Annotated in this window: 35 protein-coding genes, 1 pseudogene and 1 riboswitch; of the genes and pseudogenes, 27 read left to right on the plus strand and 9 right to left on the minus strand. The window is 63.5% G+C overall.

The genetic code is table 11. From position 1 onward, the window contains the following. Positions 1 to 450: 450 nt before the first annotated feature. The 17 genes from ACFY9W_RS26040 (at position 451) to ACFY9W_RS26120 (ending at position 19,506) form a co-directional block, all read left to right on the plus strand. The gene (locus ACFY9W_RS26040) at positions 451 to 1,341 is read left to right on the plus strand and encodes a LysR substrate-binding domain-containing protein (protein ID WP_391136768.1); all 891 of its coding nucleotides are present in this window, start codon (positions 451 to 453) and stop codon (positions 1,339 to 1,341) included. Between the two features lie 221 nt (positions 1,342 to 1,562). Beyond that, on the plus strand, positions 1,563 to 2,699 hold the full coding sequence (locus ACFY9W_RS26045) for an acyl-CoA dehydrogenase family protein (RefSeq protein ID WP_391136771.1): 1,137 nt from the start codon (positions 1,563 to 1,565) through the stop codon (positions 2,697 to 2,699). Further along, positions 2,696 to 3,640 (plus strand): NAD(P)-dependent oxidoreductase, encoded by a 945-nt coding sequence (locus ACFY9W_RS26050; protein WP_391136774.1) that lies wholly within the window; start codon positions 2,696 to 2,698, stop codon positions 3,638 to 3,640. The genes ACFY9W_RS26045 and ACFY9W_RS26050 overlap by 4 nt, the downstream gene beginning before the upstream one ends. A gap of 22 nt (positions 3,641 to 3,662) precedes the next feature. Continuing rightward, positions 3,663 to 4,457 (plus strand): class II aldolase/adducin family protein, encoded by a 795-nt coding sequence (locus ACFY9W_RS26055; RefSeq protein WP_391136777.1) that lies wholly within the window; start codon positions 3,663 to 3,665, stop codon positions 4,455 to 4,457. A gap of 153 nt (positions 4,458 to 4,610) precedes the next feature. Further along, positions 4,611 to 6,239: an ABC transporter substrate-binding protein gene (locus ACFY9W_RS26060; protein WP_391136780.1), complete on the plus strand. Its 1,629-nt coding sequence runs from the start codon at positions 4,611 to 4,613 to the stop codon at positions 6,237 to 6,239. After that, positions 6,236 to 7,186, plus strand: coding sequence for an ABC transporter permease subunit (locus tag ACFY9W_RS26065; protein ID WP_391136783.1), 951 nt, complete (start codon positions 6,236 to 6,238; stop codon positions 7,184 to 7,186). Before ACFY9W_RS26060 ends, ACFY9W_RS26065 begins: the two co-directional genes overlap by 4 nt. Positions 7,187 to 7,188: 2 nt before the next feature. Next, on the plus strand, positions 7,189 to 8,079 hold the full coding sequence (locus ACFY9W_RS26070; RefSeq protein WP_391136786.1) for an ABC transporter permease subunit: 891 nt from the start codon (positions 7,189 to 7,191) through the stop codon (positions 8,077 to 8,079). Then, a complete protein-coding gene (locus ACFY9W_RS26075) occupies positions 8,076 to 9,698 on the plus strand; it encodes a dipeptide ABC transporter ATP-binding protein (RefSeq protein WP_391136788.1) in 1,623 nt (540 codons plus the stop codon). The genes ACFY9W_RS26070 and ACFY9W_RS26075 overlap by 4 nt, the downstream gene beginning before the upstream one ends. A gap of 145 nt (positions 9,699 to 9,843) precedes the next feature. Further along, positions 9,844 to 10,731 (plus strand): RHS repeat-associated core domain-containing protein, encoded by an 888-nt coding sequence (locus ACFY9W_RS26080; protein WP_391136791.1) that lies wholly within the window; start codon positions 9,844 to 9,846, stop codon positions 10,729 to 10,731. Positions 10,732 to 10,993: 262 nt separating this feature from the next. Next, entirely contained in the window at positions 10,994 to 12,094 is a 1,101-nt protein-coding gene (locus ACFY9W_RS26085; RefSeq protein WP_391136794.1) for an LLM class flavin-dependent oxidoreductase, read from the plus strand. A 613-nt stretch (positions 12,095 to 12,707) separates the two neighbouring features. After that, a riboswitch (cobalamin riboswitch) is annotated at positions 12,708 to 12,931 on the plus strand. Positions 12,932 to 13,023: 92 nt separating this feature from the next. After that, positions 13,024 to 13,212 carry a CbtB-domain containing protein gene (locus ACFY9W_RS26090; protein ID WP_391136798.1) on the plus strand — a complete coding sequence of 63 codons (189 nt, stop codon included), beginning with the start codon at positions 13,024 to 13,026 and terminating at the stop codon, positions 13,210 to 13,212. Positions 13,213 to 13,221: 9 nt separating this feature from the next. Then, positions 13,222 to 13,908 carry a CbtA family protein gene (locus ACFY9W_RS26095; protein WP_391136801.1) on the plus strand — a complete coding sequence of 229 codons (687 nt, stop codon included), beginning with the start codon at positions 13,222 to 13,224 and terminating at the stop codon, positions 13,906 to 13,908. Then, positions 13,908 to 14,297, plus strand: a complete 390-nt coding sequence (locus ACFY9W_RS26100) for a cobalamin biosynthesis protein (RefSeq protein WP_391136804.1) — start codon at positions 13,908 to 13,910, stop codon at positions 14,295 to 14,297. Before ACFY9W_RS26095 ends, ACFY9W_RS26100 begins: the two co-directional genes overlap by 1 nt. A gap of 33 nt (positions 14,298 to 14,330) precedes the next feature. Next, complete coding sequence (cobM, locus tag ACFY9W_RS26105; protein ID WP_391136807.1) at positions 14,331 to 15,083, plus strand: precorrin-4 C(11)-methyltransferase; 753 nt, start codon at positions 14,331 to 14,333, stop codon at positions 15,081 to 15,083. 66 nt (positions 15,084 to 15,149) lie between these two features. Beyond that, entirely contained in the window at positions 15,150 to 15,392 is a 243-nt protein-coding gene (locus ACFY9W_RS26110; RefSeq protein WP_391136810.1) for a DUF1272 domain-containing protein, read from the plus strand. A gap of 219 nt (positions 15,393 to 15,611) precedes the next feature. Continuing rightward, positions 15,612 to 16,226 (plus strand): response regulator, encoded by a 615-nt coding sequence (locus ACFY9W_RS26115; RefSeq protein ID WP_391136813.1) that lies wholly within the window; start codon positions 15,612 to 15,614, stop codon positions 16,224 to 16,226. 13 nt (positions 16,227 to 16,239) lie between these two features. Further along, positions 16,240 to 19,506 carry a transporter substrate-binding domain-containing protein gene (locus ACFY9W_RS26120; protein ID WP_391136816.1) on the plus strand — a complete coding sequence of 1,089 codons (3,267 nt, stop codon included), beginning with the start codon at positions 16,240 to 16,242 and terminating at the stop codon, positions 19,504 to 19,506. Here the strand turns inward: ACFY9W_RS26120 and ACFY9W_RS26125 are convergent. The 3 genes and pseudogenes from ACFY9W_RS26125 to ACFY9W_RS26135 form a co-directional block, all read right to left on the minus strand. Continuing rightward, positions 19,481 to 19,975, minus strand: a complete 495-nt coding sequence (locus tag ACFY9W_RS26125) for a methyl-accepting chemotaxis protein (protein ID WP_391136865.1) — start codon at positions 19,973 to 19,975, stop codon at positions 19,481 to 19,483. The two genes, ACFY9W_RS26120 and ACFY9W_RS26125, sit on opposite strands and share 26 nt — an antisense overlap. 42 nt (positions 19,976 to 20,017) lie before the next feature. Continuing rightward, a pseudogene (locus tag ACFY9W_RS26130) lies at positions 20,018 to 20,836 on the minus strand (PAS domain-containing protein); the annotation flags it as partial. A 95-nt stretch (positions 20,837 to 20,931) separates the two neighbouring features. Beyond that, positions 20,932 to 21,951 carry a substrate-binding domain-containing protein gene (locus ACFY9W_RS26135; protein ID WP_391136819.1) on the minus strand — a complete coding sequence of 340 codons (1,020 nt, stop codon included), beginning with the start codon at positions 21,949 to 21,951 and terminating at the stop codon, positions 20,932 to 20,934. Positions 21,952 to 22,158: 207 nt separating this feature from the next. Between ACFY9W_RS26135 and ACFY9W_RS26140 the strand changes: the two genes are divergently transcribed. From ACFY9W_RS26140 to ACFY9W_RS26150, 3 genes are all read left to right on the plus strand, one after another. Further along, positions 22,159 to 22,698: a gluconokinase, GntK/IdnK-type gene (locus ACFY9W_RS26140; RefSeq protein ID WP_391136822.1), complete on the plus strand. Its 540-nt coding sequence runs from the start codon at positions 22,159 to 22,161 to the stop codon at positions 22,696 to 22,698. 112 nt (positions 22,699 to 22,810) lie between these two features. After that, positions 22,811 to 24,163, plus strand: coding sequence for a GntP family permease (locus ACFY9W_RS26145; protein WP_028698893.1), 1,353 nt, complete (start codon positions 22,811 to 22,813; stop codon positions 24,161 to 24,163). An 84-nt stretch (positions 24,164 to 24,247) separates the two neighbouring features. Further along, positions 24,248 to 24,541 carry a hypothetical protein gene (locus tag ACFY9W_RS26150; RefSeq protein WP_391136825.1) on the plus strand — a complete coding sequence of 98 codons (294 nt, stop codon included), beginning with the start codon at positions 24,248 to 24,250 and terminating at the stop codon, positions 24,539 to 24,541. A gap of 149 nt (positions 24,542 to 24,690) precedes the next feature. Here the strand turns inward: ACFY9W_RS26150 and ACFY9W_RS26155 are convergent, their stop codons facing one another. The 4 genes from ACFY9W_RS26155 to ACFY9W_RS26170 all read right to left on the minus strand — a co-directional run bounded on the left by ACFY9W_RS26155 (position 24,691) and on the right by ACFY9W_RS26170 (position 30,159). Beyond that, positions 24,691 to 26,118, minus strand: a complete 1,428-nt coding sequence (locus tag ACFY9W_RS26155; RefSeq protein WP_391136828.1) for a sigma 54-interacting transcriptional regulator — start codon at positions 26,116 to 26,118, stop codon at positions 24,691 to 24,693. Beyond that, entirely contained in the window at positions 26,087 to 27,580 is a 1,494-nt protein-coding gene (locus ACFY9W_RS26160) for an ATP-binding protein (protein ID WP_391136831.1), read from the minus strand. The genes ACFY9W_RS26155 and ACFY9W_RS26160 overlap by 32 nt, the downstream gene beginning before the upstream one ends. Before the next feature lie 288 nt (positions 27,581 to 27,868). Continuing rightward, positions 27,869 to 29,329 (minus strand): ATP-binding protein, encoded by a 1,461-nt coding sequence (locus ACFY9W_RS26165; RefSeq protein ID WP_391136834.1) that lies wholly within the window; start codon positions 29,327 to 29,329, stop codon positions 27,869 to 27,871. Positions 29,330 to 29,565: 236 nt separating this feature from the next. Beyond that, positions 29,566 to 30,159, minus strand: a complete 594-nt coding sequence (locus ACFY9W_RS26170) for a transglycosylase SLT domain-containing protein (RefSeq protein ID WP_391136837.1) — start codon at positions 30,157 to 30,159, stop codon at positions 29,566 to 29,568. Between the two features lie 185 nt (positions 30,160 to 30,344). Here ACFY9W_RS26170 and gspG point away from each other — a divergent pair, with 185 nt between their 5' ends. Further along, the gene (gene gspG / locus ACFY9W_RS26175; RefSeq protein ID WP_391136840.1) at positions 30,345 to 30,770 is read left to right on the plus strand and encodes a type II secretion system major pseudopilin GspG; all 426 of its coding nucleotides are present in this window, start codon (positions 30,345 to 30,347) and stop codon (positions 30,768 to 30,770) included. A gap of 11 nt (positions 30,771 to 30,781) precedes the next feature. After that, positions 30,782 to 31,972 (plus strand): type II secretion system F family protein, encoded by a 1,191-nt coding sequence (locus ACFY9W_RS26180; protein ID WP_391136843.1) that lies wholly within the window; start codon positions 30,782 to 30,784, stop codon positions 31,970 to 31,972. On the opposite strand, the gene ACFY9W_RS26185 is transcribed toward ACFY9W_RS26180, so the two are convergent. Next, positions 31,966 to 33,273, minus strand: coding sequence for an NtaA/DmoA family FMN-dependent monooxygenase (locus ACFY9W_RS26185; RefSeq protein WP_391136846.1), 1,308 nt, complete (start codon positions 33,271 to 33,273; stop codon positions 31,966 to 31,968). The two genes, ACFY9W_RS26180 and ACFY9W_RS26185, sit on opposite strands and share 7 nt — an antisense overlap. Positions 33,274 to 33,412: 139 nt before the next feature. Continuing rightward, positions 33,413 to 34,348, minus strand: coding sequence for an aliphatic sulfonate ABC transporter substrate-binding protein (locus tag ACFY9W_RS26190; RefSeq protein WP_391136849.1), 936 nt, complete (start codon positions 34,346 to 34,348; stop codon positions 33,413 to 33,415). A gap of 300 nt (positions 34,349 to 34,648) precedes the next feature. Between ACFY9W_RS26190 and ACFY9W_RS26195 the strand changes: the two genes are divergently transcribed. The 5 genes from ACFY9W_RS26195 to ACFY9W_RS26215 all read left to right on the plus strand — a co-directional run bounded on the left by ACFY9W_RS26195 (position 34,649) and on the right by ACFY9W_RS26215 (position 43,032). Next, entirely contained in the window at positions 34,649 to 35,257 is a 609-nt protein-coding gene (locus tag ACFY9W_RS26195; RefSeq protein ID WP_391136852.1) for a cysteine dioxygenase, read from the plus strand. Continuing rightward, on the plus strand, positions 35,254 to 36,840 hold the full coding sequence (locus ACFY9W_RS26200) for a rhodanese-like domain-containing protein (RefSeq protein ID WP_391136855.1): 1,587 nt from the start codon (positions 35,254 to 35,256) through the stop codon (positions 36,838 to 36,840). The genes ACFY9W_RS26195 and ACFY9W_RS26200 overlap by 4 nt, the downstream gene beginning before the upstream one ends. 346 nt (positions 36,841 to 37,186) lie before the next feature. Then, complete coding sequence (mexE, locus tag ACFY9W_RS26205; protein WP_391136858.1) at positions 37,187 to 38,428, plus strand: multidrug efflux RND transporter periplasmic adaptor subunit MexE; 1,242 nt, start codon at positions 37,187 to 37,189, stop codon at positions 38,426 to 38,428. A 12-nt stretch (positions 38,429 to 38,440) separates the two neighbouring features. Beyond that, positions 38,441 to 41,620 carry a multidrug efflux RND transporter permease subunit gene (locus ACFY9W_RS26210; protein ID WP_391136861.1) on the plus strand — a complete coding sequence of 1,060 codons (3,180 nt, stop codon included), beginning with the start codon at positions 38,441 to 38,443 and terminating at the stop codon, positions 41,618 to 41,620. Next, entirely contained in the window at positions 41,617 to 43,032 is a 1,416-nt protein-coding gene (locus tag ACFY9W_RS26215; protein WP_012272150.1) for an efflux transporter outer membrane subunit, read from the plus strand. The genes ACFY9W_RS26210 and ACFY9W_RS26215 overlap by 4 nt, the downstream gene beginning before the upstream one ends. Positions 43,033 to 43,207 lie beyond the last annotated feature (175 nt).

Below are 43,207 nucleotides of genomic sequence, written 5' to 3' on the forward strand. Positions count from 1 at the left end.
ATGTCCTGCGTGGTCGAGGTGAACTCCACGCGGTACTTGAACGGCTGGCTCAGGCGCTCGTCGCCTTCGAAGGCGAGCACGTCCAGTAGCGCATTCAGGCCAGGGACTTCGAGCTTGTGCTGGCTGTGGTTGATGAACAAGGCAAGCGGTTTGGACATTGCAGAACCCCACACCGGAGAGACTATTGCCGGTCAAGGTGGTCGCTGATTTACGCTATGTCCAGAGCTCGGAATCGAATAGGAAATACCCTACCATCACCGGTAATTGTTCCTACAGACAACCCCTACAACCTTTAGCATTTGTTTCGCTTTCGCTTTAAAAGCGGGACGCAAGGGGGGTAATCGCCAGGGGAGCAGCGCCTGAACTATGCGCCATTCCCTGTGACAACAGGCGGATCCGGGATTATGCTCTCCCGGTATGTCCCACCGCCCCACTATGTGAGCGCCGTATATGAAAATCGATGACATGGACGCCTTCGTGGCCGTCATCCGTTGCCAGTCGACCAACCTCGCCGCCGAGGCGTTGCAACTGACCCAGCCGGCCATCACCCGCCGGGTGCAGAACTTCGAAGAAGACCTGGGCGCCACCTTGCTCGACCGCAACACCAAACCCCTGAAGCCCACCCCCATGGGCCTGCGGGTGTACGAGCAGTGCAAGGCGATACTGCGTGAGATCGACTCGTTGCGCGAACTGGTGGCCAACGACGGTGCCCCATCCGGCACCCTGCGCCTGGGCGTTCCGCAAACCCTGGGCGATGTGGTGCTGCTCGATGCCTTGGCACAAATCCGTGAAACCTACCCGGACCTGCGCACACAGGTTACCAGCGGCTGGGGCAGCAGCCTGATCGCCCGCATGGAAAACGGCGAACTGGATGCCGCCGCCGCCCTGTTCCCACCGGGCAAGATCTTCCCCGAGGGCATTGCCAGCCAGTCGATTGCACGCATGCCGCTACGGGTGGTGGCGGCCAAGGGCAGTAGCGGCAAGCGCAGCCTCAAGCTGAAAGACTGCTACACCCGCGGCTGGGTGCTCAACCCCGATGGTTGCGGCTTCCGCGCCGGGCTGCAGCGTGCCCTGAGCGAACAAGGGCTGAGCCTGTCGATCAACCTGGAGACCTTTGGTACCGAGTTGCAACTGGGCCTGGTGGCCAATGGGCAGGGGCTCGGGCTGGTGCCCGAACCGTTGTTGCAGAACAGCCGCCATCGGGATGCGCTGGACGTGGTCAATGTGACGGACTTCAAACCGCAGGTGGACCTGTGGCTGTTCCACCCGCGCTACCTGGGCAACTTGCAGGAGCCCGTCGAGCTGTTCGGCCGTGTGGCTGGCCAGCAGCTCTGTGGTTGAGCTGCAGCGGAGCACAGTTCCCTGTGGGAGCGGCCTTGCGTCGCGAAAGGGCTGCGCAGCAGCCCCAATCGCCCAATTCCTTTAAAATAACCAATACGCATAAAGATTTATAAATGTAATTCTTACAACTAATAATTAGCATAGAACTAAAAAGACTTTTACAGCGCTCATCCATACGAATACGGTCTTAGAAACCCACCGTGTTCCAGGGATGAATACCCATGAGTCACCCCCCTTCCGCCAGCGTACTTGCCGAACTCACCCAGGCCCTGGCCGCCAACGCAGAACGCTACGACCGCAGCGGTCAATTCCCCGCCGACAACTTCAGCCTGCTGCACCGCCATGGCCTGCTGGGTTTCACGGTGCCCCGCGCCCTGGGCGGCGGCGGTGCCGACCTGGCCAGTGCACGCCAGGTCATTGCTGCCGTCGGCAAAGGTTGCCCGTCGACCGCCCTGATCCTGATGATGCAGTACCTGCAGCACTTTCGCCTGCAGGACGAAGCCCGCTGGCCTGAGCACCTGCGCCTGCAAGTGGCCCGCACCGCAGTGGCCGACGGCGCGCTGATCAACGCATTTCGCGTCGAACCGGAACTGGGCACCCCCGCCCGCGGCGGCCTGCCGGCCACCCTTGCCCGGCGCACTGCCGAAGGCTGGCGGTTGTCCGGGCGCAAGATCTACTCCACCGGCAGCCATGGCCTGACCTGGTACCTGGTATGGGCCCGCAGCGACGACCAGGACCCACTGGTGGGCGGCTTCCTGGTGCACAAGGACACCCCGGGCATTCGTATCGTCGAAGACTGGGACCACCTGGGCATGCGCGCGACCTGCAGCCATGAGGTGCAGTTCGACGAGGTGCTGATCCCGCTCGATCATGCCGTCAGCGTCAGCCCGGCCAGCGCACCACGCCCCGAACTCGACAGCACCGGCCTGCTGTGGATGGCAGTGCTGCTCCCGGCGCTTTACGACGGTGTGGCCCAGGCCGCACGCGACTGGCTGGTGCAGTTCCTGAACCAGCGGGTGCCGTCCAACCTGGGTGCACCGCTGGCCAGCCTGCCGCGTTTCCAGGACGTGGTCGGGCGTATCGACACGTTGCTGTTCGCCAACCAGAGCCTGCTGAACGCGGCTGTGACCGGACAGGTCGATCCGCGCCATGCCGGGCAGCTCAAGCACCTGGTCAGCCGCAACGCCATCCAGGCCGTAGAGCTGGCCATCGAGGCTGCCGGCAACCCTGGCCTGTCGCGGCGCAACCCGCTGGAGCGGCACTACCGTGATGTGCTGTGCAGCCGCATCCACACCCCTCAGGACGACGTGGTGCTCGGCCATGTCGGCCGCGCTGCACTGACGGAGGTGGCGGCATGAGCCATTCGATCATCGCCAGCCAACTGGACGCACCGGCCAACCAATACCTGCGCGATCAACTGCCCGACCATGAGGTGATCGATATCGCCCCGGGCCAGTTGCAGCTGGATGTCCCCGCCGACGTGTTCATCGTGCGCCCTATCAACGTACGCGGTAACCGCGTAGACACCCCGCCAGCCGGCTGGCCGTGGTCGTTGCGCTGGGTGCAGGTGGTTTCTTCGGGCATCGACTTCTACCCCGACTGGGTGTTCCAGGGCCCGCCGGTCACCAGCGGCCGCGGCGCCAATGCCGAGCAGGTGGCCGAGTTTGCCCTGGCGCTGGTGTTCGCCGCTGCCAAGCAATTGCCGGGCCTGTGGGTAAAAGATGCCGACTGGCGCCTGACGCCGTTGGCCCCCGTACGTGGCCGCACCTTGGGCATCTTCGGCTTCGGCAGCATCGGCCAGAGCCTGGCACGCAAGGCAAGCGCCCTGGGCATGCCGGTACTGGCGCTGAACCGCCCAGGCCAGCCCATTGCCGAGGTGCCGGGCGTGCGGCGCGTCGACAACCTGCAGCAGCTGTTTGCCGGCAGCGATCACCTGGTCATCGCCGCCCCGCTCACCCCCGCGACCCGTGGCCTGATCGACCGCCAGGTACTGGCCCAGGCCAAGCCCGGGCTGCACCTGGTCAACATCGCCCGTGGCGGCCTGCTGGACCAGGACGCCCTGCTCGATGCCCTGGACAGCGGGCTGATCGGCCGCGCCAGCCTCGATGTCACCGAGCCCGAACCGCTGCCGGCAGGCCACCCGCTGTACCACCACCCACGGGTATTCCTGTCGCCGCACACCTCAGCCATTTCCGAGGATGGCTACCCAGCCCTGCTCGAAGCCTTTCTCGACAATTTCGCCCGTTACCGCGAGCAGGCGCCCCTGCACAACCTGGTCGACACCCAGCGCGGCTACTGAACCACACATTTTGGAGAACACCATGACTGCACTGTCTATCGTCACCCCCCAGGAAAACACTGTGCGCCAACGGGTCAGCGCCGAGGAATGGGAGGTGCGGGTAAAGCTGGCGGCGGCCTACCGCCTGGCCGCACTGTTCCGCTGGACCGACCACATCTACACACATTTTTCGGCACGCGTACCGGGGCCTGACGAGCACTTCCTGATCAATGCCTTCGGCCTGCTGTTCGACGAGATCACCGCGTCCAACCTGGTGAAGGTGGATGTGGACGGCACCATCATCGACGACCCGCTGGGCCTGGGCATCAACCAGGCAGGCTATGTCATTCACAGCGCCATCCACCGCGCCCGGCACGACCTCAAGGCCGTGCTGCACACCCACACCCGCGATGGCGCCGCAGTGTCGGCCCAGCGCGATGGCCTGCTGCCGATCTCGCAGCACGCCTTGGCGTACTACAGCCGCGTGGTGTACCACGACTACGAAGGCGTCGCCCTGGACCTGGACGAACAGCAACGGCTGGTGGCCAACCTGGGTGACAGCAACATCTTGATCTTGCGCAATCACGGGCTGCTGACCGGGGGTGTCAGCGTGGAGCATGCCTTCCGCGAACTGCACGGGCTGGAGCGCGCCTGCAACATCCAGATGGCGGCGCAGGCCGGGGGCAATGACCAGTTGCTGCATGCGGCGCCGGCGGCGATTGCCAAGGTGCATGAGCAGTCCAAGCGGTTTTCCGATGGATTGGGTGAAGGTATTCAGCGGCATTGGGATGCACTGATCCGGCAGCTGGATCGGGAGGGGCTGGATTACCAGAACTGACAGGTTTTCTTTGGCCTGTACCGGCCTCTTCGCGGGCACGCCCGCTCCCACAGGGATCGCACCGATCTTGAAATGCATGCAGTACCTGTGGGAGCGGGCGTGCCCGCGAAGAGGCCAGCACAGGCAAAATCACTATCACGCAAGGATCACCCAATGCCCCCATTCCACCTGGCCAGAAACCTGCTGGCCTGCGCCACCCTGGCCTTCACACTCGCCGGCTGCTCCCCTTCCAGCGAAGAAAGCACCAGCAAAACCCTGAACATCGCCTTCTGGGGCGACAACACCACGCTGGTCAGCGTCGACCCGTTCCAGGTCTACTGGCTGGAGCACCGTGTATTGCTGCGCAACGTCGCCGAATCGCTCACCGACCAGGACCCGGCCACAGGCCGTATCATCCCTTGGCTGGCGAAAAGCTGGGAGGTCAGCGACGACGCGCTGCAATACACCTTCCACCTGCGCCAGGACGTCACCTTCAGCAATGGCGAGCGCTTCGACGCCCAAGCCGTGAAAACCGCCTTCGACAGCAACAAGGCCTTCGCCACGCAACTGCCCGCCACCTTTGGCGCCACCTACCTGGCAGGCTACGACCATGCCGAAGTGGTCGACCCGTTCACCGTACGCCTGGTGCTGTCGCGCCCCAACGCCGGCTTCCTGCAGGCCACCTCCACCACCAACCTGGCCATCCTCGCCCCCGCCTCCTACGCGCTCAGCGCCCAGGAGCGTTCGCTGGGCAAGATCATTGGCACCGGCCCGTTCACCCTCGAACACTACACCCCGGAAGTCGGCGCGAGCCTGGTCAAGCGGGCGGACTACGCCTGGGCCTCGGCCAACGTCAAAAACCCCGGCGCGGCCCACCTCGACCGCGTGGAGATCACCTACATCCCCGAAGAAAGCGTGCGCAACGGCCTGTTCCTGCAGGGCAAGGCCGACATCCTCTGGCCGCGCAACCCGTTCTCCGAAGTTGACCTGAAGCTGTTCCAGGCAAAAGGCGCGACCATCCAGAGCCGCTCGCTGCCAGGCCCGGCGCTCAACCTGTACCCCAACACCCGCAACGACCGCCTGCTCGGCGACCGTCAGGTGCGCCTGGCCTTGCAGAAGGCCATCGACCGCACCAGCTATGCGCACACCGTATACAACGCCGAGTTCCCGGTAGTAACCGGGGTGTATGACGTGACCACACCGTACTTCAAACCTCAAGCCGACAAGCTCGCCTACGACCCGCAAGGCGCCGAACGCCTGCTGGATGCTGCCGGCTGGAGCAAGGGCGACGATGGCTACCGGCACAAGGACGGCAAGCGCCTGACCCTGCGCTACAACCTCACCCCCGCCGAAAGCGCCGGTGATGTGCTGGTACAGGACCAGCTGCGCAAGGTCGGCATCGACCTCAAGCTGAACGTGCTGACCCGCGCCGAATGGGTGGCGGGCAATGCCTCGGGCAACTACGACCTCACCTCCACCTACATGACCCGCGCCGACCCGATCATCCTGCAGACCATTCTCGACCCACGCGCCGCCAGCAGCGCCACCCTGGCCACCAATACCTACGAGCCGCACACCCTGGCCCAGGCGCAGACCTTGTTCGACAACGGCATCACTGCCACACGCGACGATCAACGCGCCCAGGCCTATGGCCAGTTGCAGGACCTGCTGGTGGATGAAGCCTCGGCGTTCCCGCTGTACGAACGCGTGTGGCAGGCCGCTACCGCGCCACGGGTCAAGGACTTCCGCTGGACAGCCGAGGGCTTTGCTTTCCTCAGTGACATCCAGGTCGCGCAGCCATGAACCGCTACCTGATCGGCCGCATCGGCCAGGCGCTGCTGGTGCTGTGGGGCGCCTACACCATCACCTATTTCATCCTGTACATGCTGCCCGGCGACACCTTGGCGATCATGCTCAGTGCCTCGGGCATGGAAGCCGATGGGCTGTCACCCGAGGACCTGGCCAAGGCACGTGCCTACTACGGGCTGGACAAGGGTATCTTCGAGCAGTACTTCGACCTGCTGTGGCGTGCATTGCATGGCGACCTGGGCCAGTCGCTGTCGTTGAACCGGCCAGTGACCGCGCTGCTGGCCGAGCGCCTGCCGCAAACCCTGGCGCTGGCCGGCTTTGCCATCTTGCTGTCGTTACTGGGTGGCATCGGCCTGGCCTACCTCACCGCCTATTTGCAATGGCAACCGTTGAAAGTTGCGCTGTCGCGCTTGCCATCGCTGGGCTTTTCGGTGCCGGTGTTCTGGATGGGGCTGCTGCTGATCCAGGTGTTCGCCTTTGGCCTGGGGTGGTTCCCGGCCACCGGCAGCCAGGGCTTTGCCAGCCTGGTGCTGCCGGCCGTGACGTTGGCCATCCCCAGCGCCGCGGTATACGCCCAGGTGCTGCAGCGCGGGTTTCAGGGTGTGTGGCAGGAGCCTTACATCGCCACCGCATTCGCCAAGGGCCTGAGCCGTGCCCAAGTGCAGGCGCGTCATGGCCTGCGCAATGCCGCGTTACCCATCCTCACCCTGGTGGGCCTGCAAGTAGGTAACACGGTGTCCGGGGCGGTACTGGTCGAGACCATCTTCTCGCGCAACGGTGTGGGCCGGCTTGCCCAGGAGGCGGTGCTAAGGCAGGACATTCCGGTGGTGCTGGCGATTGTCGCGGTGTCTGCGGCCGCCTTCGTGCTGGTGAACCTGATCGTCGACCTGCTCTACCCGTACCTCGACCCCCGTATCGCTCACGCCACGAAGGTGACCTGACCATGACCGCCGATACTCACCCCTTGCGGGCCGCCGCCCCGCCTGCAACCTGGAAGCGCCGCACCCGCCTGCAGCGCCTGGGCCAGGCACTCGCCCCTCTGTTGGCACGCCCGGGCTTCAGCCTGGCGCTGGTGGTGGTGCTGTTCGCCTTGCTCGCAGCACTGGCGCCGCACTGGCTGACCAGCTTCGACCCTTATGCCACGTCGCCCTTCGACAAACTGCGGCCACCCAGTGCCACCCACTGGTTCGGCACCGACGAGTTGGGCCGCGACCTGTACACCCGCGTGGTGTATGGCGCCAGCCTGTCGGTGCAGGCGGCACTGCTGGCGGTTGGCATCGCATTGGCCGGTGGCCTGACCCTGGGCGTGCTGGCCGGGTTTGCCGGCGGCCGCGTGGATGCCGCCCTCATGCGCCTGGTGGATGTGCTGCTGGCCCTGCCAGGCCTGCTGCTGGCCCTGGCCATCGTCACGGCCATCGGCTTTGGCACGGTGCCGGTAGCGATTGCCGTCGGTGTCGGCATCATCCCTGGCTTTGCCCGCACCACCCGCGGCGAAGTGCTACGGGTCAAGACCTTGCCTTATGTCGAGGCCGCACGCCTGGGGGGCGCCAGCTGGCGCCGCACCTTGCTGCGGCATGTGCTGCCCAATGCCTGGGGGCCGGTGGCCGTGCTGGCCACGCTGGACTTCGGTGCCGCCATCCTGGCCACCGCCGGGTTGAGTTTTCTGGGCTTTGGCGCAGCACCGCCAGCCGCTGAATGGGGCACCTTGATTGCCAACGGCCGGCACTTTTTGATCACCGCCCCTTGGGTATCGCTACTGCCCGGCCTGTTCGTGGTCGCGGTGGTGTTCAGCCTCAACCACCTGGCCCGTACCTTCGAGGAGCACGCACGATGAACGACCAGCCACTGCTTGCCGTGCGCGACCTGTGCATCAGCTACCGCGCAGCCAGCCATACCACGCAAGCCGTCAAAAAACTTAGCTTCAGCATGGCCCAGGGTGAAACCGTGGCCATTGTCGGCGAATCGGGCTCGGGCAAGTCGACCCTGGCCAACGCCCTGCTCAGCCTGCTGCCTGCTACCGCGCACATCGACAGCGGCCAATTGTGGGTAAACGGGCTGGATGTGGCGCGGGCCAGTGAACGGCAGAAACGGCAATTACGCGGGCGCACCATAGGCCTGGTGCCGCAGGACCCGATGGTCAGCCTCAACCCCACCTTGCGCATTGGCCAGCAGATCGGCGAAGCGCTGGTGCTGGCCCAAGGCGGCCGGTCGCGCAGCGTCGATGCCGATGTGCTGGAGCTGCTCACTCAGGTTGGCCTGGACAACCCGCCCTTGCGCGCCCGCCAATACCCACACGAACTGTCTGGCGGCATGCGCCAACGGGTGCTGATTGCCATTGCCCTGGCCGGCAACCCGCGCCTGATCATCGCCGACGAACCCACCAGCGCGCTGGACGTAACCGTGCAGCGCAAGATCCTCGATCATTTGCAGCGGCTGGTGGCCGAGCGTGGCATCTCGCTGCTGATCATCACCCACGACCTGGGCATGGCCACCGACCGCGCCGACCGCCTGCTGGTGATGAGGCAAGGCGAACTGGTCGAGCAAGGCCCACCTGTACAGATCGTGCAAGCCCCCCAACACCCCTATACCCGTGCCCTGCTCAATGCTGCGCCGGCATTCGGTGCACGGCGCCAGCCCCGCCCCTTGGCGCCTGGGGCAAAGCCGATCCTGAGCCTGCACGGGGTTGGCAAGGCCTTTGACCTGCCCAAGGTAAAAGGCCAGGACAACCGTTTTGTCGCCCTGCAAGGCCTCGACTTGCAGGTGCACCCCGGGCAGACACTGGCCATTGTCGGCGAATCGGGTTCGGGCAAGAGCACCACATTGCGCATCGCCTTGGGCCTGGAAGCACCCAGCCAAGGCCGCATTCTGTTCGACCAGCAGGACGTCACCGGTTACAGCTGGCAGCAGTTCCGCCCCTTGCGCCAGCGCATGCAGCTGGTGCAGCAGAATCCCTTCGCCGCCCTCGACCCACGGTTTACCGTGTTCGACAGCATCGTCGAGCCGCTGGTGTCGTTTGGCCTTCTCAAAGGTGCCGCATTGGAGCAGCGTGCACGCGAACTCATAGAGCGCGTGCACCTGCCGCTCAGCTACCTTGACCGCCTGCCTCGCGAATTGTCGGGTGGCCAGCGCCAGCGCGTGGCTATCGCCCGGGCGCTGGCGTTGCAGCCGGAGTTGTTGCTGCTCGACGAGCCGGTCAGTGCGCTGGATGTGTCGGTGCAGGCACAGATTCTGGCACTGCTGGATGAGCTGCAACGGGAGCTGGGCATGGCGTATGTGCTGGTGTCGCATGACCTGGCGGTGGTAGCGAGCATGGCTGATCAGGTGCTGGTGCTGCGCCAGGGGCAGGTGGTGGAGCACGGGACGGTGGCACAGGTGTTCGATGGAACGACTAATGCGTATACGCGAGAGTTGATAGCCGCAATTCCTGGGAGTTTAGTTACGACCGCGGCTTGATTGGCAGCGCTTAGGTGGCACCAGATCACCGAAGTATCAACATGCAATGAATATGCCTCAACACCATTTCCGCAACCTGACACTTCTAACAGTTGCGAGGTTACGGAGAAGCTATGAAAGTGGAGTTAAAACGGGAGCCTATCGCATGCTGCTTTTTTACCACCTAACATCCCCCACGGCCCTAATTCATCCTACCAAGGCCATTCGAATACTGGGACACGGTCGCCAAGCGCTTGCTCTACAGCAATGCGTATCAACCCCTTCCAGCCTGGTCGCAATTGACAGTACGCAATCTCCGCTACGCGTGATGAACCCTGGTAATACCCAAGTGATTACTTACACGGCTTTTGGCTTTGGCCAGGGGTTGGCGGAACTGCCGCTGGGGTTCAATGGAGAGCATTGGGACACCGTGAGCATGCTGTACGCCCTAGGCGCGGGATATCGCTGGTTTTCATCGTTGATGCGATTCACAAGCCCTGACAGTGCGAGTCCGTTTGGCAAAGGAGGAATCAACACATACGCGTACGCACTTAATGATCCAGTTAATAACTTTGACCCGGACGGTCACTTTAGCATCGCGCGCTTTTTGGGTTTAAAGCAGAATCAGTATAGAAAACTGGAGAAAATCTACGGCTGGGGGGAATACGGCGACGGAATTTATAAGACTACCCAAAACGTACTTCGCAAACCTAAGATAGTGGTTTTGGCACATGGCCAGGGACAAACCATTTCCATAGATGGAATGAATCAAAGCCCAGAACAGCTCACAAACTGGATGTTGTCAAAGAACATTAATCCAAAAGATTACAGAAAAGCCACCTTGCTTTCCTGCAATCTAGGCACAACAGACTTCCCGCAAACATTCTCCAACATAAACAACATTGTTGTGAGAGCAGCTGAAGGTACAATTAATACGTCCGCATGGATTCCACAAGAAGACGGATACCTTACTAAAATCTCCATGCAGATCCGCCGCTCACCTGACGATATTGCCAGCGACGTTTATAGGCTAACGACTTACCGCCCTAGATGAATCAAGCAGGAAGATCATATGAAGCATTGAAATGCATAAATAGCATTTTGCGCACTACGCATAATGCGCATTTAACATTATTAGCATAGATCCAAAAAGCCTTTCACAACCTCACCCACCCCACGCTAAGGTCTACCCATCAAGACCGACCCCACACCTGGCGGAGGCCGTCTAACACAGCCCGCCAGGCAGCAATCCCTGCATCATGCAACGCTCCTGTCGCGGCCCGACTCGCCCACTCAACAGTACAGGAGCTTCACCCATGAGCCTCGAATTCATCGGCCTCATCGGCCCGCAGGAAAGCAGCGAATCCCAGGCGCCGCGAGGTCCGCTGGTTGATCTGGAGTTCATCAAGGCCTTCTCCCAGGCCCAGGAGTACGGCGGCTTCGACAAGGCGCTGCTGGCGGTCAATACCAGTGCACCAGACTCGATGATCCTTGCCAGCTACGTGGCAGCGCTTACCGAGCGCATCGGCCTGCTGGTCGCCCACCGCCCAGGGTTCCAGGCCCCAACCTTCGCTGCCCGCCAGTTCGCCACCCTCGACCAGCTGAGCCGCGGCCGGGCCTCGATCAACGTCATCACCGGCGGCGACAGTGGCGACCTGCAGCGCGATGGCGATTTCCTCGACAAGGATGCCCGTTATGCCCGCACGGATGAGTACCTGCAGGTGCTGCGCAACACCTGGACCCGCCACGAACCTTTCGACCACCAAGGCACCCACTACCGCGTCGAGGACAACCTGACGCTGGTCAAGCCGGTGCAGAACCTGCCGATCTATTTCTCCGGGGCGTCAGACGCCGCCGTCGAAGTGGCCGCCAGGCACGCCGATGTGTACATGATGTGGGGCGAGCCGCTGGAGCAGGTGCGCGAGCGCATCGCCAAGGTGCGCAAGGCCGCGGCCCGCTACGGGCGCGAAAAGCACATCCGCTTCAGCCTGTCGTTGCGGCCGATCCTGGGGGGCACCGAGGCCGAAGCGTGGGCCCGCGCCGAGCGTATCCTGGCCGACGCCCAGGAACGCATCGGTATCCGCCAGGGCAACCGCCGCGAGAAGAACTTCGGCAAGAGCAATGCCGGCTCCGAACGCCTGGTGCAGCTGGCCAGCCAGCGCAAGGTGCACGACACCCGGCTGTGGACCGAGATTGCGGCGCTAGGTGGCGGTGCAGGTAACTCCACTTCGCTGGTAGGCACTGCGGACCAGGTGGCCGAGGCGGCCCTGGCGTATTATGAGCTTGGGGTTACCACCTTCCTGTTCCGTGGCTTTGACCAGTTGCGCGATGCAGTAGAGTATGGGCAGGACCTGATTCCTCGTATTCGGGCACTGGTCGAACAGCGCGAGGCCGGGCTCACTGCCCGCACAGCCTAGACCTCTACACGCTGTGCTGGCCCCTTCGCGGGCAAGCCCGCTCCCACAGGGATATCACTGCCTTCAGATTCTCTGAGGCAGCTGTGGCAACAAGGAGTATCACTGTTCTCAAGGCCAGTGACCTGTGGGAGATTCTATGGTTTCTGGCAATGGCATCAGGGTTGCCAGGTGCTCGCCATAACATCTTCAGAGCCTGAAAGACCGAGCGCCGCCCGCGCGGCGCATCGCGAGCAAGCTCGCTCCTACATTTGTTTCGGGCCAATCAGTCCTGCGGGATTTGCGCGCGAACGCTTTGGCGCATGGCTCGATATCGCGCCGTACGAACAAGGCGGTCGCGCGCGCCTGGCACAGGCGGTACTGGCCCGAAACAAATGTAGGAGCGAGCTTGCTCGCGATGCGCCGCGCGGGCGGCGCTCGGTCTCACGAGCACTGCATATCTTGTGGCGAATACCTGTGAGCCTTGATGGGATCACTATGTACAGGTTCACCCGCGAAGAAACCAACGCGGTGCATGGCACCGGCAAAGCCGGTGTTCGCGGGTGAACCCGCTCCCACAGGGAAGGCGGCGCGCCCGTGTAAACTGCCAATTGACGCCAACCCCGCCCCATGCTCTCCTTATGCCTCACGTTCAGGTGCCCCCTTTGGGGGTGAAACGGGAAACCGGTGCGTCCAGGCCCTCCAGCAGGGCAAGACAAACCCGGTGCTGCCCCCGCAACGGTAAGCGAGCGAAGCGTCTATACCACTGTGCCTTGTAGTGCGGCATGGGAAGGTGACGCTTTCCAGGAGCCCTGCTCCTCCTCGCAAGCCCGGAGACCGGCCTGACGTTCATGAACACCCCGCGGTGGGCGGGCGCTGTCGCATTCCCCTGGGCCGTCGCGCCCGGGGCTGCCGCGCTTGCCCGTTGCCCACAAAAAGCAGAGGAACGCGTCATGCCCGTCACCAGCGCCAAGCAACACAGCCTTGCCACCCCTGTTACCCTCAGCCAACGCCTGGTCATCGCCGTCGGCGCCAGCCTGCTGGGCCTGTGCCTGGTGTACTTCGCCGGTTTCTCGCACATCGAGGCCGTGCACAACGCCGCCCACGACACCCGCCACAGCGCCGCCTTCCCCTGCCACTGAGTACGCCTGATGATCACGCGCATTGCCCGTACCGCGGGCTTCAGCGGGCTGCTTGCGGCCCTGCTGCTAACCCTGCTGCAAAGCTTCTGGGTCGCACCGCTGATCCTTGAAGCGGAAACCTACGAATCCTCGGCGCCCGTTGCCCACCACGAACATGGCAGTGAAGTAGCTGCCCATGAACACAGCGCCGAGGCCTGGTCGCCGGAAGACGGCTGGCAACGTGTGCTGTCCACCACCGGTGGCAACCTGGTGGTCGCCGTTGGCTTCGCCCTGATCCTCGCGGCCCTGTACAGCCTGCGCGAGCCGCAGCGTGCCAGTACGGGTGCGCTGTGGGGCCTGGCCGGCTTCGCCGTGTTCTGCCTGGCCCCCACCCTGGGCCTGCCACCGGAACTGCCCGGTACTGCTGCCGCCGACCTGGGGCAACGCCAGGCCTGGTGGATCGGTACCGCCAGCGCCACCGCGCTGGGCCTGGCCTTGCTGGTGTTCGGCCGCCACTGGCTGTTGAAGGCGCTGGGCGCGGTGCTGCTGGTAATCCCCCATGTCATCGGCGCACCACAGCCCGATGTGCATGAGAGCCTGGCCCCCGAGGCCCTGGAGACCCAGTTCAAGCTGGCCTCCTGGCTGACCAACGCGGCTTTCTGGCTGGCGCTGGGCCTGCTCAGTGCGTGGCTGTTCCGCCGCCCCAGCCAGGCCTGATGCCGGCCTTCTACGCAGGCTTCGGCTGCCGCCGGGGTTGCCCGGCGGATACCCTGCAAACCCTGCTGCACCAGGCCCTGGCCAGCCAGGGCCTGGCGCTGGCAGACCTGCGCGGCATTGCCAGCATCAGCAACAAGGCCGATGAAGCTGGCTTGCAGCAGCTGGCCAACCGCCTCGGCCTGCCGCTGGTGCTGTACCATAGCGCGCAACTGCAAGTCTTTGAGCCACTGCTCAGCCACCGCTCTGCTGCCGCCCATGCCCACAGTGGCTGCTGGGGCGTGGCCGAGAGCACGGCGCTGGCCTTGGCCAGCCAGCAGGCTGGCACTACAGCCCGGCTGTTACTGACCCGCCAGATACTGGGCCCGGCAACGATCGCCCTGGCCTGCTGAACGCTTCACTCCTTTTTCCTGCAAGGACTCTCCATGACGGTCTACTTCATCGGCGCCGGCCCCGGCGACCCGGAACTGATCACGGTCAAGGGCCAACGGCTGATCCGCCAATGCCCGGTGATCATCTATGCCGGCTCACTGGTACCTGCCGCCGTGCTCGAAGGCCACCAGGCCCAGACCGTGATCAACAGTGCCGAACTGCACCTGGAACAGATCATCGCCGCCATGCGCAGCGCGCACGAACAAGGCCAGGACGTGGCCCGGGTACACAGCGGCGACCCCAGCCTGTATGGCGCCATCGGTGAACAGATCCGTCACCTGCAAGCGCTGGGTATCGATTACCAGATCATTCCCGGCGTCACCGCCACGGCGGCCAGCGCCGCCCTGCTCGGCTGTGAACTGACCCTGCCGCAGGTAGCCCAGACGGTAATCCTCACCCGCTATGGCGACAGTTCGCCCATGCCGCCCGGCGAGCAACTGGGTGACCTGGCGCGCCATGGCAGCACCCTGGCAATACACCTGGGGGTCAAGCACCTTGCACGCATTGTCGAAGAACTGCTGCCGCACTACGGCGCGCAATGCCCGGTGGCTGTGGTGCACCGTGCCACCTGGCCAGACCAGGACTGGGTGCGCGGCACCCTCGGCAATATTGTCGAACGTGTCGCTGGCAAAGACTTCCGCCGCACGGCGCTGATCCTGGTAGGCCACGTGCTGGGCGATACCCCGTTCGCCGAATCGGCCTTGTACCGCGCCGGGCACGCCCACCTGTATCGCCCTGGCGACTGAGCATTGCCAGCATTGCCACAGCCGTAGCAGACTCCGGGTTCCCGCCTGCAAACAGGAGTCATGGCCATGCTGGAATTACGCCCCAATTGCGAGTGCTGCAATACCGACCTGCCGGGCGACAGCCCCGATGCGCTGATCTGCTCCTTTGAATGCACGTTCTGCCGCACCTGCGCCGAAACCCGCTTTCAGGGGCGCTGCCCGAACTGCTCCGGCCAGCTGACGGCCCGCCCGACGCGGGTTGGCCAGGCGCTGGCCAACAACCCTGCCTCCAGCCAACGCGTGAGCAAACCACACGCAGCCTGCGCCTAACCCCTCAAAATCAGGCATTACCGCTTGGTCAGCGGTGATGCCTTTCCCAATGCTTGTAGGAATTTTCGACGGCAGGCGCGCGAATTATCAACACTTCTATACTCGGCATTACCAAACCTCAGGATTGGTCGTATCGTGCAGCGCTTCCGATTAACCCCCTTGCAGACGTATTCCTGAGTGTTCCAGGAAGCGGACCACATCCCGACAGGAGTTTTCCTCATGACAACCGTGCTTATCGTCGACGACCACCCCATCGTCCGGCTGTCCATGCGCATGCTGCTCGAGCGCGAGCGCTTCCATGTCGTCGGCGAAGTCGGCAATGGCAGCGAAGTGGCGCAAGTGGCCCGCGACCTGCGTCCGGATGTGGTCATTCTCGACATCGGCCTGCCCGGCCTGGATGGCATGGAGGTCATCAAGCGCTTGCAATGCCTGGAACCGGTGCCAAAGATCATGGTGCTGACCGGCCAGGCCACCGACCTGTACGTACGGCGTTGCCTGGATGCCGGCATCGGTGCTTTCGTCACCAAGGATGAAGACTACGATGCGGTGCTGTTTGCCCTCAAAGCCTTGGTGAAAGGCTATTCCACCTTCCCGCAGATGTCGGTCAACAGCAACTCGCTGGAAAGCGAACCCGTGCGCCTGGCCAGCCTGTCGAACCGTGAAATGGAAGTGCTGCGGCGCCTGGCGCGCGGCGAGAACAACAAGAACATCGGTACCTGCATGAACCTCAGTGCCAAAACCATCAGTACCTACCGGGGCCGCATCATGGAGAAGCTCAAGACCGAATCACTGGTCGAGATGGTCGACCTGGCCAAACGCAACAGCGTCTACTGAGCCCTCGGCCGCCATGAAGCGCCTGCTGGCGTATATCCTTTTTGCCGCCGGCCTGGCAGGCGCTACCACACTGCTGGCCAGCAGCGAACCTCGCCAGTTGCTGGCCCGCTCGATCAGCACTGCCCCACCCCTGGAGCTGTCCAGCGAAGACCGGCACTGGCTGCAAAAACGCCAACGCCTGGTGCTTGGCAGTTCGCGCCCCGACTATCCGCCTTTTGAAATCAATGTCAGCCAACAGGACTACGAAGGCATTAGCGCAGACTACGCGGGCATCATCGCCGAGCAGCTGGGCATAAACGTCGAGGTACGCCGCTTCGACAGCCGCCACGAGGCCATCGCCGCGTTGCGCGAGGGCAGCATCGACCTGCTGGGCAGCTCCAATGCGTTCGAGGCGGCAGATGCCCAGCTCGACCTGAGCACCCCGTATGCCGAAGACCTGCCGGTGGTCGTCACCCGCGAGGGCGGCAGCCTGAAAAACACACCCGACCTCGCCGGCCTGCGCCTGGCCATGGTCGATCACTACCTGCCGGCCAGCGCCGTGCGCAACTTGTACCCCAAAGCGCAGTTAAGCCTGTACCGCTCGACCCTGGCCGGGTTGGCTGCCGTCGACCTGGGTGAAGCCGATGCCTACCTGGGCGATGCCATCAGCACCGATTTCACGATTGGCAAAAGCTACCAGGGCACGCTGAAAATCGACCACTTCTGCCAGGTACCGGCTGGCGCGTTCGCCTTTGCCTTGGCCAGTGACAACCCTCGCTTGCATCGCCTGGTCAACCAGGCGCTGGCCCGCATCACCGAAAGTGAGCGCCTGAATATCCTGCGCCGCTGGAGCAGTGGCAACACCAGCCTGCTGCTGCAGCGCCACATCACCGCCTTGAGCCAGGAAGAACAAGCCTGGATCGCGGCCCACCCCAGCATCGACGTGTTGGTCAACACCTCGCTGGCGCCATTGACGTTCAACGACGCCGAGCACCGCCCAACCGGGATCACACTGGACTTGCTGAAACAGATTTCGCTGCGCACCGGGTTGCAGTTCCGGCCGCTCGAAAGCGATTCGGCGCAGGCAATGGTCGAGCGCCTGGCCCGCGGTGATGCACAAATGATCGGCGCCCTGGGCTACGGCGCCGATCGCTCGAAGCAATTGCGCTATACACGCCCCTACCTGGTCAGCCCTCGGGTACTGGTTACCCGTAGCGACAGCACTTACCCCGCACAAACCAAGGCTCTGGATGGCCAGCGCATTGCTCTGGTACGCGGCTCACCGCAGCGGGCGCTGCTGCAACAACGCTATCCGCAGGCGCGGCTGGTCGAGGTGGACAACCCGCTCGGGCTGATGGAAGCGGTGGCCGGTGGGGCTGCCGATGTTGCACTGGGTAGCCATATCAATGCCGACTACTACATCAACCATGTATTCAAAGGCCGCTTGCGCATCGCCAGCGTGCTGGATGACGACCCGGCCATTGCCGCGTTTGCCGTGGCTGCGGACCAGCCGCAGCTGCAGGCCATCCTCGACAAGGCGCTGCTGAGCATCCCACCCGAAGAGCTGAACCAGCTGATCAACCGCTGGCGCACCAGCACGTTGGTCAGCGACAGCCCATGGCGTGATTACCGCACCCTGGCGTTGCAGGTGCTGGTGCTATCGGCACTGCTGCTGGCGGGCGTGGTGTTCTGGAACAGCTACCTGCGCAAGCTGATCAACCAGCGCACCGAGGCCCAGCACGCGTTGCAAGCACAACTGGCCCTGAGCCGCGGCCTGCTCGAACAGCTGCGCCAGGCCAAGGATGACGCCGAACAGGCCAGCCAGACCAAAAGCACTTTTCTGGCCACCATGAGCCATGAGATCCGTACCCCGATGAATGCCGTGATCGGCCTGCTGGAGCTGGCGCTGGAAGACAGCCGCAGCGGCCGTTACGACACCCAGACCTTGCAGACCGCCCACGATTCGGCCATCGGCCTGCTCGAACTGATTGGCGACATTCTTGATATTTCCCGTATCGAGTCTGGGCACATTACCTTGCAGCCGGTGCCTACCAACCTGGTCGAGCTGCTACGCGCCACGCTGCGCGTGTTCGAAGGCAACGCCCGGGCCAAAGGCCTGCATCTGCACGGTGAACTGCCTGGCGAGCCGGTCTGGGTGCTGGCAGACCCGGTGCGGCTGAAGCAGATCCTGTCCAACCTGATCAGCAACGCCATCAAGTTCACTGACCGCGGCGAGGTTCAGGCCAGCTTGCTGCTGCCTCCGGCCAACACACACGAGAAGCTGCCAATCGAACTGTCTGTGCGTGACACCGGCATCGGCATCAGCCCCGCCGATCAGGCGCGGTTGTTCAACGCCTTCGTTCAGGCCGACGGCCCACGGGCACGCCAAGGGGCTGGCCTGGGCCTGGTCATCAGCCGTACCCTCGCCGAGCTGATGGATGGCAGCTTGAGCCTGCAGAGCGTGGAAGGCGTCGGCACCAAGGTCCAAGTCAGCCTGCAGTTGCCAGCCTGCCCGGCGCCCGCGCCGGCAGAGCCACCTGTGCCGGTAGCTGAAAGCAGCGGGGGCCCACTGAGTATCCTGGTGGTCGACGACTACCCTGCCAACCTGCTGTTGCTGGAAAGGCAACTGCACTCCCTGGGGCATCACGTAACCCTGGCAGAAAACGGCCAGGTCGCACTGGAACGCTGGCAGGCAACGCGCTTCGACCTGGTGATCACCGATTGCAGCATGCCGGTCATGGATGGCCATGAGCTGACCCGGCGCATCCGCAGCCTTGAAGCCGAAAACGGCCTGCCGACATGCCAGATCCTCGGCGTGACGGCCAATGCCCAGGCCGAAGAGCGCGCCCGCTGCCTGGCCAGCGGCATGGACGAATGCCTGTTCAAGCCTATCGGCCTGCGCACGCTCAAGGCGCACCTGCCGCAAGCCGGCACGCACGTGCAACCCCCGCGCAGCAGCAGTTTCAACCTGGCCGAATTGCGCCACCTGACCCAGGACGATGAACAACTGACGCGGCACTTGCTGGAGCAGCTGTCAATCAGCGTTGCTGAGGACCTGGCCGCGTTGCGCGCATTGGCGCCAGAAGCCCCTGACGAAACCGTGCGCAACCTGGCCCACCGCATCAAGGGCGGGGCGAAGATGATCCGGGTGCGCACGGTGGTCGGGCATTGCGAGGCCATTGAAGCAGCTCACGCGCAGGGGCTGCCGACGGTTCAGCAACGCGCGCAGCTGCAAGCCAGCCTGCAAACGTTGCTGAACGAACTGAGTGATGCCCTCAGTGCAATTGCAGGGTCGAACTGATCTGGCTGATGGCATCCACGACGTGACGTGAACCCTGCTGGATTTCCATGATCACCGTGCCGGCCTCATTGGCCAGCGCAACCCCATGGCCGGTGCGGGTCAGGCTTGACTGCATGCTGGCCACGGCCAGCAGCGACAGGTCGTGGTTCTGCCGCACCACATCCACGATTTCCAGCGTGGCCTTGCTGGTGCGCGCCGCCAGGTTGCGTACTTCGTCGGCCACTACGGCAAACCCACGCCCGTGGTCACCGGCACGGGCCGCCTCGATGGCCGCGTTCAGGGCCAGCAGGTTGGTCTGGTCGGCAATGCCGCGAATGGTCAGCACGATCTGCCCGATCACATCTGACTGCTTGCTTACCGCATCGATACTGCGCGCCGCGTCGTTCAGCTCCTGGGATATCTGCTCGATCACCTGTACTGCCTGCTGCACTACCTCGGTCCCCTTGCGTGCGCAAGCATCGGTCTGCATGGAACTGGCGTGGGCGGCGTCGGCGGCACTCTGCTGGGTGCAGACCTGGCGGGTAATGTCGCTGGCGAATTTCACCACCTTGTGCAAACGGCCCTTGCTGTCGAAGATGGGGTTGTAGGAAGCCTCCAGATAGACCATCTGGCCCTGCTTGTTGATGCGCTCGAAACGGTGCGAGTGGTATTCGCCGCGATTGAGCGACGCCCAGAACTCACGGTACTCGGCCGACTCACGCTCATGCGCCAGGCAGAACAAGCCATGATGGCGGCCAACGACCTCTTCCAGGCGATAACCCATGGTATCGAGGAAGTTCTGGTTGGCCTTGATCACCCGGCCTTGCGGGGTGAACTCGATAACCGCCATGGAGCGGCCGATGGCCTTGAGCAGGCTCTCGCTCTCATGCTCCTGCATCACCCGCTGGCTGATGTCGGAGGCCACCTTGATCACGCTGGTGACCTGGCGCTGCTCGTCCAGCACCGGCATGTAGCTGGCCTCCAACCAGACCTCGCGGCCGGTTTTGTCGAGGCGTTCGAACGTACCGCTGATGGCTTTGCCCTGGCCCAGTTCGCGCCACAGTTGTTGATACTCGGCACTTTGCGCGTAACCCGGTTCGCAGAACATCCGATGGTGCTTGCCACGCAGTTCGTCAGCGCTATAACCCATGGCCTGGCAGAAACGCTCATTGGCATCGAGGATGGTGCCATCCGGGGTGAACTCGATCATCGCCATCGAACGGCTGATCGCTGCCATTTTGGCTTGTGTGCTGGCCAGAGCTTGGTGACTACGCTGGATTTCTACCAAATCGGCCTTGCGATGGAAGTCGAACATGACGCCGGGCTCCTTTATGCGCGGTGTCCTGAGCATAGATCGCCGTTGGCGCCGTGCAAGCACAGTGCTATCACTTTGGGATTACTACATTTTCATGAACCCGAACTGTCACTGCATGCGCAGCCTTGTGCTCAGGAACTTTCCCGCACCATCAATTCAAACCCCAGGTCTTGCTGCGCGTTCGGCACCCGCTTGCCATCAAGCAATGCCAACAACGCTTGCGCTGCCCCACGCCCGACTGCGGCCCGTGGCGTGCGAATCGAGGTCAGCCGCGGCACCATGTGCGCCGAAGCCGGCAAGTCGTTGAAACCGACCATCGCCACCTGCCGGGGCACTTCCACCCCTTGGCGCAACGCCTGCAGCACCGCGCCCTGGGCAAGGTCGTCGTTGCAGAAGAAGATGCCGTCGACATCTGGCGCCTGTTGCAACAACTGGCTGAACAGTGCGCTGCCCAAGGCGATGGACGACGGCTCTGGCGTCAGCACCTCCAGTTCGGTGGCCTGCATGCCTGCCTCGGCCAGCGCCTGGCGGAAGCCTTCGGCGCGCTGCATCACCCGTGGGTCAAGCTGCGCGGCAATGAACGCCAGGCGCTTGCGCCCGCGCTCGATCAGGTGCCGGGCAGCAGCGCGCCCGGCCTGCTGCTGCGAAAAACCGACGGACAGTGCCCCAGCCTCGCCATTGAGTTCCATCATGTGTACACAAGGCACACCACTGGCGGCCAGCATCTGCCGCGCCGCATCGCTGCGCTCGAAACCGGTCAACAGCATGCCGCAAGGCTGGTAGGCCAGGTAATTGCGAATCAGGTTTTCTTCTTCGGCGAGGTCGTAGTGATAGTTGCCGATCAACACTTCCAGCCCACGCGGGCGCATGACCTCGTGAATGGCTTCCAGGGTGTCGATGAACAACTGGTTGGACAGCGACGGTATCAACACCACCACCGACTGGCTGCGGGCCGAGGCCAGGGCGCGGGCGGCCGGGTTGGCCACGTAGCCCAGGCTCGCCGCCGCAGCGACCACCTTTTCGACCAGCTCCGGCGCAACCGTGCTGACCCCGCGCAAGGCACGCGAAGCAGTGATCGGGGAAACCCCGGAAAGCCTGGCAACTTCTGCCAGGGTGGGACGACCTGTAGTACGGGAGCCGGTGCGGGACATGGATGTTGTAATTTTACTACTTGCAAGGATGGGGAACGGCCACTAAGGTAGCGCTGTCTCAGGACGCAGGCAATGTAATCTTTGGTAGCAGCCAGCACGCGCTCGCTATCAAGCGTCCATACTGCGTAAGGACAAGACCAATAACACCGGGGAGGTGGCTGTTCGTCGGCGACGAGACAGCGCTATCTCACCCCGCAGGAGGTACTGATGAATTCTCCCCTGTCCGCGATCGTGGTGATGGGCGTGGCTGGTTGCGGCAAAAGCTGCATCGGCGCCGCCATCGCTGCCAGAAGCGGCGGCCGCCTGATCGAAGGCGACGCGTTTCACCCTGCCGAAAACATCCGCAAGATGAGCGCTGGCATTGCGCTGGACGACGGCGACCGTGCCGGCTGGCTGGTACGCCTCGGCGAAGAGCTGCAGGCCACCACCCAGGCTGGGGAGCGCCCGATCCTGACCTGTTCGGCACTCAAGCGCCGCTACCGCGACACCCTGCGCGATGCCATGCCTGGGCTGGTGTTCGTGTTCCTTGAGCTTTCGCCCGCCGAGGCAGAAAAGCGCGTGCGGGCCCGGCCCGGGCACTTCATGCCGGCCAGCCTGATCGACAGCCAGTTCGCGGCCCTGGAGTCGCCAACCGGCGAGCCACTGACCCTGCCACTGGACGCCACCCTGCCCGTGGATGTACTGGCCGAAGCGGTAGACCGCTGGCTAAAGCGCTGCGGTGAGCCGGGCCTGGCGCAAACCGCCTGACCCCGGCGGCTTTTCCGGCTCACCCAAGACAGCGCTACCCCGACCCGCAAACGCGGGCAAAAGTTCCAAAAAGCTACGCCCAAAACAACGATAAGACCGAGGCCTTCAAACCATGTTCGGACTGGCTACTGATACCTTCCTGCTGCTCGACGCGCTGGTTACCATCGTCGGGCTGATCCTGCTGATCACCCACTTCAAAGTGCACCCCTTCGTCGCCCTCACCCTCGCGGCCGGCTTCCTGGGCCTGACCTCCGGCATGCCGGTGGCCAAGGTCATGAAATCGTTCCAGGACGGTTTTGGTGGCGTGCTTGGTTTCGTCGGCATCGTGCTGGCCCTGGGCACCATGCTCGGCAAACTGATGGCCGACTCCGGGGGGGCCGACCAGATCGCACAAACCCTCATTCGCGCCTTCGGCAAGAAGAACGTGCACTGGGCCATGATGTTCGCCGCCTTCCTGGTGGGCATCCCGCTGTTCTTCGAAATCGGCTTTGTGCTGCTGATTCCGCTGGTGTTCATTGTCGCCCGGCGCTCCGGCGTTTCGCTGGTCAAGATCGGCATACCCCTGCTGGCCGGTCTTTCCGTGGTTCATGGCCTGGTGCCACCGCACCCGGGCCCGCTGCTGGCAATCGGCATCTTCCATGCCGACATCGGCAAGACCATCTTCTACGGCCTGATCGTGGCCCTGCCCACCGCGATCATCGCCGGCCCGCTGTTCGGTAACTTCATTTCCCGCTATATCCCGGGCAACCCGTCCCAGGAACTGATGGACCAGATCGCCAAGGAGTCCGACCAAGGCAACCTGCCAAGCTTCAGCATCACCCTGATCACCGTGCTGCTGCCTGTAGCGCTGATGCTGCTGAAAACCTTCGCCGACGTGGTGCTGCCGGCCGAACACATCGTGCGCCAGTGGATGGACCTGATCGGCCACCCCATCACCGCCCTGCTCGCGGCCCTGTTGCTGGCGTTCTATACCTTTGGTTCGGCCCGCGGCTTCAACCGCCAGCAAATCATGAAGATGCTTGACCAGAGCCTGGCCCCCACCGCCGCCATCGTGCTTATCGTGGGTGCCGGCGGCGGCTTCAAGCAGATGCTGGTGGACACCGGTGTGGGCAACGTGATCGGCCAGATGGCCGTGCAGGCAGAGATCTCGCCCATCATGCTGGCCTGGCTGGTGGCGGCGGTGATCCGCATCGCCACCGGCTCCGCCACGGTCGCCACCATTACCGGTGCAGGCATTGTCGCCCCGGTCATCGACCTGGTGCCGGGGGTGAACCGCGAGCTGCTGGTGCTGGCCACCGGTGCCGGCTCGTTGATCCTGTCGCATGTGAACGACGCCGGCTTCTGGCTGGTGAAGCAGTACTTCAACATGACCGTGGCGGAAACCTTCAAGACCTGGAGCATGATGGAGACCATTCTGTCAGTGGTCGGCATCATCTTCATCATGCTGCTGTCGCTGGTGGTGTAACCGTTGATCGGGGTGATGGCACCTTGAGCTTTCGGGTGGGGCCAAACGCAAGTACGCGCCCTACCCGACGCAAAGGAGCCTGCCATGACCCGACCAAGCATCTTGCTGATTGCCCTGCTCACCTCGCCGCTGGCCCTCGCAGTCGGCACCGGCCCCACCTACCCTGACGACCCGCACAACCCGGCACCAAGGCCGGGTGTGGACAGCACGCTCAACCCGATCGAAAAGCCCATGCCACGGGATACAGATACGCGCTTGCCGGGTGATGAGCCGCAAAGCCCGCCGGCCAGGCAGGAGGATGAGCGTGATTTGCCGGGGATGGGAGGCAGTGAGGGGCAGCGAACTGACGGCCAGGCAGGCAGCGACAATCAGCGCTGAGCGAGCATCGAAATGTCTATCGCAGCCCCTGTGGGAGCGGGCGCGCCCGCGAAGAATCCAACGCGGTGGATGGCACCGGCTGCGCCGGTGTTCGCGGGCATGCCCGCTCCCACAGGGAACACCATTCAGCTCACGATCGGTAGTAACGCCTACCACTGGCGTTTGTCGGGCCGGGTCAGCCCCAGCTTCTCGATGCGGTACCGCAGCATGTCCCGCGACAACCCCAGCATCCGCGCCGACTTGGTCACATTCCAGTCCGTACGGTCCAGGGTTTTGCACACCAGGTCGCGCTCCATGTCCGGCAAGCTGGTACCCGGTTCCGGTTCATGCCGCGGCATTTCATATACAGTCGCCGAGGGCTGAGCCACCAGCGGCTCGTCCACCAACGTCATGCACAGGTTCAGCTGATGCGCCTGCACCACCTCGTTCGGGGCCAGCAGCACGGTCTGCTCCAGCATGTTGCGCAGTTCACGCACATTGCCCGGCCAGCTGTAACCCAGCATCAGGCTCTCGGCCTCGGCAGAAAAACGCAGGTTCGGCTTGCCATAGCGCCGGCCATGGTGGGCCAGGAAATGCCGTGCCAACAGCAACACATCCTGCCCACGCGCATACAGGCGCGGTACTTTCAGGGCAATGATGCGCAGGCGGAAGAACAGGTCGCGGCGGAACTTGCCCTGCTGCACCATCTGCTCCAGGTTGCAGTTGGTGGCACTGATCACTCGCAGGTCGACCTTGCGCTCCTTCACCGCGCCTATGCGGCGGATGCTGCGGTCTTCCAGCAGCTTGAGCAACTTGGCCTGCAGCACCAGGTCCATCTCGCCGATCTCGTCGAGGAACAAGGTACCGCCATCGGCCGCCTCCACCAGGCCCACCCGGCGCTCCTTGGCATCGGTAAAGGCGCCCTTCTCATGGCCGAACAGCTCAGCCTCCAGCAGGTTGGCGGGTATCGAGGCGCAGTTGAACTCGATGAACGGCCCCTTGCTGCGCAAACCGTCAAAATGCAGGGCGCGGGCCACCAGCTCCTTGCCGGTGCCGGTCTCGCCCTCGACCAGTACCGGTGGCAGGTCGTCGCTGGCCATGCGCCGTTCGGCATCCAGCACCTGGCGCAGGGTGTGCTTGAGGGTGAGCATCGCCGGCGACTCGCCGATCAATGCCTGCAACCCGGACTTCTGCGCCTCGCGCTCCTGGTAGAACGACAACGTACGCTCCATGCGCTCGGCAGCCAGGGCCTTGTCCAGGGTCAACTTGAGCTCGGCCAGCACCACCGGCTTGGTCAGGTAATGAAAGGCGCCCTCCTTCATGGCCTGCACGGCATCCTCGACGTTGCCGTAGCCGGTCATCATGATCACTTTCAAGTCCGGCGCCTGCGCCACCAGGGTACGCAGCAGGTCATGCCCGCTCATGCCCGGCAACGAGTTGTCGGTCAGCACCGCGTCAGGCTGGGCCCGCTTGATCTGTTCCAGCGCCAATTCTGCACTGTGGCACACGCTGACCTCATAACCCTTGAGGCTGAGGTAGGTGCGAATGTTGTCGGCAAGGATTTCATCATCCTCGACTACCAGGATGCTCTGCTCCATGGTCCCCTCCCGCTGCGATGTTGAATGTAAGGCTGACGCGGGTTCCTTCCTCTTCACGGCTGCTCAAACTGACCGAGCCGCCAAAACGTTCCATGATGCGTTTGACCAGAACCAGGCCTACGCCAAGGCCGCCCTGCTTGGTGGTGTAGAACGGCTTGAACACCATCCGCTCCTGCTGCTGGCTCATGCCTTTGCCTGTGTCGGTGAGCACGAACTCGGCACGATGGCCTTCGCGCACATTCACCTGGGCAGTCAGCATGCCGCCTGCGGGCATGGCCTCCAGGGCATTGGAGAACAGGCTGTTGAGAATCTGTGTGAGCTGCAGCGGCTGGCTGGCCACCCACTGCACATCGGGCCCCTCGAAATGGAAGCGCACACCACTGCGTTCGATCTGCTGGACGAAGGCCAGGTGGGTGTCCTCGATGGCCGCCACCAGGTCCACGGCCTCGGCCTCGTCGCTGGCCGGGCGCAATGACACCAGCAAGTCGCGCACCCAGCGCGACATGCGGTCCACCTGGCTGATGATGTCGGTGATGTTCTTCTGCGCCGCAGGGTTGGCAATTTCCTGGGCCAGCTCGGCGCTGGAGCGGATGTTGGCTAACGGGTTGCGCAGGCTGTGCGCCACTGCCGACGACATCTCGCCCAGCGCCACGTAGGTTTCACTGGCCACCAGGCGGTCCTGCTGCAGGTGCAGCATCTGCGCTGCCCGGCGCACGATCCAGAACAGCCCGAAGTAGATCAGTGCGCCACCCACCAGGGTCGAGGCCCAGATCAGCACATAGCCGCGCTGGATACGCCGTATCAGGTCCTGCGGCTCCTTGTAGATTTCTACCATGGCCATTACCTGTTCGCCTTGGCTGTCGAACAGCGGAATGTAGTTTTCAATGAACAGGTAGCGCGGTTCACGCAGGAACTTCTGCTCTTCACGGTCTTCGGCGGCCTTGTGGTAGCTGGCCGACACCGCCTTGCGCGAGCGGAAGGCGCGGTCCAGGTCGCCGTCGGCTTCTATTCGCTTGCCGATCAGCTCGACGTTGGTGGACCAGACGATGGTGCGATCGCGAGCATAGACATTGGCCAGCAAGGTGTCTGGCAGGTGCTCGACATGGTCGAGGAACTCCACCCGGGTCGACTCGGCCAACGCTGGGGTGAACTGCAAATGCTGCAAGTCCAGGCGCGGGTCCAGCAACTCGCCCATGGTGGTGCCAGGCGGCAACTGTGAATGGCGGACCTCGGCCTGGGCCATGGCCTGGATGAATTGCGCGGTCAGCATGGCATCGCGCTGCACGCTGTCGCGTACCACGAAGCGCGTTGACACATAACCCAGCCCACCCGCCACTGCGGTGATGATCAGCAGGCTTATAACCGAAAACCAGCGCAGCAGGTTGAACTCGCGCAATGGCACGGCCAGACCGCTGGGGGTCGCACCGGGCTTTTCGCGAACTTCGTCTTCCAGCATCTGCATCGCGTGATTCCCGCACAGGCCGTCCGTTCGGTGATGCCTCAAGGCCAACAGCAGCAGCCCATTGATAGCACCCCGCCTGGGCAGCCGAAGCTGCCTTTTGTCGCGTGTTGCGCTCTGCAAATCACCAAGCAAGAACCTGACCACAAAACGATAAATAGTTATTTTTCAATTAGTTAAAACAAATTATTAATCCAGCTTGTAGGGAAAACCCCCACACTTGGGTAATTTTCACCCAAAAACAAGTAAATACATCTAAATCAACGGATTACAAGCATTTATTAATACCAATTATGAGGTCTTGACCAAGCGGAAACACAACGACACCCGCGTACCATGGCCCTCTGTGCTACTGAGCCGGACCGAGCCGCCGAAGCGCTCCATGATGCGTTTCACCAGCACCAACCCCACCCCCAACCCACCCTGTTTGGTGGTGAAGAACGGCCGAAAAGCCATGCGCTGCTGCGCTTCGTTCATGCCTTTGCCATTGTCGGAAAGGCGCAGCGTCAGGTTTCGTCGGTCCTGGCGTACCACCTCGACACGCAGCCGTCCGCCCTGCTCCATCGATTCCAGGGCATTGGCTATCAAGCTGCTGAAAATCTGCCGCAGTAACGCCGGGTGCCCCACTACCTGTACCGCCGGTAACGGTTGCAGGTCCAGGCTGACCCCACCGCGTGCCAGCGGTACCGCGTAGGCTTGCAGGCTTTCTTGCAGGGCCTGCGGCAAGTCCACCGCCACCGCCTCATCGTTGAGCGGCCGCAACGACTGCAGCATCTGGCGGATCCACTGCGACATGCGGTCGACCTGGCCGATGATGTCGTTGACATTGCGCTGCGCCGGGCCTTCGTCAAACGCCTGGGCCAGCTCGGCACTGGAGCGGATGCTGGCCAGCGGGTTGCGCAGGCTGTGAGCCACCGCCGATGACACCTCGCCCAACGCCACATAGGTTTCGTTGTTGATCAGCCGCTTCTGCTGCACCGCCAGCAACCGCGCAGCGCGGTGCATGATGCCGTACAGGCCTACGTACACCAGCGCGGCGCCGACGGTGATCGCCAGCCAGATCAGGATCAGGCCATGCTCGATGCGCACGATCAGGTCATGGGGTTCCTTGTAGATCTCGACCATTGCCGTAACCTGCTCGCCATCGGCATCGAACAGCGGAATGTAGTTTTCGATGAACAACTGCTCGGGCGGGGTAACGAACTTCTGCTCGGAACGGGCCTGTTCGAAGTTGTGGTAGCTGGCCGAGACCCGCATCTTGTACTCGAAAGCCCGGTCCAGGTCGTCATCGCCCTCGATCAGCTTGCCGATCAGCGCCGGGTTGCTGGACCAGATCACCGTGCGGTCCGGGGCATAGATGTTGGCCAGCAGCATGTCTGGCAAGTGGGCGATATGGTCAAGGAACTCACCACGCGCCTTGCGCCGGGCATCCGGGTCGACATCGGGCAAGTTGCTGCGATCGGTGCGCGGGTCAAGCAGTTCGCCCATGGTACGCACATTGGGGATCGACACATGGCGTACTTCGGCATCGGCGATGGAGGTGATGAATTGCGCGGTGAGCAAGGCATCGCGCTCCACGCTCTCATCGATGATGAAACGACTGGAAATCAGCCCCAGCCCCGCAGCCACCGACAGGATGATGGCCAGGCTGACCCAGGCGTACCAGCGTAACAGGTTGAACGGCTTGCGCGGGGCAGCCAGCTCGTTACCGGCAGGCACTTCGATGGCGTCGGAACGAGGGGCGATGTCCATGGCGGACTCCACATCTGGGCACCTTCAAAAGGTTATAGCCCAGAGTTGGGGAAACCATAGTGCTAAATTAATGGCATCCGCCGAAGGGTAATTTCTGAGCCACATGCGCTCGCTGTGGGAGCGGGCAAGCCCGCGAACACCGGCGCAGCCGGTGCCATCCATCGCGTCGCCTGCTTCGCGGGCTTGCCCGCTCCCACAGGGATCGCGCCAACTTCAAGATTCTGTGCAAGAGGGTTCTAGAAAGGCGAATCATCTGCCAACCCCTGCAATTTGCGGTATTCGCGCAGCACCGCAGGCACGTAGCGCCGGGTCTCGGCAAACGGCGGCACCGCGCCGCGCCGCATGACGGCATCCGGCCCTGCATTGTAAGCCGCCACCGCCAGGGTGATGTCGTTATCGAACAGGGTGAGCATGCGTTTCAGGTAACGTGCCCCGCCCTGCACGTTGTCTTCCGGGTCCAGGCGGTCTTCAACGCCCATCTCGCGGGCGGTATCGGGCATCAGTTGCATCAACCCCACCGCGCCTGCCGGCGAACGGGCCTTGGGGTTGTAGCCGGATTCAGCCTTGATCAGCGCATGCAACAACGCCGGGGGTACGTTATGGATGCGTGCCGCCGTGGCAACCACTTCGGCATAGGGGCGGCCCGTGATCATCTGTGCATTGGCCGGGCCGGCCTGGGCCAGCGGCTCGTTGATCACCTTTTCATAGTGGCGCCCGGGTCGGTGGACGTTGGTCAGTACGTAGCCGCCCTTGGCATCGATGGAAATGTACACATCGGCCTGGGCAGTTCCTGCCGCCAGCCATATCAAGCCAAGGATGAGTCCACGCATGTCGGCCGCCTCTTCGTCGTGGCCCCCGATGTGGGGGAAATGCCCCGGAAAACCCGAGGGTTTTGACCACGACGCAAGCACTGTGCCGCTTCCGGTGCCGCATGGCGCAAGGCCCCGAGGCAGACGTGCACGGCTGTTGCATGGTGCCTGTCAACGCATGTCCCCATGGCGTGGAGGGCTTCACCATGCAGCGCAGAACCAACCCGCAACTTGGCTTCACCCTGCTCGAACTCCTGGTGGTACTGGTGGTACTCGGCCTGTTGGCCGGCATCGTCGCGCCCAAGTACTTCAGCCAGCTCGGCCGCTCCGAGGCCAAGGTGGCACGGGCGCAGATTGAAGGCTTGAGCAAGGCCCTGGATTTGTACCGGCTGGAAGTCGGCCACTACCCCAACAGTGAGCAAGGCCTGCAAGCCCTGGTTGTCGCCCCCAGTGGCGAGCCACGCTGGACCGGCCCCTACCTGCAGAAGGCGGTGCCGCAGGACCCGTGGGGCCGCCCGTACATCTACCGGCAACCCGGCGAAAACGGCGGTGAATACGACCTGCTGTCGATGGGCAAGGACGGCCAGCCCGGTGGTGACGGGGAAAACGCCGAAGTCACCAGTTGGCAGTAAGGAGAGCAGCCATGCGTTACAGCCTAAAGGCCCTGGGCAGACAGGGCGTGGTGCAGTTGCAGATCGACGCCGAGGACGCCGACCACGCTCGCCGCCAGGCCGAGGACCAAGGCCTGCGCGTGCTCAGCCTGCGCGGCAATGGCAGCGCCCTGCGCGGCATGGCCTGGCGCCGTGAGGCGGTGTTTGACCTGGTGCTGTTCAGCCAGGAGCTGTCGACCCTGCTCAATGCTGGCCTGCCGTTGATCGATGCACTGGAAAGCCTGGCAGAAAAGGCCCCCGCATCCGCCACCCGCAAGGTGCTGGCCGAGCTGGTGCGCCAGCTGTACGAAGGCCGTTCGCTGTCACAGGCACTGGGCCAGCAACCCCGGGTTTTCCCGCCGCTGTATGTGGCGCTGGTGCAGTCCAGCGAACGCACTGGTGCGCTGGGCGACGCCCTGGCCCGCTACATCAGTTACCGCCAGCGCCTGGACCTGGTACGGCAGAAACTGGTGGGGGCCTCGGTCTACCCGTTGCTGCTGTTGCTGGTGGGGGGTGGCGTGGTGCTGTTCCTGCTCGGCTATGTGGTGCCGCGTTTCAGCCAGGTATTCGAGGGCATGGGCACCGAGCTGCCTTGGCTGTCACGCATGCTCATGCAGATCGGCCTGTTCCTGCACGCCCAGCAACTGCCGCTGGCGCTGGGCACGGCCGGTGGCGTCACGGCGCTGTGGCTGCTGCGCCGCGATCCCCGCGTACGGCGCTGGGCCTCGTGCCAGTTGCGCCGCCTGCCGGCGCTGCACCAACGCTTGATGATGTACGAGCTGGCACGTTTCTATCGCTCGCTGGGCATCCTGCTGCAAGGCGGCATTCCCATCCTCACCGCCATGGGCATGGCTCGCGGCCTGCTTGGCAGCGCAGCGGCCCAAGGCCTGGAACAGGCCAGCCAGCGGGTGGGCGAAGGGCTGCCGCTATCCGATGCACTCGAGGTGGGGCACCTGGTCACGCCGGTGTCGCTGCGCCTGCTGCGGGCCGGCGAACAGTCCGGCAACCTGGGCGAGATGCTGGAGCGCTGCGCCGACTTCCATGATCAGGAAATCGGCCGCTGGGTAGAATGGTTCGTCAAGCTGTTCGAACCGCTGCTGATGACCTTTATCGGCCTGCTGATCGGCCTGATCGTCATCCTGATGTACATGCCGATCTTCGAACTGGCTTCAAGCATTCACTGAATCGCCAAGCCCAGGCTTTCGCGCAACGTGGTGCCTTCATAGGCTGTGCGGTATACCCCACGCGCCTGCAGCAGCGGCACCACCTCCTGGGTAAACCGGCGGAACTGCCCGGGGTGGCCGATGTAGATGTTGAAGCCGTCCAGCGCCCGCGCCTCGAACCATTCGGCCATTTTTGCCGCGACCGTTTCGGCCGAGCCGACGAAGGCGCCCGGGCGTAGCTTGCGCCCGAACTCCACCGTCTGGCGCAGGCTCAAGCCCTGCTCCCGGGCTTGGTCGGCAATGCGCTTGGCGTTGGTGAAGAAGCTGCTGCGGGCATGCTCCAGGCTTTCCTGGGGGAACGGTGCATCGAGGTCGTACTGGCTGAAGTCGTGCCAGCCGAAGTTGCGGCCGAACTCCTTGAGCGCCAGTTCGAAGCTGTGGTCCTGCTGGTGGTAATGGCGCTCGATCTCACGGGCGTGTTCGTCAGTATCACCCACATAAATTTCGGCCCCGGGCAACACCAGCAGTTGCTCCGGGTCGCGCCCCAGCCGCTCGGCGCGCGCTTTCACATCGCGGTAGAACGCCTGGCCCTGCTCGATGCTGGCAGCGTGGGTGAAGATCACATCCGCGGTGGCTGCGCCAAGCTCACGCCCCTGCTGCGAGTCACCGGCCTGGAAGATGACCGGCTGGCCCTGTGGCGAGCGCTGGATGTTCAGCGGCCCTACCACCGAGAAGTGCTCGCCCTTGTGGTTCAAGGCATGCATCCGGCCTGGGTCAAGGAATTGCCCGGTGGCACGATTGCGCGGGAACGCGCCAGCCTCATAGGACTGCCACAGGCCCTGCACCACCGCCACGTGCTCCTGGGCACGGGCATAACGGGTGTCGTAGTCATAGTGCTCGTCACGGCCATAGTTGCCGGCGGTGCCAGCGTCGCCGCTGGTGACCACGTTCCAGCCGGCGCGGCCCTTGCTGATCAGGTCGAGCGAGGCCAGGCGGCGGGCAACGTTGAAGGGTTCGTTGTAGGACGTGGTCAGGGTGCCAACCAGGCCGATATGGCGCGTGGTTACGGCCAGTGCCGAGAGCAGGGTCAGCGGCTCCAGGCGGTTGAGGTAATGCGATGGCGAGCCGGGGGTGATGTATTGGCTGTCGACAATGAATATAAGGTCGAACAACGCGGCCTCGGCCTGGCGGGCGATATCAATGTACCAGTCGATGTTGACGCTGGCATCGGCGGGCAGCTCCGGATCGAGCCACAGGTTGTGCCGGCCCGGGCCGCCACAGCCCATGGTCAGGGCGCCGAGTTTGATCTTGCGGGTGGTCATGGTCATTCCTCAAAAAGGCTGTTGTCTGTACCGGCCTCTTCGCGGGCTTGCCCGCTCCCACAGGTACCGCAGAGCGCTTGAGCATTGCGCAACGCCTGTGGGAGCGGGCTTGCCCGCGAAGAGGCCGGTACAGGGGAACTTAATGCTCGAATGCCACCGAGAACGAGGTATCGAACAGGCTCGCCGCCGGGTAGGCCTTGATCAGCCCCAACCCGGCAAAGAAGTCCACGGTCTTCTGCGCATCCACGATCACCTGCGGGTTCAGCGGTGCCAGATCGGTACGCGCCCTGGCAAACCAGGCACGGGCAATGTCAGCATCGGCACGGGTGCGCTTGGCCCACGCGTCGGCATAGGCCGCGGTATGGGCCGGGTCGCTCAGGGTCCAGTCGCGGGCTTTTTTCAGGCGCTGCAGAAAATCACTGATCTGCGCCCGTTTGGCCTCCACCGCCTTGGCATTGGCCACCACGAAACTCTGTGCCGGGATCAACCCTTCAGCCGTGGCCAGCACCCGTGCCCCTTGGCGCTCCTGCTGGGTGACATAGGGCTCCCAGGTGGCAATCACATCGACCGAACCACCGTCCAGCGCATGAGAGGCGTCCAGCGCACTGAGGTAACGCAGCTCCAGCGCATCACGTGGCACGGCGGCCTTGTCCAGCGCGCTGAACAGCAACTGTTGGCTCCACGAGCCCTTCCAGATCGCTGCACGTTTGCCGCGCAGGTCTTCGAGGCTGTGAATGTTCGAGTCCTTGCGTGCCAGGATGGCCACGCCGTCCAGGTTCTGCCGGCTGACCGCAATCACCTTGATCGGCGCACCCAGAGCGCCCAGGAACAAAGGCGGCGCATCGCCCAGCAGGCCGATGTCCAGGCTGCCCACGTTCAGCGCCTCGGCTACCGGCGAGCCGGCCGTAAATTGCTTCCATTCCAGGGTGTATGGCAGGTCATCGAGCACGCCGGCTGCTTCCATCACGGCACGGGCATTGAAGCTCTGGTCGCCGACCACCAAGGTTTGTGCGGCAGCAGCCAGGCTGAGAGAGCTGGCCAGCACACCGGCGGCCAATTGCTTGAGGTATCGCACGTTCGTCTCCACGTACCGTAACGGGTACATCAGGCCGATCCGCGCGTGCGGTCTCGTGAAAATGGGAATGGCATATTCACTTTGAATATAACCAACGGTCTGCTTATAAGTTATCGATTAAGAACAGCGCCGTGAAATTCGTTTTGGGCATAACCTAATGCTTTGACCGCTGCTTATTTCAAATCAGATCAGCTCATCTGTAAATGCATTGTTTGCATATTAGCTTATTCATATTTTTACTTTTGAGAATATTTTGCGCATTTGCTAGGGTTAAGCCAAACCGTCAGCCGAGCCTGAACCATGAGCCAACCCCTGCGCCTTGAGCGCCTACGCCATTTCATCGACGCCCTTTCACAGCTGGTGGACCAGCAAGCCGACGAAGCCACCCTGCTCGACCATGGCCAGGGCCTGCTGCGCAGCCTGGTCGCCCATGACGACTGGCTGCCCGAGGCACTGGCACAGCCAGACCCGGCCCGTTACCAGCAGTACCTGTTGCACTGCGATTCGCGCCAGCGCTTTTCCATCGTCAGCTTCGTCTGGGGGCCTGGCCAGCAAACGCCCATCCACGACCATCGGGTGTGGGGCCTGATCGGCATGCTGCGCGGCGCCGAATACTCGCAAGGCTTTGCCCGCAGCGAACACGGGGCATTCCTGCCAGCAGGCGCGCCAGTGCGGTTGGACCCGGGCCAGGTAGAAGCCGTGTCGCCACGCATCGGCGATGTGCACCAGGTCAGCAACGCTTTCGACGACCGGGTATCGATCAGCATCCATGTGTATGGCGCCAACATCGGCGCCGTCAGCCGTGCGGTGTACCTGCCCGACGGCAGCGAAAAACCGTTCATTTCCGGCTATTCCAACAGCCTTCTGCCCAACATCTGGGACCTGTCCAAAGAGAACCCTGCCCAATGAGTACCGTTGCCGCCCGCTCCTACCAAGACATTCGCCAGGCCCTGTTGGCCCACGAAGAACTGGCGCTGATCGATGTGCGCGAGGAAGACCCGTTCGCCCAGGAGCACCCCCTGTTTGCCGCCAACATCCCGTTGTCGAAGCTGGAACTTGAGATCTACGCCCGCGTACCCCGGCGTGATACCGCCATCACCGTGTATGACGACGGTGAAGGCCTGGCAGCCCAGGCCGCCGCCCGCCTGCTGGCGCTCGGCTACAGCGATGTCGCACTGCTTGAAGGCGGCCTGCAAGGCTGGCGCGCTGCCGGTGGCGAGCTGTTCCGTGACGTGAACGTGCCGAGCAAATCCTTTGGTGAGCTGGTGGAAAGCGTGCGCCACACGCCGTCACTGGCGGCTGAACAGGTGCAAGCGCTGTTGGATGCCAAGGCCGATGTGGTAGTACTCGACGCCCGCCGCTTCGACGAATACCAGACCATGAGCATCCCGGGAGGCATCAGCGTGCCGGGTGCCGAGCTGGTGTTGCGGGTTGCCGAACTGGCGCCCAACCCCGCCACCCGCGTCATCGTCAACTGCGCCGGCCGCACCCGTAGCATCATCGGCACCCAATCGCTGGTGAACGCTGGCATCCCCAACCCCGTGGCCGCCCTGCGCAACGGCACCATCGGCTGGACCCTGGCCGGGCAAACGCTGGCCCACGGCCAGGAACGCCGCTTTGCCGAGGTAAGCGACAACACCCGCACCGATGCCGCGCAACGTGCGCGCAGCGTAGCCGACCGCGCTGGGGTACTGCGCCTGGGGCAGGAAACGCTGGCCGCCTGGCAGGCCGACACCCGCCGTACCACGTACCTGTTCGACGTACGTACACCAGAGGAATATGCCCTTGGCCACCTGCCGGCCAGCCGCAGCGTGCCGGGTGGGCAACTGGTGCAGGAAACCGACCATGTCGCCAGCGTGCGCGGGGCACGCATCGTGCTGGTGGATGACGACGGCGTACGCGCCAACATGAGCGCTTCGTGGCTAGCCCAGATGGGCTGGCAGGTGGCGGTACTCGACGGCGTGTCGGCAGCGGACTTCAGCGAGACAGGCGAGTGGCAGGCACCGCAACCGGCGCTGCCCGCAGTCACTGAGATCGGCGTAGAGCAACTGGATGACTGGCTGCGGGCACCAGGCACCGTGCTGCTGGACTTCACCAGCAGTGCCAACTACGTGAAGCGGCATATTCCCGGCGCTCACTGGGTGATCCGTGCGCAGTTGCCGCAAGCGCTGGAACGCCTGCCGGTGGCCGAGCGCTATGTACTGACCTGCGGCAGCAGCCTGCTGGCGCGCTTTGCGGCGCTAGACTTGCAGGCGCTCACACAAACCCCGGTGTACGTACTGGATGGCGGCACCGCGCGCTGGATTGCGGCAGGCAAACCGTTGGAGAGTGGCGAAACCCGCTTGGCCGTGGCGCGTACCGACCGTTATCGCCGGCCCTATGAAGGGACGGATAACCCGCGTGAAGCCATGCAGGGGTATCTGGCTTGGGAGTTCGGGCTGATTGCCCAGCTGGAGCGGGATGGGACCCATGGGTTCAGCGTATTGAGCTGAAACCGCCGGGGCCGCGTTGCGGCCCTATCGCGACGCAAGGCCGCTCCCACAAGGGTCTGCGCAGGCCGGTAGATTGATGCAAGAACGTTGATCGCTGAGGTATTGCACTGGGCTTGAAGCCGGTGCGGTCGCTGTGTGAGCGGCCTTGTGTCGCGATAGGGCCGCAACGCGGCCCCAGGGCTTTAGAGAGCGCCAAAAACTTGCGGCCAAGACCGCCATGCCCAAAATCGATGATTGATCCGCACATATCATTCAGCGTGATAATAACCTTCGCCCCGTTCGATTCGTGCCTCACGCGCAACACACTCACACTCCGCCCACTACTAATACATTGGCGGAGTTCTCCATGGAACAATCACTCAAACCCTTGCGCTTCCCCCTCGCTGCCCTGGCAGTGGTGGTGATCAGCGCTTGCGGTCGAACCCCCGACGCCGTGCAGGCTCCCGCCGCGCCAAAGGTCAGCGTGGCCAAGGTGATCGAGCAACCGATCAACGAATGGGACGAGTTCACCGGCCGCCTCGAAGCCCCGGAAACCGTCGAAATCCGCCCACGGGTTTCCGGCCAGATCGACCAGGTGGCCTTCACCGAAGGCGCCCAGGTCAAGAAAGGCGACCTGTTGTTCCAGATCGACCCGCGCCCGTTCCAGGCTGAAGTCCGCCGCCTCGAAGCCCAACTGCAACAGGCCAAGGCCACCGCCATTCGCAGCGCCAACGAAGCCCGCCGTGGCGAACGCCTGCGTGACAGCAACGCCATTTCCGCCGAGTTGGCCGAATCGCGCAGCAGCGCCGCTGCCGAAGCCCGTGCCGGCGTTGATGCAATCCAGGCCCAGCTCGACCTGGCGCGCCTGAACCTCAGCTTCACCCGTGTCACCGCGCCTATCAGCGGCCGTGTCAGCCGTGCCCAGTTCACCGCCGGCAACATCGTCAGCGCCGATGTCACCCCGCTGACCAGCGTGGTGTCCACCGACAAGGTCTACGCCTACTTCGATGCCGACGAGCGCGTGTACCTCAAGTACACCCAGCTGGCCCGCGAAGGCCAGCGTGGCCAGAGCACCCCGGTGTACCTGGGCCTGACCAGCGAAACCGGCAACCCGCACCTGGGCCAGATGAACTTCGTCGACAACCAGGTCAACCCGCGCACCGGCACCATCCGCGGCCGCGCCGTGTTCGACAACAGCGACGGCCAGTTCACCCCTGGCCTGTATGCACGCCTGAAGCTGGTGGGCAGCGCCCAGTACGACGCCGTACTGATCAACGACGAAGCCGTGGGCACCGACCTTGGCAAGAAGTTCGTGCTGGTCATGGACAAGGACAACAAGGCCGCCTACCGCGCCGTGGAGCTGGGGCCGAAGCTGGAAGGCCTGCGCATCGTGCGCAGCGGCCTGGGCAAGGATGACCGCATCGTGGTCAAGGGCCTGCAGCGTGTACGCCCTGGTTCGCCAGTCACCCCTATCGATACCCAGATGGCCAGCGAACAGACCCTCGCCGCCCTCGCCCAGCAGCGCCAGGCCCTGGAGGCCAGCAACCCGGCGCCGAAGGTGGCGGGCAACAACGTGAAAGTCGCCAGCGCCCAGGCGCCACGCGGTTAAGGGACCACACCGATGAACTTCTCGAAATTCTTCATTACCCGGCCGATCTTCGCCGCCGTGTTGTCGCTGGTGCTGCTGATTGCGGGCTCGATCTCGCTGTTCCAGTTGCCGATCAGCGAATACCCCGAAGTAGTGCCGCCCACCGTGGTGGTGCGCGCCAACTTCCCCGGCGCCAACCCCAAGGTCATCGGCGAAACCGTCGCCGCGCCGCTGGAGCAGGCCATTACCGGTGTGGAGAACATGCTGTACATGTCCTCCCAGTCCACCGCTGACGGCAAGCTGACGCTGACCATTACCTTCGCCCTGGGCACCGACCTGGACAACGCCCAGGTGCAGGTGCAGAACCGCGTCACCCGTACCCAGCCCAAGCTGCCCGAGGAAGTGACGCGTATCGGTATTACCGTCGACAAGGCCTCGCCCGACCTGACCATGGTCGTGCACCTGACCTCGCCGGACAACCGCTACGACATGCTCTACCTGTCCAACTACGCCATCCTCAACATCAAGGACGAGCTGGCGCGCCTGGGCGGCGTGGGCGATGTGCAGCTGTTCGGCATGGGCGACTACTCGCTGCGCGTGTGGCTGGACCCGAACAAGACCGCCTCGCGCAACCTCACCGCCAGTGATGTAGTGGCCGCGATCCGCGAGCAGAACCGCCAGGTGGCTGCAGGCCAGCTGGGCGCCCCGCCCGCTCCCGGTTCCACCAGCTTCCAGTTGTCGATCAACACCCAGGGCCGCCTGGTCAATGAGGAAGAGTTCGAAAACATCATCATCCGTGCCGGAGCCGATGGCGAAATCACCCGCCTGAAGGACATCGCTCGGGTCGAGCTGGGCTCCAGCCAGTACGCCTTGCGCTCGCTGCTGAACAACCAGCCGGCTGTGGCCATCCCGATCTTCCAGCGCCCAGGCTCCAACGCCATCGAGATCTCCGACGAAGTACGGGCGAAAATGGCCGAGCTGAAAAAGGACTTCCCGGAGGGGATGGACTACAGCATCGTCTATGACCCGACCATCTTCGTGCGCGGTTCCATCGAAGCAGTGGTACACACCCTGTTCGAAGCACTGGTACTGGTGGTACTGGTGGTGATCCTGTTCCTGCAAACCTGGCGCGCCTCGATCATCCCGCTGCTGGCCGTGCCGGTCTCGTTGATCGGTACCTTTGCGGTGATGCACCTGTTCGGCTTCTCGCTCAATGCCTTGTCGTTGTTCGGCCTGGTGTTGGCCATCGGTATCGTGGTGGACGACGCCATCGTCGTGGTGGAAAACGTCGAGCGCAATATCGGGCTGGGCCTCAAACCGCTTGAGGCCACGCAAAAAGCCATGAGCGAAGTGACCGGGCCGATCATTGCCACGGCACTGGTACTCTGCGCGGTGTTTGTGCCAGCGGCCTTCATCTCTGGCCTTACCGGGCAGTTCTACAAGCAGTTTGCGCTGACCATCGCCATTTCCACCGTCATCTCGGCATTCAACTCGCTGACCTTGTCGCCAGCGCTGGCTGCCGTACTGTTGAAGGACCACCACGCGCCGAAGGACCGCTTCTCGCGTATCCTGGAAAAACTGCTGGGCAGCTGGCTGTTCGCCCCGTTCAACCGCTTCTTCGACCGTGCCTCCAACCGCTATGTCGGCGGCGTGCGCCGGGTCATCCGTTCCAGCGGCATCGCGCTGTTCGTGTACGCCGGCCTGATGGGCCTGACTTACCTGGGCTTCTCGTCCACCCCGACCGGTTTCGTGCCGGCTCAGGACAAGCAATACCTGGTGGCCTTCGCCCAGCTGCCTGATGCCGCCAGCCTCGACCGCACCGAGGCGGTGATCAAGCGCATGAGCGAAATCGCCCTGAAACAGCCGGGCGTTGCCGACTCGGTCGCCTTCCCCGGCCTGTCGATCAACGGGTTCACCAACAGCCCGAACAGCGGCATCGTGTTCACCCCGCTCAAGCCGTTTGATGAGCGCAAGGACCCGAGCCAGTCGGCGGCGGCCATCGCGGCGGCACTGAACGCCCAGTTTGCCGATATCCAGGACGCCTACATCGCCATCTTCCCACCGCCGCCGGTACAGGGCCTGGGCACGATTGGTGGCTTCCGCCTGCAAATCGAAGACCGTGGCAACCTGGGTTACGAAGCGTTGTACAAGGAAACCCAGAACATCATCGCCAAGAGCCACAACGTGCCGGAGCTGGCAGGCCTGTTCACCAGCTACCAGGTCAACGTGCCGCAGGTCGATGCCGCCATCGATCGTGAGAAAGCCAAGACCCACGGCGTGGCGATTACCGACATTTTCGACACCCTGCAGGTATACCTGGGCTCGCTGTACACCAACGACTTCAACCGCTTTGGCCGTACTTACCAGGTCAACGTCCAGGCCGAGCAGCAGTTCCGCCTTGATGCCGAGCAGATCGGCCAGTTGAAAGTGCGCAACAACCTGGGCGAAATGATCCCGCTGGCGACCTTCCTCAAGGTCAGCGACACCTCCGGGCCGGACCGCGTCATGCACTACAACGGCTTCATCACAGCCGAAATCAACGGCGCCGCCGCCCCGGGCTACAGCTCTGGCCAGGCGGAAGCGGCAATCGAGAAACTGCTGAAAGAGGAACTGCCCAACGGCATGACCTTCGAGTGGACCGACCTGACCTACCAGCAGATCCTCTCGGGCAATACTGCACTGCTGGTGTTCCCGCTGTGCGTACTGCTGGCGTTCCTGGTGCTTGCCGCCCAGTACGAAAGCTGGAGCCTGCCGCTGGCCGTGATCCTGATCGTGCCGATGACCCTGCTGTCGGCCATCACCGGCGTGATCGTGTCGGGTGGTGACAACAACATCTTCACCCAGATCGGCTTGATCGTACTGGTGGGCCTGGCGTGCAAGAACGCGATCCTGATCGTCGAGTTCGCCAAGGATGAGCAGGCCAAAGGCCTCGACCCGCTGGCTGCGGTACTGGAAGCCTGCCGCCTGCGTCTGCGGCCGATCCTGATGACCTCGATCGCCTTCATCATGGGTGTGGTGCCACTGGTGTTCAGCTCCGGTGCCGGTTCGGAAATGCGCCATGCCATGGGTGTGGCAGTGTTCTCGGGCATGATCGGCGTGACCGTGTTCGGCCTGTTCCTTACCCCGGTGTTCTTCTTCCTGATCCGCCGTTTTGTCGAACGCCGCCAGGCCCGCAAGGCCGAACGCGTTCACGTGTTGGAGAACCACGCATGAACCTGCTCAAACCCCTGACCCCAAGCCTGCTGGCACTGGCCCTGGCGGCCTGTGCGGTAGGCCCGGACTACCAGGCCCCGGCCACCGAACCTGCACAACTGGCCAGCGACGTGCAGGCCAAGGCTTACGACCGTAGCCGTTTCGAGAGCCTGTGGTGGAAGCAGTTCGACGACCCGGTGCTGAACCAGCTGGTGCAGGCCTCGCTCGACGGCAACCGTGATTTGCGCGTGGCCTTCGCCCGTTTGAAATCGGCCCGCTCGATCCGTGAAGACGCCGAGAACGATCAGTTCCCGGTGGTTACCAGCCGCGCCAGCAGCGACATTGGCAAGGGCCAGATTCCTGGCCAGACCACGCAGCGGGTGAACAGCGAGCGCTACGACCTGGGCCTGGACATGGCCTGGGAGCTTGACCTTTTCGGCCGCATCCAGCGCCAGATCGAGGCAAGCGAAGCCCAGGAAGCGGTAGCCGCCGCCGACCTGCAGCAGTTGCAGGTCAGCCTGATCGCCGAGCTGGTCGATGCTTACGGGCAGCTGCGCGGCGCACAATTGCGCGAAAAGATCGCGCTGGCCAACCTGAAGACCCAGCAGGAATCGCGGACCATCACCGAAACCCTGCGCGATGCTGGCGTGGGTAACGACCTGGACGTGGTGCGTGCCGATGCACGCCTGGCCGGGGTCGAGGCCACCGTGCCGCAACTCCAGGCCGAACAGGCACGAGCCCGGCACCGCATCGCCACCCTGCTCGGCCAGCGCCCTGACGCGCTCAGCGTAGACCTGTCGCCCAAGGCCCTGCCGGCTATCGCCAAGGCGTTGCCGGTGGGCGACCCGGGTGAACTGCTGCGTCGCCGCCCGGATATCCGCAGCGCCGAACGCCAACTGGCGGCAGCCACTGCCAACGTAGGCGTGGCCACGGCAGACCTGTTCCCCCGCGTCAGCCTCAGCGGCTTCCTGGGCTTCACCGCTGCGCGCGGCTCGCAGATCGGCTCCTCGGCCGCCAATGCCTGGGCACTGGGCCCAAGCATTACCTGGGCGGCCTTCGACCTGGGCAGCGTGCGCGCCCGCCTGCGTGGCGCCAAGGCCGATGCCGAAGGGGCGCTGGCCAACTACGAGCAGCAGGTTTTGCTGGCCCTGGAAGAGTCGGCCAACGCCTTTAGCGACTACGACAAGACCCAGCAGCGGCTGCTGTCGCTGATGCGCCAGAGCGACGCCAGCCGCAAGGCAGCGGAGCTGGCTTCTATTCGCTATCGCGAGGGTACGGTCGATTACCTGGTGCTGCTCGATGCCGAGCGCGAGCGGCTGAGCGCCGAAGATGCGCAGGCCCAGGGTGAGGTGGAGCTGTACCGCGGCATCGTCTCGATCTACAAGGCCCTGGGCGGCGGCTGGCAACCGGAGACCGTGGCCAGCGCACGCTGATACATCCGTTTAAACGACTCCTTTGGTTGGCTCCTCCCCCAACCGTTTGCCCCGCAGGCTCTGGTCTGCGGGGCTTTTTTATGGTTCTTCACGGAATCCCGGGAAAGACAGAAACAAGAACGCCGGTTTGATGGATGATGTTCGTGCGAGCAAACACATCAACAAACCGGCGTTC

It is taken from the genome of Pseudomonas sp. NPDC008258, from assembly GCF_042956345.1.
Taxonomy (GTDB): Bacteria; Pseudomonadota; Gammaproteobacteria; order Pseudomonadales; family Pseudomonadaceae; genus Aquipseudomonas.

What these genes read in the sequence shown, in the direction of transcription:
- ACFY9W_RS26040 (WP_391136768.1), top strand. Translation starts at nt 451, where the DNA reads ATGAAAATCGATGACATGGACGCCTTCGTGGCCGTCATCCGTTGCCAG.
- ACFY9W_RS26045 (WP_391136771.1), top strand. Translation starts at nt 1,563, where the DNA reads ATGAGTCACCCCCCTTCCGCCAGCGTACTTGCCGAACTCACCCAGGCC.
- ACFY9W_RS26050 (WP_391136774.1), top strand. Translation starts at nt 2,696, where the DNA reads ATGAGCCATTCGATCATCGCCAGCCAACTGGACGCACCGGCCAACCAA.
- ACFY9W_RS26055 (WP_391136777.1), top strand. Translation starts at nt 3,663, where the DNA reads ATGACTGCACTGTCTATCGTCACCCCCCAGGAAAACACTGTGCGCCAA.
- ACFY9W_RS26060 (WP_391136780.1), top strand. Translation starts at nt 4,611, where the DNA reads ATGCCCCCATTCCACCTGGCCAGAAACCTGCTGGCCTGCGCCACCCTG.
- ACFY9W_RS26065 (WP_391136783.1), top strand. Translation starts at nt 6,236, where the DNA reads ATGAACCGCTACCTGATCGGCCGCATCGGCCAGGCGCTGCTGGTGCTG.
- ACFY9W_RS26070 (WP_391136786.1), top strand. Translation starts at nt 7,189, where the DNA reads ATGACCGCCGATACTCACCCCTTGCGGGCCGCCGCCCCGCCTGCAACC.
- ACFY9W_RS26075 (WP_391136788.1), top strand. Translation starts at nt 8,076, where the DNA reads ATGAACGACCAGCCACTGCTTGCCGTGCGCGACCTGTGCATCAGCTAC.
- ACFY9W_RS26080 (WP_391136791.1), top strand. Translation starts at nt 9,844, where the DNA reads ATGCTGCTTTTTTACCACCTAACATCCCCCACGGCCCTAATTCATCCT.
- ACFY9W_RS26085 (WP_391136794.1), top strand. Translation starts at nt 10,994, where the DNA reads ATGAGCCTCGAATTCATCGGCCTCATCGGCCCGCAGGAAAGCAGCGAA.
- ACFY9W_RS26090 (WP_391136798.1), top strand. Translation starts at nt 13,024, where the DNA reads ATGCCCGTCACCAGCGCCAAGCAACACAGCCTTGCCACCCCTGTTACC.
- ACFY9W_RS26095 (WP_391136801.1), top strand. Translation starts at nt 13,222, where the DNA reads ATGATCACGCGCATTGCCCGTACCGCGGGCTTCAGCGGGCTGCTTGCG.
- ACFY9W_RS26100 (WP_391136804.1), top strand. Translation starts at nt 13,908, where the DNA reads ATGCCGGCCTTCTACGCAGGCTTCGGCTGCCGCCGGGGTTGCCCGGCG.
- cobM (WP_391136807.1), top strand. Translation starts at nt 14,331, where the DNA reads ATGACGGTCTACTTCATCGGCGCCGGCCCCGGCGACCCGGAACTGATC.
- ACFY9W_RS26110 (WP_391136810.1), top strand. Translation starts at nt 15,150, where the DNA reads ATGCTGGAATTACGCCCCAATTGCGAGTGCTGCAATACCGACCTGCCG.
- ACFY9W_RS26115 (WP_391136813.1), top strand. Translation starts at nt 15,612, where the DNA reads ATGACAACCGTGCTTATCGTCGACGACCACCCCATCGTCCGGCTGTCC.
- ACFY9W_RS26120 (WP_391136816.1), top strand. Translation starts at nt 16,240, where the DNA reads ATGAAGCGCCTGCTGGCGTATATCCTTTTTGCCGCCGGCCTGGCAGGC.
- ACFY9W_RS26125 (WP_391136865.1), bottom strand. Translation starts at nt 19,975, where the DNA reads ATGCAGACCGATGCTTGCGCACGCAAGGGGACCGAGGTAGTGCAGCAG.
- ACFY9W_RS26135 (WP_391136819.1), bottom strand. Translation starts at nt 21,951, where the DNA reads ATGTCCCGCACCGGCTCCCGTACTACAGGTCGTCCCACCCTGGCAGAA.
- ACFY9W_RS26140 (WP_391136822.1), top strand. Translation starts at nt 22,159, where the DNA reads ATGAATTCTCCCCTGTCCGCGATCGTGGTGATGGGCGTGGCTGGTTGC.
- ACFY9W_RS26145 (WP_028698893.1), top strand. Translation starts at nt 22,811, where the DNA reads ATGTTCGGACTGGCTACTGATACCTTCCTGCTGCTCGACGCGCTGGTT.
- ACFY9W_RS26150 (WP_391136825.1), top strand. Translation starts at nt 24,248, where the DNA reads ATGACCCGACCAAGCATCTTGCTGATTGCCCTGCTCACCTCGCCGCTG.
- ACFY9W_RS26155 (WP_391136828.1), bottom strand. Translation starts at nt 26,118, where the DNA reads ATGGAGCAGAGCATCCTGGTAGTCGAGGATGATGAAATCCTTGCCGAC.
- ACFY9W_RS26160 (WP_391136831.1), bottom strand. Translation starts at nt 27,580, where the DNA reads ATGCAGATGCTGGAAGACGAAGTTCGCGAAAAGCCCGGTGCGACCCCC.
- ACFY9W_RS26165 (WP_391136834.1), bottom strand. Translation starts at nt 29,329, where the DNA reads ATGGACATCGCCCCTCGTTCCGACGCCATCGAAGTGCCTGCCGGTAAC.
- ACFY9W_RS26170 (WP_391136837.1), bottom strand. Translation starts at nt 30,159, where the DNA reads ATGCGTGGACTCATCCTTGGCTTGATATGGCTGGCGGCAGGAACTGCC.
- gspG (WP_391136840.1), top strand. Translation starts at nt 30,345, where the DNA reads ATGCAGCGCAGAACCAACCCGCAACTTGGCTTCACCCTGCTCGAACTC.
- ACFY9W_RS26180 (WP_391136843.1), top strand. Translation starts at nt 30,782, where the DNA reads ATGCGTTACAGCCTAAAGGCCCTGGGCAGACAGGGCGTGGTGCAGTTG.
- ACFY9W_RS26185 (WP_391136846.1), bottom strand. Translation starts at nt 33,273, where the DNA reads ATGACCACCCGCAAGATCAAACTCGGCGCCCTGACCATGGGCTGTGGC.
- ACFY9W_RS26195 (WP_391136852.1), top strand. Translation starts at nt 34,649, where the DNA reads ATGAGCCAACCCCTGCGCCTTGAGCGCCTACGCCATTTCATCGACGCC.
- ACFY9W_RS26200 (WP_391136855.1), top strand. Translation starts at nt 35,254, where the DNA reads ATGAGTACCGTTGCCGCCCGCTCCTACCAAGACATTCGCCAGGCCCTG.
- mexE (WP_391136858.1), top strand. Translation starts at nt 37,187, where the DNA reads ATGGAACAATCACTCAAACCCTTGCGCTTCCCCCTCGCTGCCCTGGCA.
- ACFY9W_RS26210 (WP_391136861.1), top strand. Translation starts at nt 38,441, where the DNA reads ATGAACTTCTCGAAATTCTTCATTACCCGGCCGATCTTCGCCGCCGTG.
- ACFY9W_RS26215 (WP_012272150.1), top strand. Translation starts at nt 41,617, where the DNA reads ATGAACCTGCTCAAACCCCTGACCCCAAGCCTGCTGGCACTGGCCCTG.